Genomic DNA, 55,772 nt, shown 5'->3' with positions numbered 1-55,772 from the left:
TCGCGCTCCACCGGCCCCGCATCCGGGTCGTACCCCACCGGGAACTTGCCCTTCAGCGTCCACGCGAACGCAATGATCTCCGCCACCGTGCGGTACAACTCCTCTGGAATACTGTCGCCCAGCTCCATGCGCGCCAGCAGCTTCACCAACTCGGCATTTTCATAGATGGGCACTTCGTTTTCCCGCGCCAGCTTGAGGATCGCTTCAGCCAGGGCCTCGTCGCCCTTGGCGGTCAGGGTGGGCGCTTGTTGGCCATCGTACTTGAGGGCAATCGCCTGGCGGGGAGGGGCAGCGTTCTTCATGCGGTTTCATCCACCCAGCGTTGTTCCAGTCCGGTTTTTGGCCCGCGCGGCGGGCTGCCGAGGTGGCAATCCAGGTCGCCGACGTTGAGCCCGGATGCCACCAGGCGCTCGCGCAGGCTGCCCAAGTGATTTTCGATCAGGCTGGCGGTGAAGGCGCGGGTCGCCCACAACTGGCTGGAGAGTTTGCCCTGGGTCAATTGCGCCTGCACCTGCAACGGCCCCAGCGGTTCCATATCGAACGCCAGTTCGACGCGCCAGAGCATGTGTTTGGCGTCTTTGCGGTCTTTGTGCTCGGGTTGCTCCTTGTCGGGCGCCGGCTCCTCGCGCTGGAACTTCACCTGCAATGGGACGATGTCCTGCAGGCTGCGCATCGGGATTTCCAGTTGCCAGGTGGTTTGCAGGCGGCCGTCAGCGGTGGTGCCGGTCTGTTCCAGGCTCGACAGCTGATGGCTCTGCAATCGGGCAATCGCCCCGGCGGCCAGGCGCAGCAGGTTTTCCAGGTCGCCTTCGCCTTCAAGCTTGGCCATCAGCCGCTCGGGCAGTGGAAAGCTGACCGGGGCCTGCCGCGCGCTGACCTGGCCCAGCGTATTCAGTGGGCTGCGCACAAAGTTGGGCAATACATGGGCCAGCGTGTTGGCCGCAAGAATGGCGTTCAGGTTGGTACTGGCGGGCAGGGCGGGCAGTAAGTCCGCGACAAGGCGCAGCAGTGCGCCCTTCATGTCCAGTGGCGGTATCTGGGGATTCTGCCCTGCGAGTAATCTGGCTTCCAGAAAGGCACCGCTGTTCTGGATCACTTGAGCCAGGACTTTGGGGTTACTGACCTGTGCCAGATCGGGCAATGCAGCGAGCAGACGGTCGGCGGCGGCGCGCAGGTCGGCGGACGTGCTGTCGCCACGGGGCAGGTTTTGCAGGGCAGTGAAGACCGCATCCAGGGAGCCCTGGCGACTTTGCTGGGTCGACAGTTGCTGGGTGACCGCCAATTGATCCTTGAGCCCGCTCAGCGGCACGAAATTGAGGGTCTGCGCGTTCTGTACCACTGCGCTGAGCAAACTGCCCACGCGCAGCGGTTGTGGGCTTTCCACCGTCAGTGTCGCGCCGGCCAGGGCGTTATTCAGCACCGTCACCAACGAACGATAGATCGCCGGTTGCGCCGTGCCCTGGGGCAGCATCTGGGTGGTCAGTACCTTGGCTTGCAACAGCGTACCTTCCGGGACCTTGGCCGTATCGATGCGGGTGAGGGCGGAGATGTTGGCACTCAAGGCCTGTTGCAGGCTGAGGGTCAGGTTGCCCGCCGGCGTCTGGCTCACCGCCACATTGCTGCCCAAGGGCAAGGGCTGGGCGCTGCTGGCCTGCACCAGTGTCTGGCGGCCGCCGTCCAGGGTCAGCTTGAGCAGCAACTGAAAGGCTTCACCGCCTTGTTTAAGGGCAATGACTTCCGCATTCGCGGTTTTCCCAGGGTCAATCAGCCCGACCTGCGGCTCCAGCAGTTTGAGCAGTGCCCCGGGCGCAGGCGCAGGGCTTTGCCCGGCTGGCGGGGTGGGAGGAAGCGTAGGAAGGTTGATCTCGCCGGTCATGGTGCGCATCGTCTCTGGGGAAATTGCTCTCTTTAGCGTAAGGCATCGCATGTATAATGCCGCCCGTCTGCAAAGAGAGCGCTAAAAACCTCACAACTATTTGATCCAGCTCTCTAAAATCGGTCGCCAAAGCCGTTATTGTGCTCCTTTCTATAACGGCCGCTGCACCGCCGACTTGAACCGTAAAGGCCCGCGATCTCTTGACCAGCCCTCTTCTTGAAGCCGTAGCGCTCTCCTGTGAACGCGACCTGCGCCTGCTGTTCGAGCACCTCGACCTGCGCCTGGCGGGCGGTGACATGGTGCAGGTCAGCGGGCCCAACGGCAGCGGCAAGACCAGCCTGTTGCGCTTGCTGGCCGGGCTGATGCAGCCGACGGCCGGGGTTGTGCGCCTCAACGGCAAGCCTCTCGCCGAACAACGCACAGAACTGGCGCGCAGCCTTGTCTGGATCGGTCATGCCGCCGGTATCAAGGACGTGCTCACGGCCGAAGAAAACCTCAGTTGGCTCAGCGCCCTGCATCACCGCGCCAGCCGCGACGCCATCTGGCAGGCCCTGGCTGCCGTGGGCCTGAAGGGCTTTGAAGATGTTCCCTGCCACACCCTGTCCGCGGGCCAGCAGCGCCGGGTGGCCCTGGCCCGTTTGTACCTGCCGGGCCCGCCGCTGTGGATCCTCGACGAACCCTTCACCGCGCTCGATAAACACGGTGTCGCCCAGCTCGAGGAGCACCTGGCGAGGCACTGTGAGCAGGGCGGTACGGTGCTGCTCACCACCCACCACAGCCTGACCCGCCTGCCCGCCGGTTACCGTGAGCTGGATTTGGGGCGGTGGTCGGCATGAGCGTATTCGCCCTGTTGGTTGCCCGCGAAGCACGCCTCTTGTGTCGTCGCCCGGCCGAACTGGCCAACCCGCTGGTGTTCTTTGCCATCGTGATCGCCTTGTTCCCGTTGGCGGTCGGTCCCGAGACTAAACTGTTGCAAACCTTGTCCCCGGGACTGGTGTGGGTCGCGGCGCTTTTATCCGTGCTGCTCTCGCTGGACGGGCTGTTTCGCAGTGATTTCGAGGACGGCTCCCTGGAACAGTGGGTCCTTTCGTCGCACCCGTTGCCACTTCTGGTACTGGCCAAGGTGCTGGCACACTGGGCTTTTTCCGGCCTCGCGCTGGTCTTGCTTTCGCCGCTGCTGGCGCTGATGCTGGGCTTGCCCGTCGAATGCTTGCCGGTGCTGCTCCTGTCCTTGTTGCTCGGTACGCCGGTGCTCAGCCTGTTGGGGGCGGTGGGCGCAGCGTTGACCGTCGGTTTGAAGCGCGGCGGCCTGTTACTGGCCCTGCTGATTCTGCCTTTGTACATCCCGGTTCTGATCCTCGGCAGCGGTGCATTGCAGGCCGCGCTGATGGGGATGCCGGTGACCGGTTACCTCCTGTGGCTTGGCAGCCTGGCCGCCCTGGCGGTAACCCTGACACCCTTTGCCATAGCGGCCGGCCTGAAGATCAGCGTCGGCGAATAATGAGGTCTGGCCAGGCGTTACACGCTTGGCCAGTAAAGACCCTACGCTTCTTGCCATGACAAGAAGCAACCGTGAGAAACAGCAATGAACTGGACCTGGTTTCACAAGCTCGGCTCGCCCAAATGGTTCTATGGCATCAGCGGCAAACTGCTGCCGTGGTTGAGCGTCGCCGCGGTGCTGCTGATCGGCATCGGTCTGGTCTGGGGCCTGGCCTTCGCGCCGCCGGACTATCAGCAGGGCAACAGCTTTCGCATCATCTATATCCATGTGCCCGCCGCCATGCTGGCGCAGTCCTGCTACGTGATGCTGGCGGTATGCGGCATCGTCGGCCTGGTGTGGAAGATGAAGCTCGCCGACGTTGCCCTGCAATGCGCTGCACCCATCGGTGCGTGGATGACCGCCGTGGCGCTGGTCACCGGCGCGATCTGGGGCAAACCCACCTGGGGTTCGTGGTGGGTGTGGGATGCGCGGCTCACTTCGATGTTGATCCTGCTGTTCCTGTACTTCGGCCTGATCGCCCTGGGCAATGCGATCAGCAACCGCGACAGCGCCGCCAAGGCCTGCGCGGTGCTGGCGATTGTCGGCGTGATCAACATCCCGATCATCAAATACTCGGTCGAGTGGTGGAACACCCTGCACCAGGGCGCCACCTTCACCCTCACCGAAAAACCGGCAATGCCGGTAGAAATGTGGGCACCGCTGCTGCTGATGGTGCTGGGCTTCTACTGCTTCTTCGGTGCCGTGCTGCTGATGCGCATGCGCCTCGAAGTGCTCAAGCGTGAAGCCCGCGCCAGTTGGGTCAAGGCCCACGTGCAAGCCTGTCTGGGAGCGCGCGGATGAGTTTTGCTTCTTTCAGTGATTTTCTCGCCATGGGCCATCACGGCCTGTATGTCTGGACGGCCTATGGCATCTGCCTGGCGGTGCTGGCCCTCAACGTCGCCGCGCCGCTGCTGGCGCGCAAGCGTTACCTGCAACAAGAGGCGCGTCGTCTGCGCCGGGAGACCGAAAAGTGAATCCGCTGCGTAGAAAGCGTCTGTTGATCATTCTCGCCATCATGGCCGGCGTCGGCATTGCCGTGGGTCTGGCCTTGAGTGCCTTGCAGCAGAACATCAACCTGTTCTACACCCCGACCCAGATCGCCAATGGCGAAGCGCCGGTCGATACGCGCATCCGCGCCGGCGGCATGGTCGAAAAGGGCTCCTTGAAGCGTTCCGCAGACTCCCTGGATGTAAGCTTCGTGGTCACCGACTTCAGCAAATCCGTGACCATCACCTACCGTGGCATCCTCCCGGACCTGTTCCGCGAAGGCCAGGGCATCGTCGCCCTGGGCAAGCTCAACGCCAGTGGCGTGGTGGTGGCCGATGAAGTGCTGGCCAAGCACGATGAAAAATACATGCCGCCGGAGGTGACCAAAGCCCTCAAGGACAGCGGCCAATCCGCCCCAACCCCTGCCAAGGAGGGCTGAGTCATGAACGCCGCTTTGTTTATTCCCGAACTCGGCCAGTTGGCGATGATCCTCGCCCTGTGCTTTGCCATCGTCCAGGCCGTGGTGCCGTTGCTCGGTGCCTGGCGCGGTGACCGCCTGTGGATGAGCCTGGCGCAGCCGGCCGCTTGGGGGCAGTTCGCGTTCCTGCTGTTCGCCTTCGGTTGCCTGACCTACGCATTCATGACCGACGACTTTTCCGTCGCCTATGTCGCCAATAACTCCAACAGTGCACTGCCCTGGTACTACAAGTTCAGCGCCGTGTGGGGCGCCCACGAAGGTTCGCTGCTGCTGTGGGCGCTGATCCTCGGTGGCTGGACCTTCGCCGTGTCGGTGTTCTCCCGCCAATTGCCGCAGGTCATGCTGGCGCGGGTGCTGGCGGTGATGGGCATGATCAGCATCGGTTTTTTGCTGTTCCTGATCATGACGTCCAACCCGTTCAGCCGCATCCTGCCGCAGATCCCCGTGGACGGGCATGACCTCAACCCACTGCTGCAAGACATCGGCCTGATCGTGCACCCGCCGATGCTCTACATGGGCTATGTCGGCTTTTCCGTGGCGTTTGCCTTCGCCATCGCCGCCTTGCTCGGCGGGCGTCTCGATGCGGCCTGGGCGCGCTGGTCGCGGCCATGGACCATCGTCGCCTGGGCCTTCCTCGGCATTGGTATCACCCTCGGTTCGTGGTGGGCTTATTACGAGCTCGGCTGGGGCGGCTGGTGGTTCTGGGACCCGGTGGAAAACGCCTCCTTCATGCCCTGGCTGGTCGGCACCGCGCTGATTCATTCGCTGGCCGTCACCGAAAAACGCGGCGTGTTCAAGAGCTGGACCGTGTTGCTGGCCATCGCGGCATTTTCCCTCAGCCTGCTCGGCACGTTCCTCGTGCGTTCGGGCGTACTGACGTCGGTGCATGCGTTTGCTTCCGACCCTGCGCGCGGCGTATTCATCCTGATCTTCCTGCTGTTTGTCGTCGGCGGTTCGCTGACCCTGTTCGCCCTGCGCGCGCCAGTGGTCAAGAGCCAGGTCGGCTTTAATCTGTGGTCGCGGGAAACCTTGCTGCTGGGTAACAACCTGGTGCTGGTGGTGGCGGCGTCGATGATTCTGCTCGGCACCCTCTACCCCCTGGTGCTGGATGCCTTGAGCGGCGCCAAGCTGTCCGTCGGCCCGCCGTACTTCAACGCCTTGTTCATTCCGTTGATGGGCCTGTTGATGGTGGTGATGGCGGTCGGTGTGCTGGTGCGCTGGAAAGACACCCCGGTGAAATGGCTGGCCGGCATGCTGATGCCGGTGCTGCTGGGCAGTGTGGCCCTGGCTGTGATCGCCGGGGTTGCCTACGGCGACTTCAACTGGGCGGTGCTCGCCACCTTCCTGCTCGCCGCCTGGGTGTTGCTGGCCGGCGTGCGCGATATCGCCGACAAGACCCGCCACAAGGGCCTGATCAAAGGCCTGCCGACCCTGACCCGCAGCTACTGGGGCATGCAGATCGCCCATATCGGCATCGCCGTCTGCGCCCTGGGCGTGGTGTTGTCGAGCCAGAACAGCGCCGAGCGCGACCTGCGCCTGGCGCCCGGCGAGTCCATGGACCTGGGCGGTTACCAGTTCATCTTCGAAGGCGCCAGGCACTTTGAAGGACCGAATTTCACGTCAGACAAAGGCACCGTACGCGTGGTGCGCAACGGTAAGGAAATCGCCGTGCTACACCCGGAAAAACGCCTGTACACCGTGCAGAGTTCGATGATGACCGAGGCGGGCATCGATGCCGGTTTCACCCGTGACCTTTACGTGGCGTTGGGTGAGCCCCTGGGCGATGGCGCCTGGGCAGTGCGCGTGCATGTCAAACCGTTCGTGCGCTGGATCTGGTTCGGCGGCTTGCTGACCGGGTTGGGTGGTTTGCTCGCGGCGCTGGACCGGCGTTATCGGGTCAAGGTCAGGAGCCGGGTGCGTGAAGCGCTCGGCATGGGAGCGGCGGTATGAAGCGTGGATTGATGGTGTTGCCGCTGGCAGCGTTCCTGGTGGTGGCGGTGTTTCTCTATCGCGGCTTGTACCTGGACCCGGCCGAGTTGCCGTCGGCCATGATCGGCAAGCCGTTCCCGGAATTCTCTCTGCCCACGGTGCAGGGCGACAAGCAACTGACCCGCGCCGACCTGCTGGGCAAGCCGGCGCTGGTCAACGTGTGGGGCACCTGGTGCATCTCCTGCCGCGTCGAACACCCGGTGTTGAACAAACTCGCTGAGAAAGGCGTGGTGATCTATGGCATCAACTACAAGGACGACAATGCAGCAGCCTTGAAGTGGCTGGCCGAATTTCACAACCCGTACCAGCTGGATATTCGCGATGAAGACGGCAACCTCGGCCTGAACCTCGGCGTCTATGGCGCTCCGGAAACCTTCTTTATCGACGCTAAAGGTGTAATCCGCGACAAGTACGTCGGCGTGATCGACGAAGTGGTCTGGCGCGAGCAACTGGCTGCCAAGTACCAGGCGCTGGTCGACGAGGCCAAACCATGAAGCGCCTGTTAGTCGCTGCTGTATTGGTGCTGGGCCTGGCCGGTGTGGCCCACGCCGCCATCGACACCTACGAATTTGCCAATGACGGTGATCGCGAGCGTTTCCGCGAGCTGACCAAGGAACTGCGCTGCCCCAAATGCCAGAACCAGGACATCGCAGACTCCAACGCGCCCATCGCCGCCGACCTGCGCAAGGAAATCTTCCGCATGCTGGGGGAGGGCAAGGACAACCAGCAGATCATCGACTTCATGGTCGACCGCTACGGTGATTTTGTGCGCTATAAACCGGCGCTTACCGGCAAGACCGCGCTGCTCTGGTTCGGTCCTGCCGGGCTGCTGCTGACCGGCGTGGTGGTGATGGCCGTCATCGTGCGCCGTCGCCGCGCCGCACCTGCCGATGGCAGCGACACGCTGTCCCCCGAAGAGCGTAAACGCCTCGACCAACTGCTGGACACCAAGACCGATGATTGATTTCTGGCTCGCAGCCGGCCTGCTGCTGTTGATTGCCCTGAGTTTCCTGTTGATCCCTGTGCTGCGCGGCCGTCGTGCCCAGCGCGAAGAGGACCGCACCGCGCTGAACGTGGCGCTGTATCAAGAGCGCGTCGCCGAACTGCAAGTGCAGCGCGACGACGGCGTCCTGGATGCGGCGCAACTCGATACCGGCCGTGCCGAAGCGGCGCGTGAGTTGCTGGCCGATACCGAAGGCGTGGACAAGCCGCGCGAATCCCGCCTGGGCAAGCCTCTGCCAGTGTTGGCGGCGTTTCTCGTGCCGGTGCTGGGCGTTGCGCTGTACCTGCATTACGGGGCGAGCGACAAGGTCGAGCTGACCCGCGAGTTTTCCCAGCCGCCGGTGTCGATGGCCGACATGACGCAGCGCCTGGAACGTGCCGCAGTGGCCCAGCCGGACTCAGCTGAAGGCCTGTACTTCCTGGGCCGCGCCTACATGGCCCAGGATCGCTCCGCCGATGCCGCCAAGGTGTTTGAACGCAGCGTCGCCTTGGCCGGTCGCCAGCCCGAGTTGCTCGGGCAGTGGGCCCAGGCGCAGTATTTTGCCGACAACAAACAGTGGTCGCCCAAGGTTCAGGCGCTGACCGACGAAGCCCTGAAGCTTGATCCAAAGGAAGTCACCAGCCTCGGCCTGCTCGGTATTGCCGCCTTTGAAGGCCAGCGCTATCAGGAGGCTATCGACTACTGGAATCGTCTGTTGGCGCAACTGCCGCCCGACGACAATTCCCGGGTGGCGCTGCAGGGCGGTATCGATCGCGCTGCGCAAAAGCTCCGGGAGAGCGGCGGCACTGTTACGCAAAAGGCGGTGCTGAAAGTGCGCGTGGACCTGTCCGCCGACGTGAAAGCCAAGGCCCTGCCGGGTGACAGCGTGTTTATCTTCGCCCGCGCCGTCAGCGGCCCGCCTGCGCCGCTCGCGGCCAAACGGGTCACCGTTGCCGAACTGCCTGTCACCGTGGAACTGAGCGATGCCGACGCGATGATGCCGCAGTTGAAACTGTCCAACTTCCCTGAAGTCCAACTGGTTGCGCGCATATCCCGGGCAGGTGTTCCAACCGCTGGCGAGTGGATCGGCCGCAGCCAACCCTTGGCCAGCAGCATTACTGCGCTGCAGCAGCTGACCATCGACAGTCCGGATAAGTAATTGGAGGAAAGGCCCATGAACGCATTTGCACGTATGACCCTGCTCAGCCTCGTCGTGGGGCTGAGCGCCTGTGCGGTTCACCGGCCACCTCCGGGCCCCACCGGCCCGACCATCCCGCCATCGGGCCCGTCGACCCAGCCCGACACCAAACCCTCCGGCCCGGTAACCCCGCCGCCAAAACCGCTGCCGAGCAAATCGCCGACCTTCGCCCCACCCCCAGGCGCCGCCAGCCACTGGGACGGCAAGATGCAGGTGTACGTCCTCGACGACCAGCCCGACACGTTCTACCGCCAGCGCACCTACTACCGCTGGAGCAACGGCTGGAGCCGCTCCATCAGCCCGAACGGGCCGTGGGAAGAGACCAGCGTGCAAGGCGTGCCGCCTGGATTGAGCAAGCAATACGCGCAATGACAAAAGGCGACCTTCGGGTCGCCTTTTTCTTGCCTCTGATTGATCGTTCCCACGCTCGGCGTGGGAATGCATCCCGTGACGCTCCGCGTCACCAGTGCGCAAAAAGCAGGACGCGGAGCGTCCAGAGCGGCATTCCCACGCGGAGCGTGGGAACGATCTTGTTATCAAGCTACAGGACACTCCCGGTTCAACGCCTCATTCACCAACAACTGTGCAATTTCCATCATCTGCACGACCGCCAGCACCTGCTTGCGGCCTGAGCCATCCAGATGCTCGGCGCAGTCGTACGCACAGACTGTCGCCGACTCCAGCATTTCGCTGGCATTGCTTAACGCCGCTTCGGTGCCGAGGCCGGGTCGGACGGTGAAGATGAGGTTGGGTGAGGTTTGTGAAAGGTCATCCGAGTGGAATGATGGGGGATTTGGCGTAACTTTTTTCATGCGGTCAGTCTCCATTCAGTTGGAGCTCACCACGTCCGCGACCAAGCAGAAGGGTGGCGAGCTGTACGCAGGTTGGTCGACCAGGGAATGGAAACCCGGCAGGGCCCTGAGCCCTCCCGCGCACAGCCCGCCATAACGCGAGCACAAGAATGCCGCTTGCGCGGCACTGTGCGCCATTCTAACCCAGGCGACCAAGCCTGATCGCTGATGAGCAGCGACTGCGAGAGGCTAACGGTGCGTTATAGCAACTGCAAGCCACGCAGATCGTAGGAAAGTTCCTGGCTGGCTCAAGCGTTGCGCCGTTTTGATCGTTCCCACGCTCCGCGTGGGAATGCATCCCGTGACGCTCCGCGTCACCAGTGCGCAAAAAGCAGGACGCGGAGCGTCCAGAGCGGCATTCCCACGTGGAGCGTGGGAACGATCCTGGCTGGCTCAGCCGTTGCGCCGTCTGAGTGGTGACGAGTAAGCAGCGCAGCCATCCACCGCTGTCACCGCTCACCCTTTCCCGGTAAGGTGACCACCGCCGGCCTGGCTGCCGGGCAATCGCTGGATATACTCTGCGGTACCAGGCAAACCGGGCCAGGGCCAACCCGTGCGAAAACAAGCAAAGAGAGTGGTGTGATGGCAGGCAGGTTGATCTATCTCATCGGACCTTCAGGTTCGGGCAAGGACAGCCTGCTGGATGCCGCGCGTCCACGGTTGGCCGAGCATGGCTGCCGCGTTGTGCGCCGCGTGATTACGCGCTCGGCGGAAGCGGTGGGCGAGGCGGCGCAAGGCGTGAGCCCGGCGCAGTTTGCAGCGATGCAGGCGCAGGGCGCGTTTGCCCTCAGTTGGCAGGCCAATGGGTTGTCCTACGGCATTCCCAAGGAGATTGACGAGTGGCTGGCGGCCGGGGAGGACGTGCTGGTCAATGGCTCCCGTGCGTATCTGGTGCAAACCCGCGAGCGTTACCCGACGCTGCGGGTACTGCTGCTGACCGTTGATCAAGCCGTACTGCGCCAGCGCCTGGTCGCGCGCGGGCGTGAGGCCCTGGCGGACATCGAGGAACGTCTGGCGCGCAACGCGCAGTTCACCGAGGCGCTGATCGCCGCCAATGGCGCGGGTTTGTTCGTGCTGGATAACTCCGGCCCGCTGGAACACACGGTCGCGCGCTTGCTGTGTTGCCTGGACCACGCGCACTCGGCTTGAGCCTGAAGCGGCGCCGAACCTCTCATCAATATCCGGTAAAACAACCGTCAGTCAGCCTCGGCGATTCTGTGCTTGAATAAATATAACTCTAGGGTTACGTTTAATCAGTCCGAGCCAAGGAGGCGACGGTGCAAAGCAGGCTATTGATCAAGGAGTTGCTGGAAGCGGGCTGGGAGCTGGATAGGGTTACCGGCAGCCATCACCTTTTCACCCACCGCTATAACTCGTACACGATACCGGTGCCCCATCCGAAGAAGGATCTGCCGTTGGGCACTGTGAGAAGCATCAGGAAACGCGCCGGGCTGTTTCAGTTTTAAGGAGAGCATGCATGCAATACCCAATCTGTATCGAATGGGGCGATGACTTCACCGCCACCGGTATCCAGATCCCCGATATTCCGGGCGCCGTCACCGCCGGGGACAGTTTCGAAGAGGCCTACAACGCGGCCGTGGAAGTGGCGCACCTCATGCTGCAGGAGATTGCCGCAGAGGGCGGGGTGATTCCAATGCCAACCTCGGTTGCCACTCATCACGCCCATGAAGACTACGCCGGTATGGGCTGGGGCATGTTGGAGCTGGATATCTCGCCCTATCTGGGCAAGACCGAGAAGGTCAATGTGACCTTGCCCGGTTATGTGATCCAACGCATCGACCGTTACGTGCGTGAACACAACGTCAAAAGCCGCTCGTCATTTCTGGCGGATGCGGCTTTGGAGAAGTTGGTGCGTTCTTAAGCGTTGGCGACCGCTACCTGCCGCGACGCACTGAGGAACCGCAACAACGCCACCAGCGGGAATGCACTGCCCACCAGCATCACGCCCAGCCAACCGCCGTGTTCGTACACGCTGCTGGCAATCGCCGAGCCGAAGGCACCGCCAATGAAGATGCTGGTCATGTACAGCGCGTTCAGGCGGCTGCGACTATGGGCGTCGAGGGCGTAGACGGCACGCTGGCCGAGGACCATGTTCATCTGCACGCAGAAGTCCAGCACGACGCCCGTTACCGCCAGGCCGATCACGCTGTACAGCGGGTGCACGAAGGCCGGCAGGAAACTCAGCGCACCCAGCAGCATCGCCAGCAACGAGGCGCGGTGGGTGTGACCGGCATCGGCCAGCCGCCCGGCGATAGGCGCAGCGATGGCACCGATGGCACCGACCAGGGCGAAGATCGCGATCTGGGTCTGGCTGAGGCCGTGGTTGCGCACCAGTTCCAGTGGCGCGGCGGTCCAGAACAGGCTGAACGCGGCAAACATGCAACCTTGATAAAACGCACGCTGGCGTAACACCGGCTGCTCACGCAGCAAGGTACCCAGCGAACCCAGCAACTGGCCGTAACTGGCGCTGTGCGTCGGTTGGCGCTTGGGAATGGTCAGCATCAACACCACACTGATAAACACCATCAATGCCGCCGCCGCCATGAACATCGCCCGCCAGCCGAAGTGGTCCGCCACCACGCTGGATACCGGTCGCGCCAGCAGAATGCCCAGCAGCAGGCCGCCCATGATGCTGCCGACCACCCGGCCACGGGATTCGGCAGGCGCCAGGTGTGCGGCCAACGGGATCAGGATCTGCACCGACACCGAACTGAAGCCGATCAGCAGCGACACCAGCAAAAACAGGTTGGGCTGCTCGGTGAACGCGGCGCCCAACAGGCTGGCGATGGCCACCATGGTGGTGATGATCATCAGCTTGCGATTTTCCAGCAGGTCCCCCAGCGGCACCAGGAAGAACAGGCCCAGGGCGTAGCCGATCTGCGTGAGCGACACGATCAGGCTGGCCATTGCCGGCGTGAGGCCGATGTCCGGCGCGATCAGTTCGATAATCGGCTGCGCGTAGTAGATGTTGGCGACAATGGCGCCGCAGCAAAACGCAAACAGCATGACCATGCCTCGGGTCATGGTGCCGGCAGCGTGGGGGGTAGCATTCATGGGGTTCTCATGCAGGCGAAGGACGATGGGAGGAGAGAGTAAAGACATCGGCCGGCGCTGAGTAGGCCGCTTGTGGTGATAACGGTCATGCCGCGAAATAATGATTCAACGCCAAACCAATGTGGGAGGGGGCCCCCTCCCACAGTTCTGACTGTGTTTATTCAGCCCGAACGTTTATTGGCCGGTGTAAATCTGGTCAAACACCCCGCCATCGTTGAAGTGGGTTTTCTGCACGGTGCGCCAGTCACCAAAGGTCTTCTCCACCGACAGGAAGTCGACTTTCGGGAAACGGTCGGTGTACTTGGCCAGCACGTTCGGGTCACGCGGGCGCAGGTAGTTGTTGGCGGCGATTTCCTGGCCTTGCGGCGACCACAGGTACTTCAGGTAGTCTTCGGCGGCGGCGCGGGTGCCTTTCTTCTCGACCACTTTGTCCACCACCGACACCGGCGGCTCGGCCTCGGCGGACACGCTTGGGTAGATCACTTCGAACTGATCACGACCGAATTCACGGGCGATCATTTCCGCTTCGTTCTCAAAGGTCACCAGCACGTCGCCGATCTGGTTGGTCATGAAGGTGGTCGTCGCGGCCCGGCCACCGGTGTCGAGTACCGGCGCTTGTTTGAACAGCTTGCCGACAAAGGCCTTGGCTTTTTCTTCATCGCCGCCGTTCTTCAGCACATAGCCCCAGGCCGACAGGTAGGTGTAGCGGCCGTTACCCGAGGTCTTCGGGTTGGGTACGATCACTTGCACGCCGTCCTTGAGCAGATCCGGCCAATCTTTCAGGGCTTTCGGGTTGCCCTTGCGCACGATAAAGACAGTGGCCGAGGTGAACGGCGCACTGTTGTTCGGCAGGCGGGTGACCCAGTTGTCCGGTACGAGCTTGCCGTTGTCGGCCAGGGCGTTGATGTCGGTCGCCATGTTCATGGTAATCACGTCCGCCGGCAGGCCGTCGATCACCGAGCGCGCTTGTTTGCTGGAGCCGCCGAAGGACATCTGCAGGGTCAGCTTGTCATTCGGGTGCTCGGCGTCCCAATGCTTCTGGAAGGCGGCGTTGTAGTCTTTGTAGAAATCACGCATCACGTCGTAGGAGACGTTGAGCAGAGTGACCGGAGCCGCCTGGACGGCGCCGGCCAGGGCCAGGCCGGCGGCCAGGAGGGAGGCGCTGAGGATGTTTTTCACTGCTCATTCCTTGTTGTTCGAGAGAAGGGGGGAGGCACAATGCCAGCGACTATAGCCGGGGCTGCATAGTCGCTTAAAGATTAAAAAGAACTTTGCTTATTCCACTTTCTTAAACAGGTTGCTGCCACAGCGTGAACAAAACGCCGCATTCGGCTCATGGCTGTTCTTCTTGCACACCGGACAGTCGGTCTGCAGCTGTTCACCGCGCATGGCACTGGCCAGCTCGGCGGTGAATATCCCGGTCGGCACGGCAATAATCGAGTAGCCGGTAATCATCACCAGCGAGGAAATCACCTGGCCCAGCGGGGTCTTGGGCACGATATCGCCAAAGCCCACGGTGGTGAGCGTCACGATCGCCCAATAGATGCCCTTGGGAATGCTGGTAAACCCGTGCTCCGGGCCCTCGATCACGTACATCAGGGTGCCGAACACTGTCACCAGGGTGCACACGCTGACCAGGAACACCACGATCTTCTGTTTGCTGCCGCGCAGCGCCGCCATCAGGTAGTTGGCCTGCTTGAGGTAAGGACTGAGCTTGAGGACGCGGAAGATCCGCAGCATGCGGATGATGCGGATAATCAGCAGGTACTGCGCGTCGCTGTAGTACAACGCGAGGATGCCGGGCACGATGGCGAGCAGATCCACCAGCCCGTAAAAACTGAAGGCGTAGCGCAATGGCTTGGGCGAGCAGTACAGGCGCAGGCCGTACTCGATGGCGAAGATCAGCGTGAAGCCCCACTCGATATAGGCCAGCACGTCAGCGTAGTTCTGGTGAATTTCGTCGATGCTGTCGAGCATCACGATCACCAGGCTGGCGAGGATGATCAACAACAGGATGCCGTCAAAGCGCCGCCCGGCGACGGTGTCGCTTTGGAAAACCATCACGTAGAGCCGCTGGCGCCAGTCGTTGTTGCTGTCCATAAATCCCGCTCGAATTGAATATCGGCAAAGCCTAGGGGGATTCGTACGGACTGTCCATGCGCGGCTTGCGCAGTATTCGCAGGCTGGCGCGCACCAGCCAGCAGGTCAGAATGAAGGGCGCCGTCAGCGCCGGCAGGTGCAGGGCGGCGAAGCCGGGGGTGAGCATGATTGTCAGGACGATGCCGATCAGCGGCAACCAGGGCTCGCGGCGTGCCTGGCTCAGTGCCAAGGCGGCGAGCGCCGGGTTATAGCTGTGCAGGCCGAGCAGGGCGCCGCTGGTTTCGCCCAGCAGCAAGGCGACCGGCACGCCGGCGATGGCGCCGGTGAGTGCCCATAAGGCGGCGCGCCGATCAGCCAGCAGCAGGCCGAGCGCAATCAAGGCTCCGGCCAGGGGCTGGTCCAACAGCATCACTTGCGCCAGGCCGGTGAATGGCGCAGCGATTACCGTCAGGGGCTCGGGCTCGCTCAGGGCCAAGGTCGCGGGCGCGATGTTGCCCAGCAACAACCAGCCCAGGCCGACAAAGGGTGTGGTGTAGGCGGGCAGCGCCTGGGGCTGGGCGGCGTATTTCGACCACTGCCGCACCAGCATTGCGCTTAAGCCGCCACAGGCCAGGATCAGCGGCGGCACCAGGGCCGACCAGGCGAGGTGCTGGCTGATCAACACACCCAGCAATACGCCGTTGTAGCTGTACAGCCCGGCCTGGCGTTCAGCCTTGGGGTAGCCCCGGCGCTGCGCCGTGAGCAAGCCTGCGACGCCCCCCAGCAATGCGCCGCCGAGCAACCCCGGTGCGCCGATCAGGATCGCCAACAGGCACAGCAGGCCGCACAGCGGATGGCGCTGGAAAAAGATCTGGCTGAAGCCGTTGAGCAGGGCTTCGGCCCAGTCGGGGCAGGTTGGATTGTGCATGGCAACTCCCTGTAGGAGCGAGCTTGCTCGCGAAAAACCTAAAGGCGCCGCGTGCATTCAGGATGCCTGCGTCAGCGTTGACGTTCTTCGCGAGCAAGCTCGCTCCTACAGTAGGGTTTCGATACGCAAGGAATTGGTCGACCCCAACTGCCCAAATGGCACCCCCGCAGTAATCACCAACGTATCCCCACGCTGCGCCATGCCCTGAGCCTGGGCGATCTCAAGCGCAGTGGAACACACCTCATCCACCTGCCGAAGCCGATCATTGACCACCGAGTGCACCCCCCACGCCACGCTCAGGCGCCGCGCCGTGGACAGGTTTGGCGTGAGCGTGAGGATCGGCGCCACCGGCCGCTCCCGTGCCGCGCGCAGGCTGGAGGCGCCCGACTCGCTGTAGTTCACCAGCACCGCCACCGGCAGGATGCTGCTGATGCGGCGGATCGCGCAGCTGATGGCGTCCGACACCGTGGCATCCGCCCCGGGCCGGCTGACATCCAGCTGGGCCTGGTAATCCGGGCCGTGTTCCACCTGGCGGATGATCTTGCTCATCATCTGCACGGCTTCCAGAGGGTATTCGCCCGAGGCCGTTTCGGCCGACAGCATCAGCGCATCCGCCCCTTCGGCCACCGCATTGGCCACGTCGGTGACTTCGGCGCGGGTCGGTGCCGGAGAGAAACGCATGGACTCGAGCATCTGGGTCGCTACCACCACCGGTTTACCCAGTTGGCGGCAGGTCTTGATGATGTCCTTCTGGATGTGCGGCACGCTTTCGGCCGGCACTTCCACGCCCAGGTCGCCACGGGCCACCATGATCGCATCACTCAATTCGGCGATTTCGCGCAGTTGTTGCACCGCCGAGGGCTTCTCGATCTTGGCCATCAGGAAGGCCCGGTCGCCGATCAGTGCGCGGGCTTCGCGGATATCTTCCGGGCGCTGCACGAACGACAGCGCCACCCAGTCCACGCCCAACTCCAGGCCGAAGCTCAGGTCGCGACGGTCCTTGGCGGTCAGCGGGCTGAGTTGCAACAGTGCCTGGGGCACATTCACACCTTTGCGGTCGGACAGCTCGCCACCATTGAGCACGGTGGTGTCGATGGCGTCGGCGTGCCGGGTGATGACGCGCAGGCGCAGCTTGCCGTCGTCCAGCAACAGGTCCATGCCGGGCTCCAGTGCCGCGATGATTTCCGGGTGGGGCAGGTTGACCCGGCGTTGATCGCCCGGTGTTTCATCCAGGTCCAGGCGCAGCGCCTGGCCGCGCACCAGTTGCACCTTGCCCTCGGCAAAGCGCCCGACGCGCAGCTTGGGCCCTTGCAGGTCCATGAGGATGCCCAGCGGGTAATTCAGTTGGCGCTCTACCTGGCGAATCCACTCATAGCGCTGCGCGTGATCGGCGTGGTCGCCGTGGCTGAAATTGAGGCGAAAGATGTTCACCCCGGCCTGCACCAGCTCGCGGATGTCATCGATCCCAGCGGTGGCCGGGCCCAGGGTGGCGAGGATTTTGACCTTCTTGTCAGGCGTCATGTTTGGCGGTCTCAAGGATCAGGATGGCGCGGAAGTCGTTGACGTTGGTGCGGGTCGGCTCGGTGACGATCAAGTCGCCCAGGGCGGCGAAATAGCCGTAGCCGTTGTTGTTATCCAACTCGTCGCTGGCGCTCAGGCCCAGGGCTTCGGCACGGCGGTAGCTGCACGGGGTCATGAGCGCGCCGGCGTTGTCTTCCGAGCCGTCGATGCCGTCGGTGTCGCCGGCCAGGGCGTAGACGCCGGGCAGGCCCTTGAGGCTGTCGGTGAGGCTGAGCAAAAATTCCGCGTTGCGCCCGCCACGGCCATTGCCGCGCACGGTGACGGTGGTTTCGCCGCCGGAGAGGATCACGCACGGTGCCGCCAACGGCTGGCCGTGCTGCACGATTTGCCGGGCGATGCCGGCGTGCACCTTGGCCACCTCGCGCGCTTCACCTTCGAGGTCGCCGAGGATCAGCGGGCTGAAACCGGCCTGGCGCACTTTAACCGCCACCGCTTCCAGGGATTGCTGCGGCCGGGCGATCAATTGGAAGTGGCTGCGCGCCAGCAGCGGGTCGCCGGGTTTGACGGTTTCCGAGGCGGGGTCTTGCAGCCAACTGCGCACCGAGGCCGGGATGTCGATGCCGTAGCGCTTGAGGATCGCCAGGGCCTGTTGCGAGGTGCTGGGGTCGCCGACGGTGGGGCCGGAAGCGATTACCGTGGCCAGGTCGCCCGGCACATCGGAAATCGCGTAGGTGTAGACCGTGGCGGGCCACGCGGCCTTCGCCAACCGTCCACCCTTGATCGCTGACAGGTGCTTGCGCACGCAATTCATCTCGCCAATGGTGGCGCCGGACTTGAGCAGGGCTTTGTTGAGGCTTTGCTTGTCGGCCAGGGTGATGCCGTCGGCGGGCAGGGCGAGCAAGGCGGAGCCGCCACCGGAGAGCAGGAAGATCACGCGATCGTCTTCGTTCAGGTCACTGATCAGGTCCAGCACGCGTTTGGCCACGGCCAGGCCGGCAGCGTCGGGCACGGGATGCGCGGCCTCGACCACTTCGATTTTCTTGCACGGTGCACCGTGGCCGTAGCGGGTGACGACCAGGCCGCTGACCTCGCCCTGCCAGCAGTGCTCCACGACCAGCGCCATGGCGGCGGCGGCCTTGCCGGCGCCGATCACGATCACACGGCCGCTGCGGTCGGCGGGCAGGTAAGGTTCAAGGACTTGCCGGGGGTGGGCGGCGTCGATGGCTGTGGCAAACAGCTCGCGAAGCAGGTGTTGCGGATCGACCGACATAAGCGGGCTCCCGGGGGAATTCTTGTTATTAGAGGTGCAACAATCGAGCTATGAAATGAGGGCCCAGTGTGGGAGGGGGCAAGCCCCCTCCCACACTGATTTGCATTTCATTGCAGCTTATTTATCGCGAATCGAGAAATTCGCCATATGCTCCAAGCCCTTGATCAGCGCCGAATGGTCCCAGTTGCCGCCACCAAGCGCGGCGCAGGTGCTGAACACTTGCTGGGTGCCGGCGGTGTTTGGCAGGTTGATCCCCAACTCCTTGGCTCCGGCCAGGGCCAGGTTCAAGTCCTTCTGGTGCAGGTTGATGCGGAAACCCGGGTCGAAGGTGCCCTTGATCATGCGTTCGCCATGCACTTCGAGAATCTTCGACGACGCAAAACCGCCCATCAGCGCTTCACGCACCTTGGCCGGGTCCGCGCCATTTTTCGAGGCGAACAGCAGCGCTTCGGCCACCGCCTGGATATTCAGCGCGACAATGATCTGGTTGGCGACCTTGGCGGTCTGGCCATCGCCGTTGCCGCCGACCAGGGTGATGTTCTTGCCCATGGCCTGGAACAGCGGCAGGGCGCGCTCGAAGGTCTGCGGCTCGCCACCGATCATGATGCTCAGCGTGCCGGCCTTGGCGCCGACTTCACCACCGGACACCGGGGCATCCAGGTACTGCGCGCCGGTCTCGTTGACCTTGGCCGCGAACGCCTTGGTGGCGGTGGGGGAGATCGAACTCATGTCGATCACCACTTTATGGGGCGACAGCCCGGCGGCCACGCCGTCAGCCCGGAACAGCACGTCTTCGACCTGAGGGGTGTCGGGCACCATGACGATGATGAACTCGGCTTCCTGGGCCACTTGCTGCGGGTTGGCCAGCGCCACCGCGCCGGCAGCGATCAGCTCGGCGGGCGCGTTGCCGTGATGCTCGGAAAGAAACAATTGATGCCCTGCTTTCTGCAGGTTGGCGGCCATGGGTTGGCCCATGATGCCGGTGCCGATAAATCCGATTTTAGCCATTTATGAGGTCCTCTTTTTTATTCGGTAGGCAAACGTGTTTGAGGTCTGCCAGACACAGCGGTCCAATGTGGGAGGGGGCTTGCCCCCGATTGCGGTGTGTCAGGTGTAGATGATGTGACTGAACCACCGCTATCGGGGGCAAGCCCCCTCCCACATAAGCTGCCGGTGTCTGTTAGATGGCGTTATGGGTTTTGAGCCAACCCAAACCCGCTTCGGTAGTGGTCAGCGGCTTGTATTCACAGCCAACCCAACCCGTGTAGCCAATCCGGTCCAGATGCTCGAACAGGAACCGGTAATTGATCTCTCCCGTCCCCGGCTCATTACGCCCCGGGTTATCCGCCAGCTGGATATGGTTGATGACCCCCAGGTGCGTCGCCATGGTCCGGGCCAAATCGCCTTCCATGATCTGCATGTGATAGATGTCGTACTGCAGGAACAGATTGTCACTGCCCACCTGCTCGCGAATCGACAGGGCCTGGGCGGTGTTGTTCAGGTAGAACCCGGGGATGTCGCGGGTGTTGATCATCTCCATCACCAGCTTGATGCCCGCCGCCTGCAACGCGTTGGCGGCGTACTTGAGGTTGGCGACGAAGGTCTTTTCCACGGTTTCGTCATCCACGCCTTGCGGCGCAATACCCGCCAGGCAGTTGACCTGGGTATTGCCCAGGACCTGGGCGTAGGCGATGGCCAGCTTGACCCCGGCGCGGAATTCTTCGACCCGGTCGGGGTGGCAGGCCAGGCCGCGCTCGCCTTTGGCCCAGTCCCCGGCGGGCAGGTTGAACAGCACCTGGGTCAGGCCGTTGGCGTCGAGCTGCGCCTTGATGTCGGCTGAACTGAACTCATACGGGAACAGGTATTCCACACCTTCGAAGCCCGCATCGGCGGCCGCTTTGAAGCGGGCAAGGAATTCCTGTTCGGTAAACAGCATGGACAGGTTGGCGGCAAAGCGCGGCATAGGGTTCTCCTTAATCGAGCAGGGAAATGGCGGTCGGTGCGTCGTTGCCGACCAGGGCCAGGTCTTCGAATTCGTTGACGGCGTTGATCTCGGTGCCCATGGAAATATTGGTCACCCGTTCCAGAATAATCTCAACGATCACCGGCACCTTGAATTCTTCGATCATTTCCTGGGCGCGGCGCAGCGCCGGCTGGATCTGGCTCGGCTCGAACACACGCAGCGCCTTGCAACCCAGGCCCTCGGCGACGGCCACATGGTCGACGCCATAGCCGTTGAGTTCCGGGGCGTTGAGGTTGTCGAAAGACAACTGCACGCAGTAGTCCATTTCAAAACCGCGTTGTGCCTGGCGGATCAGCCCCAGATACGAGTTGTTCACCACCACGTGGATATACGGCAGCTTGAACTGCGCGCCGACGGCCAGCTCTTCGATCATGAACTGGAAGTCGTAGTCGCCAGAGAGCGCCACCACCTTGCGGCTCGGGTCGGCCTTGACCACCCCGAGCGCCGCCGGAATGGTCCAGCCCAGTGGGCCCGCTTGGCCGCAGTTGATCCAGTGGCGTGGTTTGTAGACGTGGAGGAACTGCGCGCCGGCAATTTGCGACAGGCCGATGGTGCTGACGTAGCAGGTGTCTTTGCCGAACACCTGGTTCATCTCTTCGTACACCCGTTGCGGCTTGACCGGTACGTTGTCGAAGTGAGTCTTGCGGTGCAGGGTGGCCTTGCGCTGCTGGCAGTCATGCAGCCAGGCGCTGCGGTCCTTGAGCTTGCCGGCGGCTTTCCACTCGCGGGCCACTTCGATGAACATCGTCAGCGCGGAACCGGCGTCGGACACGATGCCCAGGTCCGGGGTGAACACGCGGCCGATCTGCGTCGGTTCGATGTCGACGTGGATGAACTTGCGGCCTTCGGTGTACACCTCCACCGAACCGGTGTGGCGGTTGGCCCAGCGGTTACCGATACCCAGGACCACGTCGGACTTGAGCATCGTCGCGTTGCCGTAACGATGGGACGTCTGCAGGCCGACCATGCCCACCATCAACGGGTGATCGTCGGGGATGGTGCCCCAGCCCATCAGGGTCGGGATCACCGGGATGCCCGTCAGTTCGGCGAATTCCACCAGCAACTCGCTGGCGTCGGCGTTGATCACGCCGCCGCCGCTGACCAGCAAAGGGCGCTCTGCCTGGTCGAGCAGGGCCAGGGCCTTCTCCACCTGGATGCGGGTGGCCAAAGGCTTGGCCAGGGGTAGCGGTTGGTAGGCATCGATGTCGAATTCGATCTCGGCCATTTGTACGTCGAACGGCAAGTCGATCAAGACCGGGCCGGGGCGGCCGGAGCGCATCTCATAAAAAGCTTTTTGAAACGCGTAGGGCACTTGGCCGGGCTCCAGGACGGTGGTCGCCCACTTGGTCACCGGCTTCACGATGCTGGTGATGTCCACGGCCTGGAAATCTTCCTTGTGCATCCGGGCGCGCGGCGCTTGCCCGGTGATGCACAGGATCGGGATCGAATCGGCCGAGGCGCTGTACAGGCCGGTGACCATGTCGGTGCCTGCCGGGCCCGAGGTGCCGATGCATACGCCGATGTTGCCGGCCTTGGTGCGGGTGTAGCCCTCGGCCATGTGTGAGGCGCCTTCAACGTGGCGAGCAAGGACGTGATCGATGCCACCCACCTTCTGCAAGGCCGAATACAGCGGGTTGATTGCGGCGCCCGGGATACCGAAGGCGGTGTCCACCCCTTCACGGCGCATCACCAGGACGGCGGCTTCGATTGCTCTCATTTTGCTCATGGTTTTGGTGCCTCTTGCGTTTTGTAATTGTATACAAGTGGTGTCTGTACAAAGTGTATTCACGGCGAGCGGCGTAGGTCAATGCATTTCATAAACTGAGCTTTGCGTTCGTCTGAATCAATTTTTTCGACGTATGGAAGCTTTGTTTGGAAATATTGTATACAAAAACAAATATCATTGTGTTCTATTTGTTCGATCCGGCATCTGATCAAACAGACGCTCCAACGTATTCCCAATAACAAAAGAAGGACGGCACCATGAGCGCTTTAACCTTGAAGATTGCCACCCAACTGGCCAGCCAGGCCCTCGCTGCGGGCCGCACCATTGCCGCCGCGCCGCTGACCATCGCGGTGCTCGACAGTGGCGGGCACCTGGTCGCCCTGCAACGCGAAGACGGCGCGAGCCTGCTGCGCCCGCAGATCGCCATCGGCAAAGCCTGGGGCGCGATTGCCCTGGGCAAAGGCTCACGTCTGCTGGCGCTGGATGCGCAGCAGCGGCCGGCGTTTATCGCGGCGCTGAACAGCCTGGGGCAGGGCAGTGTGGTGCCGGCGCCGGGTGGGGTGTTGATTCGCAATCAGGACGGCGTGGTGCTGGGGGCGATCGGGATCAGCGGGGATACGTCGGATATTGACGAGCAGTGCGCGATCACGGCGATTGAAGGGGTGGGGTTGATGGCGGATGCGGGGGTGTCAGCCTGATTCCTGGGTGATCCTAAAGACCGCATCGGGGGCAAGCCCCCTCCCACATTTGAATGTATTCACAAATGAAAATATGTGAACCCAATCAAGTGTGGGAGGGGGCTTGCCCCCGATTGGCACAGGCACTGCGGTCTATCAGTCCGGCTCACACCCCTTGAGCACCAACCGAATAATCGTCTGCGCCGCCGCCTCATAATCGGCCTCATCCAACTTGGCCTTGCCGGTCACCGCCGAGATCTGCCAGTCGAAATCCGCGTAGGTTTGGGTCGCCGCCCAGATACTGAACATCAGGTGATTAGGCTCGATCTTCGCGATGAGGCCGCGCTCCACCCAGCTCTGAATGCAGTCGATATTGTGCCTGGCCTGGGCATTGAGCTGTTCGACCTGTTCGGCGCTGAGGTGCGGCGCGCCGTGCATGATTTCACTGGCGAACACCTTGGAAGCAAACGGCAGGTCGCGGGAGATACGGATTTTCGAGCGGATATAGTTGCTTAACACTTCCTTGGGGTCGCCCTCGGGATTGAACGGCGTGGAAGCGGCCAGGATCGGCTCGATAATGCTCTCAAGCACCTCGCGGTAGAGGTTGTCCTTGGACTTGAAGTAATAGTAGACGTTGGGCTTGGGCAGCCCGGCCTTGGCGGCGATGTCGCTGGTTTTGGTCGCGGCGAAGCCCTTGTCGGCAAACTCCTCGCTCGCCGCCCGCAGGATTTTTTCTTTGTTGCGCTCGCGAATGCTGCTCATAAACCGGACGTTTCCTTGCCATGACAGGCGGTGGCGCATGGTAGCACCGGCCATCCGCGCGCCTCAACAATGTGCCCGCTCAGCAGTGCGCCGCGCTATGCTCGCCTCATCTCTCACTTAACGGATACCCGATTCATGGCAGGAAGCAGCTTGTTGGTTTTGCTCGACGATATCGCCGCGGTACTCGATGACGTTGCACTGATGACAAAAATGGCGGCGAAGAAGACTTCGGGTGTACTCGGCGATGACCTGGCGCTCAATGCCCAGCAAGTCTCCGGCGTGCGCGCCGAGCGGGAAATTCCCGTGGTGTGGGCGGTGGCCAAGGGCTCGTTCGTCAACAAGTTGATCCTGGTGCCGACCGCACTGTTGATCAGCGCCTTCGCCCCCTGGGCGGTGACACCGCTGTTGATGCTGGGCGGCGCCTACCTGTGTTTCGAAGGGTTCGAAAAACTTGCGCACAAATTTCTGCACAGCAAAGCTGAAGACCAGGCCGGACATGCGCAGTTGACCGAAGCGGTGGCCGACCCGGCGACCGACCTGGTGGCCTTCGAAAAGGACAAGATCAAAGGGGCGATCCGTACCGACTTCATTCTGTCGGCCGAAATCATCGCCATCACCCTCGGTATCGTGGCCGATGCGGCGTTGACGCAGCAGGTGATCGTGCTGTCGGGCATCGCCATCGTCATGACCGCCGGCGTTTACGGGCTGGTGGCGGGTATCGTCAAACTCGATGACTTGGGGTTGTGGCTGACACAGAAACCGGGCCAAGTGGCACGCACTATCGGCGGCGCCATCCTCACTGCGGCGCCTTACATGATGAAGAGCCTGTCGGTGATCGGTACGGCGGCGATGTTCATGGTCGGCGGCGGCATCCTCACCCATGGCGTGCCGGTGGTGCATCACTGGATCGAAACCGTGAGCCAGAACAGCGGGGCGCTGGCGTGGTTGATGCCGACGTTGTTGAATGCGGTGGCGGGGATTATTGCAGGGGCTGTGGTGTTGGTCGTAGTTCAGGCACTTGGCAAGCTATGGCGAGTCGCCAAGCGCTGATTAGTTCGCATCGAGTACCGTTTGAAAAGCTGTTTAAGCTTAGTCCTACAGTTCGGTTTTCCAAGCATTTATAGGATGCGTCACGCTTTTTCATGTGAAGGGGCGCGATAAAATATGGATCGACAGGGGGTTAGGGATGAACTGGTGTTTTCAAGCGGTGAAAAACTATATCAAGTTCAGTGGGCGAGCCTGTAGAAGAGAGTACTGGGCGTTTGTAATGATGGACATCGTGGTGATGTGGGGCTCTATTTTGATAGCGTACCTGGCAGATGTTTCTTCGAGCCCTTGGTTTATCGTCTCATTTGGCTTTTATGTGCTCTTTATGATCCCCCCAGCGGTGTCAGTGACATTCCGGAGGCTTCATGATGTGAACATCACCGGGGCGTATGCACTTTGGCTTTTGATACCGGTCGTTGGTTTTATAATGGTGTCCATCCAGTTGTTCACTCAGGGCGATAAGGGGGATAACGATTACGGTGTGCCTCCTGGTAAAAATGTCAGCTGAGTAACTGAGTAAAGCCAGTGCAATAAAAAAGGCCATTCGATTGAATGGCCTTTTTTGTGGTCAGGAGATGATCGTTCCCTCGCTCCGCGTGGGAATGCATCCCGTGACGCTCCGCGTCACCATTGCGCAGATGCTGGGTTTTGCGCTGAAAGCGGGACGCGGAGCGTCCTGGTTGGCATTCCCACGCGGAGCGTGGGAACGATCTAAGGGGCGCTGTTTACTCGGCAATCTGCAACTTGCGCGACTCGGTGTAGATGTAGCGCACCTTCTCATACTCGAACGGCGAGTTCATCTGCCCATAGCGGAAGCTGGTCTGGTAGCGCCTGTCCACGGCGCGCAGGGCCCAGATTTCCGGGTGGTTGGAGCTGACTTCGGAGACGTTGAGGAAGTTGATCTGCGACTCGGCGGTGTAGTCCACCAGCAGGCCGCCGGTGTCGCGCAGGTTCGACGGGCCGAAGATCGGCAATACCACATAAGCGCCGCCGGGCACGCCGTAGAAGCCCAAGGTCTGACCGAAGTCTTCGCTCTGGCGCGGCAGGCCCATGGCGGTGGCCGGGTCCCACAGGCCGGCGATGCCGATGGTGGTGTTGACGAGCAGGCGTCCGGTGGTCTCCAGGGAGCGATGGCCCTTGAGTTGCAGCAGGCTGTTCAACAGGTTGGGCACGTCGCCCAGGTTGTTGAAGAAGTTGCTTACGCCGGTGCGCAGGAAGCTTGGGGTGACGTAGCGGTAACCGTCCACCACCGGCAGGAACACCCACTGGTCGAAGCGATAGTTGAAGTGGTATACGCGGCGGTTCCACGACTCCAGCGGGTCATACACGTTGAGCGCGGTCAGCGACGAACGTTCGAATTCACGCTGGTCGAGGCCTGCGTTGAACTTGAGTTTGGTCAGCGGCTCCTTGAAGCCGTCGGCATCGACCTTGACCGGTTCGTGGGCCTTGCTGTTGTCGGCATTGGCCACGCCTGCGCACATTAGTGCGGCAAGCAGCAGAAGATATTTAGCCACGGAAGAACTCCAGCATGGCGTCGGCGTTGACGCGGTAATTGAGGTTGCCGCAGTGGCCGCCCAGCGGGTAGACGGTCAAGCGATCGCCGAAGGTTTTACGCAGGAAACCCAGGTCGCCCGGGCCAAGGATCACGTCGTCGGCGTTGTGCATCACGGCGATCTTCGGGCTGGCATGCAGGTAGTCCTTGAGCGCATACAGGCTCACCTGGTCCACCAGTTGCAGCAGACTGCCGCCGTCGGAACGGGCGCGCCACATCGGGATCACCTGTTCGGTGAGGTAGCAGTCGAAGTCGCACTGCAGGGCACGCTTGAGGAACGGCGTGAGGCTGGTGCCTTCGGTGATCGGGTATTTGGGCGGGATGATCAGGCCGCGGCGGTTGATCAGGTCCGAAGTAAAGGCGATATCGGCAGCCGAGAAGCGGAACGAGGTGCCGATCAGCATGGCCATCTGTTCGTTGGTCAGGTGCTGTTTGGACTGCTGGAAGTCGTAGAGCAGGGCGTCATTGAGGTCAATGTAGCCCTTTTGCTGGAAGTAGCGGGTCAGCTTGCTCAACACCAGTTCATAGAAGGTGGTGGTGTTGTTGATGCCCTTGACCTCGGTCTGGACCAGCTTGTCGAGGTTGGTGATCGACGTGTAGAGGTTGACCGGAGGGTTGAGCAGCAGCACTTTCTTGAAGTTGAAGCTGCGACGGGTTTCGTCGAGCTTGCTGACAAACGCTGCATCCAGGGCGCCCAGGCTGTAGCCGGTGAGGTAGAAATCAGTCACCGGCAACGAAGCGTTCTGCGCGCGCACGGCCTGCATTACGCGGTACATGTCTTCGGCGTCTTCCTGGGTGATACCCGGGGTGGCGAAGCGCGATGCGGCGCTGATGAAGTCGAAGCTGGTCGGCGATGACAACTGCACCACGTGGTAGCCGGCCTGGTAATACAGCTTCTTGAGGTATTCGTTGATGCTGCTGTCAAAGCGCGCACCGGTACCGGCGATCAGAAAGATCAACGGCGCGGCGCGGTCCTGCTTGGCGATGCGGTAGGTGAGTTTCTTCACCGCCCAGAAGTTGTCCGGCAGGCTGAACTCGCGCTCGGGACGCATGTTCAAGGTGTAATCGGATTGATTGATCTCGTCGTCGGTCGGCAACGTGGGCCGAAGATCGGGTGGAGTGGTGGCAATGGTCGCTTCGAACGGGTTCGTCAAAGGGTAGCCATAGCTGGCCTGGTCGATATCGACGGCCAGTGCTGACGCACTCAAAAAAAGGCTGCCCAGCAAGGCAGCACAGCGCAAGGAACGGAGCATGACTTAATCCCTAAGAGGAAAGGTGCTGAATGAAATTCGCAGGCTATGACCACCGCGTTGCCACCGAAGTGCCAGCCTTCGGCACGAAAAGTCGGAAAAAAACGTCGGAATCGGAGTAATAGCTGGCAGACGATACACTTTGCCACGCATTGATGAACAGATATCTGCGCAGACACCTTGCTAACGGCCGCCGGGGGATTAAGCTGAGCGCCGTTTTTGCCTATCGGAGTGCCCTATGTCCCGTCGTTCGCCATCGATCCTGCTGCTTATCGCCCTGCCATTATGGTTGGCGGCCAGTTATGCCGCGCGGTATGGCTTCATGGAGGATGGGCAGTGGGTCGGCATTTGTGCTGATGAAGCCAGCCGCTGGGAATGCCAGGTGCGTTCGAACCTGGGGTTGATGATTCATTTCAAGGTGCTGGGTTGGGCGGCGTTGATCACGTCGGTGCTGGGGTTTTGCGTGCCGGACCGTGCGGGGTGGGGCCTGGCGGTGTTGGGGTTGGTGTTCGGGGTGCCGGCGTTGGCGTTGTACAACACTACGTTTGCGGTGTTTGCCGTGGTGATTGCGGGGTTGCGGTTGGTCCGTAGGAGCGAGCTTGCTCGCGAGAATCGTTAATGATAACGCGGGGAGTCTGAGGCCCCGCGTTGCACTGGCGTTCTTCGCGAGCAAGCTCGCTCCTACAGGGGGGGGGGTTAAGCCTTGCGCACCCGCAAACAACGCCACAAAGCCACAACCATAAGCACACTCACCACCGCCCACCCCCAAGCCTGCTGATTCAACAAGCCTTCACGGTACAACTGCGGCGCAATGCCGGCACCGATGATAAAGGCCAGCAGCGCGATCTCCCGACGCGGCCCGGTCACCGGGCGCACCAGGTACACAAGGGCCGGCAGTACCAGCGCCGCGCTCGGGAAGCTGCGATAACGCGGATCGAACACCAACGCGAGCATCATCACAGCGCCGGCAAACCCGGCAATCGCCACCAGCCAGCCCGCCCGTTGCTCCAGCCAGTTGAACGCACGCTCACGCCAGCCATCACGGGCGCCGAGCGCCAGTGCGGCGTGGGCCAGTACCAGCAGGTTCAATACCAGCAACAAGCCGGCCCACACCCACTCATCATTAAAACGAGCAGTCACGCGAGTCAGTTCAGCCCAGGTGCCGATGGAGCACGCCGCGATCGCACCGAGCCATGGCAGTGCAAGGGCCGCGCGGGTTGTACGGACTCGTCCGCCCAGCACCAACGTCCCCAACAGAATCATCCCGCCGACGCCCAGCCATAGCGGCCAGTACGGCACATTGGTCACCGGCCCTGCGAGGATGCCCTTGTCCTGACGGTCTGCATTGAACAGCCCCCAATAACCGCCCACGGCCCCTTCACTGGCGCGTTTCCACGGCTGGTCAAAGGCTTCAATCAGGTTGTAGCGCCAGCCATTGGCTTCGGCCATGGCGACAAAACCACGCATGAACCTGGCTTCATTGACCCGGCTCGGCACGGCGGTTTCGCGCTGGCGTCCTTCACTGGGCCAGCCGGTTTCGCCGATCAGAATGTCCTTGGGCGCAAACTTATGGCCGAAGGTCTGGCGTACATCGCCTACATGCTTGAGCGCCTGGTCGATGCCGGATGGCTCATCTTCCCAGTACGGCAGCAGGTGGATGGTCAGGAAGTCCACCGCCGGGGCGATTTCCGGGTGCTGCAGCCAGAATTCCCACACATCGGCGTAGGTGACCGGTTGCTTGATCTGGCGCTTGACGGTCTGGATCAGCGTCACCAGCTGTTTAGCGGTGACCTCTTTGCGCAACAGCGCTTCGTTGCCGACGATAACCGAGGTCACCACGCCCGGGTTGGCATTGGCGGCCGTGATCAACTCGTCGATTTCCTTTTGAGTCGCCACCGGGTCGCTGCTCACCCAGGCCCCGGCCATCACCTTCAGGCCATGCTTGCGCGCCATCTGCGGCAACGCTTCGAGGCCGGTCATGGAGTACGTGCGAATGCATTCAAAGCGTGTGGCCAGCAGGGCCAGGTCGGCGTCCATGCGCTCGGGACGCAGCTGGAAGGGCTGGTCGAACGGCGATTGGTCCTTGTCGAACGGCGTATAGGACGCACATTGCAGCTTGTGGCTGGCGCTCGCCACATCCGGCAGCACCACCGGCCGGCCAAGGCCATACCAGTAGCCGACAAGGGCGAGCACACCCAGGATCAAAGCAAGAAAATAGGGCAGGGCGGGGAAGCGGGCAGTCGCGGGCATGGTCGGCTTATCTGGGAGAGCAAAGGCGCGCATCTTACCCGGATTTGGCGCGTGCCAGTGCGGCTGCATAATTTTGACATGCAAACTTCGGGCGTGATTCTGACGATAACTCCTACAAAACGTCCTGCTGGCGATGTGATGTCGTTTCCTGCTCAACCAAGGTCGCTGACAGAGCAGGGTAAAGGCCTCGGCAGGTTGATGATAAAACCGTCAGTACTCCACTGATGCCTCAGCGACCGGATCGATGCGCGTGAAGGGGGCGCGGTGCACCGTATAAAAACAGGTTGACGTCGCTCGGCATTCGTCGGGCGCAGCACTTTCGGGGAAGTAATATGAAGATGCGACGACTCTTGGGCGCAGCTGCCACTCTGGTAGTTGCGATGGGCTCCACACTGGCCAGTGCCGACAGCAAAACCCTGAGCATCGGCTATGTGGATGGCTGGTCCGACAGCGTGGCCACCACCCATGTGGCGGCTGAAGTGATCAAGCAAAAGCTCGGCTATGACGTGAAGCTGCAAGCGGTCGCCACCGGGATCATGTGGCAGGGTGTGGCCACCGGTAAGCTCGATGCCATGCTGTCCGCCTGGCTGCCGGTGACCCACGGCGAATACTGGACCAAGAACAAGGACAAGGTGGTCGACTACGGCCCCAACTTCAAGGATGCGAAAATTGGCTTGATCGTGCCGGAGTACGTCAAGGCCAAGTCCATCGAAGACCTCAAGACCGACACCACCTTCAAAAACAAGATCGTCGGCATCGACGCCGGTTCAGGCGTGATGCTCAAGACCGACGAGGCCATCAAGCAATACGGGCTCGACTACAAACTGCAAGCCAGCTCGGGCGCCGCAATGATCGCCGAACTGACCCGCGCCGAAGACAAGCAGGATTCCATCGCGGTCACCGGTTGGGTGCCGCACTGGATGTTCGCCAAGTGGAAACTGCGTTTCCTGGATGACCCAAAAGGCGTTTATGGTGCTGCTGAAACCGTCAACAGCATCGGCAGCAAGGGCCTGGAGGCGAAAGCGCCGGAAGTGGCGGCTTTCCTGAAGAAATTCCAGTGGGCCTCCAAGGATGAAATCGGTGAAGTCATGCTGGCGATCCAGGAAGGTGCCAAGCCGGACGCAGCGGCCAAGGATTGGGTCGCCAAGCACCCTGAGCGTGTAGCCGAGTGGCTCGCTAAGTAAATTCCCCGATGTACCTTGTGGGAGGGCGCTTGCCCCCGATGGCGGCATGTCAGTCACAGCTATTTTGACTGACCCACCGCTATCGGGGGCAAGCCCCCTCCCACATTGATTTTTGTCCCCCGCAAATCTTCCTGTGTTCTCACAATCCCTCGCTACACTCGATCTAAGACTAAGGTCGTCTGGAACCTGTTCCGCAGCCGCATACAGTGGCCATGTTCCAATAATAAAAAAGCTGTGCTGCGAGGATAAAAACAATGAACGACAGCATTTACCTCTCGATTCAAAACAGCCCGCGTTTCAAGGAGCTGGTCAGGAAAAGGGAAAGGTTCGCCTGGATTCTCTCGGCGATCATGCTAGGGCTTTACTCCGGATTCATCCTGTTGATCGCCTACGGGCCCCAAGTGCTGGGGGCCAAGCTCAGCCCTGGTTCATCCATCACCTGGGGCATCCCCATCGGGGTCGGGCTGATTGTCTCGGCCTTCATCCTCACCGGCATCTATGTACGACGCGCCAACGGCGAATTCGACGACCTGAACAATGCGATTCTCAAGGAGGCTGCGCAATGATCCGTCGTCTATTGGCTGTATTCGGCGCTTCAGTCTTTGCGCCCGCCGTTTGGGCGGCCGATGCATTGACCGGTGAAGTGCACAAGCAACCGCTGAATATTGCAGCGATCCTGATGTTCGTGGCCTTTGTCGGCGCGACGTTGTGCATCACCTACTGGGCCTCCAAGCGCAACAACTCGGCGGCCGACTACTATGCGGCCGGCGGCAAGATTACCGGTTTCCAGAACGGCCTGGCGATTGCCGGCGACTATATGTCGGCCGCGTCCTTCCTGGGGATTTCCGCGCTGGTGTTCACCTCCGGCTATGACGGCCTGATCTACTCGATCGGCTTCCTGGTGGGCTGGCCGATCATTCTGTTCCTGATCGCCGAGCGCCTGCGCAACCTGGGCAAGTACACCTTTGCCGACGTGGCGTCCTATCGCCTGGGGCAAACCCAGATCCGCAGCCTGTCGGCCTGTGGCTCACTGGTGGTGGTGGCGTTCTACCTGATTGCGCAGATGGTCGGCGCGGGCAAGTTGATCCAGCTGCTGTTCGGCCTCGATTACCATGTAGCGGTGATCCTGGTGGGCATCCTGATGTGCCTCTATGTGCTGTTCGGCGGCATGCTGGCGACCACCTGGGTACAGATCATCAAGGCAGTGCTGCTGCTGTCCGGCGCCTCGTTCATGGCGCTGATGGTGATGAAGCACGTCAACTTCGACTTCAACATGCTGTTCTCCGAGGCGATCAAGGTTCACCCTAAAGGTGAAGCGATCATGAGCCCCGGCGGCCTGGTGAAAGACCCGATCTCGGCGTTCTCCCTGGGGCTTGCCCTGATGTTCGGGACTGCGGGCCTGCCGCACATCCTGATGCGCTTCTTCACCGTGAGTGACGCCAAGGAAGCGCGTAAGAGCGTGCTGTATGCCACCGGCTTTATTGGCTACTTCTATATCCTGACGTTCATCATCGGTTTTGGCGCGATCCTGCTGGTCAGCACCAACCCGGCGTTCAAGGACGCGGCCGGTGCTCTGCTCGGCGGCAACAACATGGCGGCGGTGCACCTGGCCAATGCGGTGGGTGGCAGTATCTTCCTGGGCTTCATCTCGGCCGTGGCCTTCGCCACCATCCTTGCGGTGGTTGCCGGCTTGACGCTCGCAGGTGCCTCGGCGGTGTCCCACGACCTGTACGCCAGCGTGATCAAGAAAGGCAAGGCCAACGAGAAGGACGAGATTCGCGTGTCGAAGATCACCACCATCGCCCTGGCGGTGTTGGCTATCGGCCTGGGGATTCTGTTCGAAAGCCAGAACATTGCGTTCATGGTCGGCCTGGCGTTCTCGATTGCCGCCAGCTGTAACTTCCCCGTGCTGCTGCTTTCCATGTACTGGAAAAACCTCACCACCCGTGGCGCCATGATTGGTGGCTGGCTGGGCTTGGTCAGTGCCGTGGGCCTGATGGTGCTGGGTCCGACCATCTGGGTCTCGATCCTGCACCATGAAAAAGCCATCTTCCCGTACGAGTACCCGGCGCTGTTCTCGATGATCATTGCGTTCGTCGGTATCTGGTTCTTCTCCATCACCGACAAGTCGGCGGCGGCGGAGAAAGAGCGTGCGCTGTACTTCCCGCAGTTTGTGCGTTCGCAGACGGGGCTGGGGGCGAGTGGGGCGGTTAACCACTAAGCTTTTAGAGGGATAAGAAATGCCCCGGTCGAAAGGCTGGGGTATTTTTTTGTCTGGGGATTTGTGGTGTCTGGTCTGGCCTCATCGGGGGCAAGCCCCCTCCCACACTGGATTGCGTTTACACATCTGAACGTGTGAATACAGTCAAATGTGGGAGGGGGCTTGCCCCCGATGAGGCCAGCTCAGACGACACAAATAAAAACGGCCTCCACTAAGGGAGGCCGTTCTCAGTACAGCTTGCAGCTAAATGCTTACTTGCGATCTTCCAGCTTGGTGATATCACGCGACTCGTAGCCGGTGTACAACTGGCGCGGGCGGCCAATCTTGTACGGGCTCGAGAGCATTTCCTTCCAGTGGGAGATCCAGCCCACTGTCCGCGCCAGGGCGAAGATCACGGTGAACATGCTGGTGGGAATGCCGATCGCCTTGAGGATGATCCCCGAGTAGAAGTCGACGTTCGGGTACAGCGAGCGTTCGATGAAGTACGGGTCGGTCAGGGCGATCTCTTCCAGGCGCATGGCCAGTTCGAGTTGCGGATCGTTCTTGATGCCCAGTTCCTTCAACACTTCGTCGCAGGTCTGCTTCATGACGGTGGCGCGCGGGTCGCGGTTCTTGTAGACCCGGTGACCGAAGCCCATCAACTTGAACGGGTCGTTCTTGTCCTTGGCCTTGGCGATGAATTTGTCGATGTTCGAGACATCGCCGATTTCATCGAGCATGGTCAATACGGCTTCGTTCGCACCGCCGTGGGCAGGGCCCCACAGTGCGGCGATACCGGCGGCGATACAGGCGAACGGGTTGGCACCCGAAGAGCCCGCCAGACGTACGGTAGAGGTGGAGGCGTTCTGTTCGTGGTCGGCGTGAAGGATGAAGATCCGATCCATGGCCTTGGCCAGCACCGGGCTGATCGGTTTGATCTCGCACGGCGTGTTGAACATCATGTGCAGGAAGTTTTCCGCGTACGTCAGGTCGTTGCGCGGGTACATCATGGGTTGGCCCATGGAGTACTTGTAAACCATTGCGGCCAGGGTCGGCATCTTGGCAACCAGGCGTATCGCGGAAATTTCGCGATGCTGCGGGTTATTGATGTCCAGGGAGTCGTGATAGAAGGCCGACAGGGCGCCGACCACGCCGCACATGACGGCCATCGGGTGGGCGTCGCGACGGAAGCCGTTGAAGAAGGTCTTCAGCTGCTCGTGAACCATGGTGTGGTTCTTCACGGTGCTGACGAACTGGGCTTTCTGCTCGGCTGTTGGCAATTCGCCATTTAGCAGCAGGTAGCAGGTTTCCAGATAGTCCGACTGTTCGGCGAGTTGCTCGATCGGGTAGCCGCGGTGAAGCAGAATGCCATTATCGCCATCGATATAGGTGATCTTCGACTCGCAAGAGGCGGTCGACATGAAGCCTGGGTCGAAAGTGAAACGGCCCGTGGCCGTCAGGCCCCGTACGTCGATAACATCGGGACCAACGGTGCCGGTTAAAATGGGCAGCTCGACGGGGGCTGCGCCCTCGATGATCAACTGCGCTTTTTTGTCAGCCATGTGGCCTCCTATTTATGCTTCAAATCATCAGACAGACCCCCCACGCAGGGCCCGCACCACTATAGTGAGATAAATTCAGATGTCAATTTGCCTAAAGTCTTGCTCCAGAAGGCTTTAACCGTACTTTTTCGTCGAAATTGCCTGCCATTTACGCCTTTTATCCCGTCAGCGCAATCAGCTATTAGGGTGAGGTGTGCGCGTTGTCATTAGTAACCTAACTGTCTATACTCGGCCACCGACCGCCAAGGGCTTTTGGGCTTGCTTTCATTGGGGGTCGCACTCCCTGGGTGGTGCTTACCTGACCAGTCGCACTCCCCAACAACTTTGCCCTGATTGTTAGGGGCTCTTCAGTGTGAAAAAAAGCCGTGAATAGCCAACGACCTGTAAACCTAGACCTAAGGACCATCAAACTCCCCATCACCGGCGTTACGTCGTTCCTGCACCGTGTTTCCGGCATCATCCTGTTCCTGGGCCTGGGCATCATGCTTTACGCATTGAGCAAATCCCTGGGTTCCGAGGAAGGTTTTGCCGAGGTGAAGGCAACCTTGACCAGCCCGCTGGCCAAGTTCGTAGCATGGGGCCTCCTGTCCGCTCTGCTGTATCACCTGGTAGCCGGCGTGCGCCACTTGATCATGGATGCGGGTATCGGTGAGACGCTGGAAGGCGGCCGCCTGGGCTCGAAAATCATCATCGCCATTTCCGTGGTGCTGATCGTTCTGGCAGGAGTTTGGATATGGTAACCAGCGTAACGAATCTGTCGCGTTCGGGCCTCTATGACTGGATGGCACAGCGTGTGTCTGCGGTCGTTCTCGCGGCTTATTTCATTTTCCTGATCGGATACCTCGTCGCAAACCCGGGCATCGGCTTTGAGCAGTGGCACGGCCTGTTCGCCCACAATGCGATGCGAATCTTCAGCCTGCTGGCCCTTGTCGCCCTGGGCGCTCACGCCTGGGTCGGCATGTGGACCATCGCGACCGACTACCTGACGCCAATGGCGCTGGGCAAGTCCGCGACCGCAGTCCGTTTCCTCTTCCAGGCAGTATGCGGCATTGCGATGTTCGCTTACTTCGTCTGGGGTGTGCAGATTCTTTGGGGTATCTGATTCATGGCTAACATTCCAACTATTTCATTCGACGCCATCATTATTGGTGGCGGCGGTGCCGGCATGCGCGCTGCGCTGCAGCTGGCCCAGGGTGGCCACAAAACCGCCGTGATCACCAAGGTGTTCCCGACGCGTTCGCACACTGTATCGGCCCAGGGTGGCATCACCTGCGCCATCGCTTCCGCCGATCCGAACGATGACTGGCGCTGGCACATGTACGATACCGTCAAGGGTTCCGATTACATCGGTGACCAGGACGCTATCGAATACATGTGTCAGGAAGGCCCGGCTGCGGTGTTCGAGCTGGACCACATGGGTCTGCCGTTCTCCCGTACCGAGCAAGGCCGTATCTACCAGCGTCCATTCGGCGGCCAGTCGAAGGATTACGGTAAAGGCGGGCAGGCTGCCCGTACCTGCGCCGCGTCCGACCGTACCGGTCACGCGCTGCTGCACACCCTTTATCAGGGCAACCTGAAAGCCGGTACCACGTTCCTGAACGAGTACTACGCTGTCGATCTGGTGAAGAACGGCAAGGGCGAGTTCGTCGGCGTGATCGCCATCTGCATCGAAACCGGTGAAACCACCTACATCCGCGCCAAGGCGACTGTCCTGGCGACCGGCGGTGCAGGCCGTATCTACGCGTCCACCACCAATGCCCTGATCAACACCGGTGACGGCGTCGGCATGGCCCTGCGTGCAGGCGTGCCGGTACAGGACATCGAAATGTGGCAGTTCCACCCGACCGGCATCGCCGGCGCCGGTGTACTGGTGACCGAAGGTTGCCGTGGTGAGGGTGGCTACCTGATCAACAAGCACGGCGAGCGTTTCATGGAGCGTTATGCTCCGAACGCGAAAGACCTTGCCGGTCGCGACGTTGTGGCCCGTTCGATGGTTAAAGAGATCATCGCCGGCAACGGCTGTGGCCCGAACGGCGACCACGTACTGCTCAAGCTTGATCACCTGGGCGAAGAAGTGCTGCACAGCCGTCTGCCAGGTATCTGCGAGCTGTCCAAGACCTTTGCTCACGTTGACCCGGTGGTTGCTCCGGTTCCGGTGGTTCCGACCTGCCACTATATGATGGGCGGCGTGCCGACCAACATTCATGGCCAGGCCATCACCCAGAATGCCGAAGGCGTGGACGAGATCATTCACGGCCTGTTCGCGGTAGGCGAAGTGGCTTGCGTATCGGTTCACGGTGCCAACCGCCTGGGCGGCAACTCGCTGCTCGACCTGGTGGTATTCGGCCGCGCTGCCGGCCTGCACCTGGAAAAAGCCCTGACCGACGGCATCGAATACGATGACGCCACCGACGCCAACATCGAAGCCGCCCTGGCGCGCCTGAACGCTCTGAACGAGCGCACTGATGGCGAAGACGTGGCAACCCTGCGTCGCGAGCTGCAAAGCTGCATGCAGAACTACTTCGGTGTGTTCCGTACCGGCGAATACATGCAGAAGGGTATCGCCCAGTTGGCCGACCTGCGCGCACGCATCGCCAACGTCAAGATCAACGACAAGAGCCAGGCGTTCAACACCGCTCGGATCGAAGCCCTTGAGCTGCAGAACCTGCTGGAAGTGGCTGAAGCGACGGCGATCGCCGCCGAGGTTCGCAAGGAATCCCGTGGTGCTCACGCCCGTGAAGACTTTGAAGACCGCGACGACGAGAACTGGTTGTGCCACACCCTGTACTTCCCGGGTGACAAGCGCGTGACCAAGCGTGCCGTGAACTTCTCGCCGAAGACGGTGCCGACGTTTGAACCGAAGATTCGGACTTACTAAGGGTGGCTGCCATGTTGAAAGTCAGTGTTTATCGCTACAACCCTGATCAGGACGCCGCGCCGTTCATGCAGGAATTCCAGGTCGATACCGGCGGTAAAGACCTGATGGTGCTGGATGTATTGGCACTGATCAAAGAGCAGGACGAAGGTTTCTCCTATCGTCGCTCTTGCCGTGAAGGTGTGTGCGGTTCCGACGGCATGAATATCAACGGCAAAAACGGTCTGGCGTGCATCACGCCGCTGTCGGCCGTGGTCAAGGGCAACAAGCTGATCGTTCGTCCACTGCCAGGTTTGCCGGTTATCCGTGACCTGGTTGTCGATATGAGCATCTTCTACAAGCAATACGAGAAAGTTAAGCCGTTCCTGCAGAACGACACGCCGGCTCCGGCCATCGAGCGTCTGCAGTCCCCGGAAGAGCGCGAAAAACTCGACGGCCTGTACGAGTGCATCCTGTGCGCTTGCTGCTCGACGTCGTGCCCGTCCTTCTGGTGGAACCCGGACAAGTTCCTGGGCCCGGCTGCGCTGCTGCAAGCCTACCGCTTCCTGGCAGACAGCCGTGACACCAAGACGTCCGAGCGTCTGGCTTCACTGGATGACCCGTTCAGCGTATTCCGCTGCCGCGGGATCATGAACTGCGTCAACGTATGTCCCAAAGGCCTGAACCCGACTAAGGCCATTGGTCACATCCGTAACATGCTGCTGCAGAGCGGCGTGTAACTGACGTTGCAGTAAAAGCAGGACCGTTGTGCCCGTAAATGCTGCGGCGCAGGCTTCAACCGGCGCCGTAGTTTTAACTTGAGCAGCGACTTACAAAGCCGCGGCTCTTATTTTGAAGAAATGAGACAAGCAGGGGCATTCGGGTTGGTACCCGAACTATCAGCGTGATCCTAGTGGCTTGTTCTGGTCGCTGCACTTGGCCTTTTGCAAGCAAACTCGGTGTTTTCGCCGGTGGTGTCCCCAAATCGAGGGTGACCAAGCATGCAAGAAAGCGTGATGCAGCGCATGTGGAACAGCGGCTATCTTTCAGGTGGTAACGCTGCCTATGTGGAAGAGCTTTATGAGCTCTACCTGCACGACCCTAACGCTGTGCCAGAAGAATGGCGCACCAAATTTCAGACGTTGTCTTCAGACGGCAACGCTGCCACCGATGTATCGCATGCTGCGATTCGCGATCATTTCGTGTTGCTGGCAAAGAACCAGCGCCGCGCCCAACCGGTTTCCGCCGGCAGCGTGAGCAGTGAGCACGAGAAGAAGCAAGTTGAAGTGCTGCGACTGATCCAGGCTTACCGGATGCGCGGCCACCAGGCGGCCCAGCTTGACCCGCTGGGGCTCTGGCAGCGTCCTGCACCTGCTGACCTGTCGATCAATCATTACGGCTTGACCAATGCCGATCTTGATACGACCTTCCGTGCCGGCGACCTGTTCATCGGCAAAGAGGAAGCGAGCCTACGCGAAATTCACGAAGCGTTGCAGCAGACATATTGCCGCACCATCGGCGCCGAGTTTACGCACATCACCGATTCCGAGCAGCGCCATTGGTTCCAGCATCGCCTGGAAGGCGTGCGTGGCCGTCCGGTCCTGTCCGCCGATGTGCGCAGCCATCTGCTTGAGCGCGTGACCGCCGCTGAAGGCCTCGAAAAATACCTGGGTACCAAATACCCGGGCACCAAGCGTTTCGGCCTGGAAGGCGGCGAAAGCCTGATTCCGATGCTCGACGAGCTGATCCAGCGTTCCGGTTCCTATGGCACCAAGGAAGTCGTGATCGGCATGGCCCACCGTGGTCGCCTGAACGTGTTGGTCAACACCTTCGGCAAGAACCCGCGCGAGTTGTTCGACGAGTTCGAAGGCAAGAAGAAGGTCGAGCTGGGTTCCGGTGACGTTAAATATCACCAGGGCTTCTCGTCCAACGTGATGACCACCGGCGGTGAAGTTCACCTGGCCATGGCATTCAACCCATCCCACCTGGAAATCGTTTCCCCGGTGGTCGAGGGGTCGGTGCGTGCGCGCCAGGATCGTCGTAACGACGCTACGGGCGAGAAGGTCCTGCCGATTTCCATCCACGGTGACGCGGCATTCGCCGGTCAAGGCGTGGTCCTGGAAACGTTCCAGATGTCGCAGACTCGCGGCTTCAAGACCGGCGGCACGGTTCATATCGTCATCAACAACCAGGTTGGCTTCACCATCAGCAACCCGCTGGATGCGCGCTCTACCGAGTACGCCACCGACGTTGCCAAGATGATCCAGGCGCCGATCCTGCACGTGAATGGCGATGATCCGGAAGCCGTACTGTTCGTGACCCAGCTGGCCGTCGACTACCGCATGCAATTCAAGCGTGACGTGGTCATCGACCTGGTGTGCTACCGCCGTCGCGGTCACAACGAAGCGGACGAGCCAAGCGGCACCCAGCCGTTGATGTACCAGCAGATCACCAAGCAGCGCACCACCCGTGAGCTGTACGCCGAAAGCCTGACCAAGGCCGGCGTATTGGATGATGCACGCGTCCAGGCGAAGATCGACGAATACCGCAATGCGCTGGATAACGGCCTGCATGTGGTGAAAAGCCTGGTCAAGGAACCGAACAAAGAGCTGTTCGTTGACTGGCGTCCGTACCTGGGCCACACCTGGACTGCGCGCCATGACACCAGCTTCGACTTGAAGACGTTGCAGGAGTTGTCTGCCAAGTTGCTGGAAATCCCTGAAGGGTTTGTGGTTCAGCGCCAGGTTGCGAAGATCTACGAAGACCGTCAGAAAATGCAAGCCGGCGGCCTGCCGATCAACTGGGGTTACGCCGAAACCATGGCGTACGCGACCCTGGCGTTCGAAGGTCACCCGATCCGCATGACCGGCCAGGACATCGGCCGCGGTACGTTCTCGCACCGTCATGCCGTGTTGCACAACCAGAAAGACGCGGGCACCTACATCCCGTTGCAGAACCTGTACGAAGGCCAGCCACGTTTCGACCTGTACGATTCGTTCCTGTCCGAAGAGGCCGTACTGGCGTTCGAATACGGCTATTCCACCACCACGCCTAACGCGCTGGTGATCTGGGAAGCCCAGTTCGGCGACTTCGCCAACGGTGCCCAGGTGGTTATCGACCAGTTCATCACCAGCGGCGAGCACAAGTGGGGCCGTCTGTGCGGTCTGACCATGCTGCTGCCACACGGTTATGAAGGTCAGGGCCCCGAGCACTCCTCGGCCCGTCTGGAGCGTTACCTGCAGCTGTGCGCCGAGCACAACATCCAGGTGTGCGTGCCGACGACCCCGGCGCAGATCTACCACTTGCTGCGTCGCCAGGTCATCCGCCCGCTGCGCAAGCCGCTGGTCGTGCTGACTCCGAAATCGCTGTTGCGTCACAAACTGGCCGTTTCGACCCTGGAAGATCTGGCCGAAGGTTCGTTCCAGACCGTTATTCCGGAAATCGATACGCTGGACGCCGCCAAGGTCACTCGCCTGATCCTGTGCAGCGGCAAGGTCTATTACGATCTGCTGGAAAAACGCCGTGCCGAAGGCCGCGAAGACATCGCCATCGTGCGTATCGAGCAGCTTTACCCGTTCCCGGAAGATGACCTCATGGAGATCATCGCGCCTTACACCAACCTCACGAATGTGGTGTGGTGTCAGGAAGAACCGATGAACCAGGGCGCGTGGTACAGCAGCCAGCATCACTTGCGTCGCAGCATCGGCAACCACAACAAGGCCCTGGGCCTGGAGTATGCCGGTCGTGATGCGTCTGCTGCACCTGCCTGTGGTTATGCGTCGATGCACGCCGAGCAGCAGGAAAAACTGCTGCAAGCTGCTTTCACTGTTTAACGCCTTCGCGCTGACTGAAACCGAATTTTAAGGACCTACAGATAATGGCTATCGAAATCAAAGCCCCGTCATTCCCGGAATCGGTTGCCGATGGCACCGTTGCCACCTGGCACAAGAAACCAGGCGAGGCCGTCAAGCGTGACGACCTGATCGTCGACATCGAGACTGACAAAGTCGTGCTGGAAGTGCTGGCCGAAGCCGACGGCGTGCTGGGCGCAATCGTGGCCGAAGAGGGCGCTACCGTCCTGTCGAACCAGGTATTGGGCTCGATCGAAGAGGGCAGCGCTGCTGCTCCTGCTCCTGCCGCCGCCGCTGCACCGGCTGCCGCTTCCGCACCTGCCGCCGCTCCGGCTGCGGGTGGTGAAGATCCAATCGCTGCACCGGCTGCTCGCCAGCTGGCTGAAGAAAACGGTATCAACCTGGCGTCCATCAAGGGTACCGGCAAAGACGGCCGTGTCACCAAGGAAGACGTGGTGGCTGCGGTTGAAGCGAAGAAAAACGCTCCGGCTGCCGCACCCGCCAAGGCCGCCGCTCCGGCTGCCGCCGCGCCTGTGTTCGCTGCCGGCGACCGCACCGAGAAGCGCGTACCGATGACCCGTGTGCGTGCCACCGTGGCCAAGCGCCTGGTTGAAGCACAATCGAACATGGCGATGCTGACCACGTTCAACGAAGTCGACATGACTGAAGTCATGGCGCTGCGTTCGAAGTACAAGGACCTCTTTGAGAAGTCCCACAACGGCGTGCGTTTGGGCTTCATGTCGTTCTTCGTGAAGGCGGCCACCGAAGCGCTGAAACGCTTCCCGGCAGTCAACGCTTCCATCGATGGCGCCGACATCGTCTACCATGGCTATGCAGACATCGGCGTTGCCGTGTCCAGCGACCGTGGCCTGGTGGTTCCGGTTCTGCGTAACGCCGAGCTGATGAGCCTGGCCGAAATCGAAGGCGGCATCGCCGGCTTCGGCAAGAAAGCCCGTGACGGCAAGCTGACCATCGACGAGATGACCGGCGGTACGTTCACCATCACCAACGGTGGTACCTTCGGTTCGATGATGTCGACGCCGATCGTCAACCCACCGCAAGCCGCGATCCTGGGCATGCACAACATCATCCAGCGTCCAATGGCCATCAACGGCCAGGTCGTGATCCGCCCAATGATGTACCTGGCGCTGTCTTACGATCACCGCCTGATCGATGGTAAAGAAGCCGTGACGTTCCTGGTGACCATCAAGAACCTGCTGGAAGACCCGGCTCGCCTGCTGCTGGATATCTGATTGAAGCAGCCCCAGGTTGCGAGCTACAAGCTGTAGGAAAAAGCAGCTTGGCTTGCAGCTTGGGGCTAGAAGCTTGTCGCAAATAGAGGATCTATTTTCATGACACAGAAATTTGACGTTGTAGTGATTGGTGCAGGCCCTGGCGGCTATGTTGCCGCCATCAAGGCTGCACAACTGGGCCTCTCGACTGCTTGCATCGAAAAATACACCGACAAGGAAGGCAAACTGGCGCTGGGCGGTACCTGCCTGAACGTTGGTTGCATTCCTTCCAAGGCGCTGCTGGACAGCTCCTGGAAATTCCACGAAGCCCAGGATGGTTTCGCGATCCACGGTATCAACCATGCCGGCGTGACCATGGACGTGCCCGCGATGGTCGGCCGTAAAGCCAACATCGTCAAAGGCCTGACTTCCGGCGTTGCCACCTTGTTCAAGGCCAATGGCGTGACTTCCCTGCAAGGCCACGGCAAGCTGCTGGCCGGCAAGAAAGTTGAAATCACCAAGCCGGACGGCTCGGTTGAAGTCATCGAAGCCGAAAACGTGATCCTGGCACCCGGTTCGCGTCCAATCGACATTCCACCGGCTCCAGTCGATCAGAACGTGATCGTCGATTCGACCGGCGCCCTGGAATTCCAGGCCGTGCCTAAGCGCCTGGGTGTGATCGGCGCCGGCGTCATCGGCCTGGAGCTGGGTTCGGTATGGTCCCGCCTGGGTTCGCAAGTGACCGTGCTCGAAGCCCTGGACACCTTCCTGCTGGCCGCCGACACCGCCGTGTCCAAGGAAGCCTACAAGACCCTGACCAAACAGGGTCTGGACATCAAGCTGGGCGCGCGCGTTACCGGTTCCAAAGTCAACGGCGAAGAAGTTGTCGTGACCTACACCGACAAGGAAGGCGAGCAGACCATCACCTTCGACAAGCTGATCGTAGCCGTCGGTCGTCGCCCCGTGACCACCGACCTGCTGGCTTCCGATAGCGGCGTGAGCATCGATGAGCGTGGTTTCATCCACGTTGACGATCATTGCGCAACCACCGTACCGGGCGTTTACGCGATCGGCGACGTGGTTCGTGGCATGATGCTGGCCCACAAGGCTTCCGAAGAAGGCATCATGGTGGTCGAGCGCATCAAGGGTCACAAGACCCAGATGAACTACGACCTGATTCCATCGGTTATCTACACCCACCCGGAAATCGCATGGGTCGGCAAGAACGAACAGCAGTTGAAAGCTGAAGGCGTTGAAGTTAACGTCGGCACCTTCCCGTTCGCCGCTTCTGGCCGTGCCATGGCAGCCAACGACACCGGTGGTTTTGTCAAAGTCATCGCTGATGCCAAGACTGACCGCGTATTGGGCGTCCACGTGATTGGTCCAAGCGCTGCAGAACTGGTTCAGCAAGGCGCTATCGGTATGGAATTCGGCACCAGTGCCGAGGACCTGGGCATGATGGTCTTCTCCCATCCAACCCTGTCCGAAGCGTTGCACGAAGCAGCGTTGGCAGTGAATGGCGGCGCCATCCACATTGCCAACCGCAAGAAGCGCTAAGCGAGATAATAAGAAACCACGGCGGAGTTGCCCGTCGTGAGCCTTGCGCGCAAGACTCACCGCGGAATATCCGCTGGACGCAGCCTTGTGCAGCTTTACGGGCCATAAGCCCCGCAGGTTGCGCAAGCAGCAGTCACAGGTGGTGCGGCACTCATAATGAGCGCAGCGCCGAATGCGCAGTACCTAACGAAGACGGTAAAAAGCATGAATCTTCACGAGTATCAGGGTAAGCAGCTGTTCGCTGAATACGGCCTGCCAGTTTCCAAGGGCTACGCAGTAGACACCCCGGAAGCAGCAGCAGAAGCTTGCGACAAAATCGGCGGCAGCGAGTGGGTTGTCAAAGCCCAGGTCCACGCCGGTGGTCGCGGTAAAGCGGGCGGCGTTAAGCTGGTTCGCAGCAAAGAAGACGCCAAGGCCTTCGCACAGCAGTGGCTGGGCAAGCGTCTGGTGACTTACCAGACTGATGCCAATGGCCAGCCAGTCACCAAGATCCTGGTTGAATCGTGCACTGATATCGCTAAAGAGCTGTACCTGGGCGCTGTCGTTGACCGTTCGAGCCGTCGCATCGTGTTCATGGCGTCCACCGAAGGTGGCGTGGACATCGAGAAAATCGCTCACGAAACCCCAGAAAAAATTCTGAAGGCCACTATCGATCCACTGGTTGGCGCTCAGCCATTCCAGGGTCGCGAGCTGGCTTTCCAGCTGGGTCTGGAAGGCAAGCAAGTTGCCCAGTTCGCCAAGATCTTCGTCGGTCTGGCCAAACTGTTCCAGGATCACGATCTGGCCCTGCTGGAAGTGAACCCGCTGGTGATCAAGGCTGACGGCGATCTGCACTGCCTCGACGCCAAGATCAACATCGACGCCAACGCCATGTACCGTCAGCCAAAGCTGAAGACTTTCCACGATCCGTCGCAAGACGATCCGCGCGAAGCGCACGCTGCCAAGTTCGAACTGAACTACGTAGCGCTGGAAGGTAACATCGGCTGCATGGTCAACGGTGCCGGTCTGGCCATGGGTACCATGGACATCGTCAACCTGCATGGCGGCAAGCCAGCCAACTTCCTCGACGTAGGCGGTGGCGCTACCAAGGAACGCGTAACCGAAGCGTTCAAGATCATCCTGTCCGACTCCAACGTCGCAGCAGTACTGGTCAACATCTTCGGCGGCATCGTTCGTTGCGACATGATTGCCGAAGGCATCATCGGTGCAGTGAAAGAAGTCGGCGTTAAAATCCCGGTTGTTGTTCGCCTTGAAGGTAACAACGCTGAACTGGGCGCTAAAGTACTGGCAGAAAGCGGTTTGAACATCATCGCGGCTACCAGCCTGACCGACGCTGCTCAACAAGTTGTCAAAGCTGCGGAGGGCAAGTAATGAGCGTCCTGATCAATAAAGACACCAAAGTTATCTGCCAGGGTATTACCGGTTCGCAAGGTAGTTTCCACACCCAGCAAGCCATCGAGTACGGCACCCAGATGGTTGGCGGCGTAACGCCGGGCAAAGGCGGCACCGAGCACCTGGGCCTGCCAGTGTTCAACACCGTGAAAGAAGCAGTAGAAGCCACTGGCGCCACCGCCAGCGTGATCTACGTTCCAGCTCCTTTCTGCAAGGACTCGATCCTGGAAGCGGCCTTCGGCGGCATCAAGCTGATCGTGTGCATCACCGAAGGCATTCCTACCCTGGACATGCTGGACGCCAAGGTTAAGTGCGACGAACTGGGTATTACCCTGATCGGCCCTAACTGCCCAGGCGTGATCACCCCAGGCGAATGCAAGATCGGCATCATGCCGGGTCACATTCACTTGCCAGGTAAAGTCGGTATCGTTTCCCGTTCCGGCACCCTGACCTACGAAGCTGTGAAGCAGACCACTGACGCCGGTTTCGGTCAGTCGACTTGCGTCGGCATCGGCGGTGACCCGATTCCGGGCTCCAACTTCATCGACATCCTGAAGTTGTTCCAGGAAGACCCGAAGACCGAGGCGATCGTGATGATCGGTGAGATCGGCGGTTCGGCTGAAGAAGAAGCTGCTGCCTACATCAAGGCACACGTGACCAAGCCGGTTGTTTCCTACATCGCTGGTGTGACTGCCCCTGCGGGCAAGCGCATGGGCCATGCTGGCGCAATCATCTCCGGCGGCAAAGGCACCGCAGACGAGAAATTCGCTGCGCTGCAAGACGCAGGTGTGAAAACCGTGCGTTCGCTGGCAGACATCGGCAAGGCCTTGGCCGAGCTGACCGGTTGGGCCGTCAAGTAAGCCTCGCGCTTAGCTGACGCTTCACCCCACAAAGGCCACCTTCGGGTGGCCTTTGTGCATTCTGGGCTCAGCAACGTATCTGAGGTTGGTAGAGATCCAAATGTGGGAGGGGGCTTGCCCCCGATTGCGGGGTGTCGGTCATGATGACGTGGCTGAACCACCGCTATCGGGGGCAAGCCCCCTCCCACATTTTTTTGTGTGTATGGCTAGATTAAGTATGGAAACGCGACATTTGAATGTCGCTTATCGGACAGTACGCCCCGCAACAGTGCGTTTGTCGGTCTAATTCTGTACTCTAGCCGCCTCTTTATGCGCCCGTATCCCAAAAGGAAGCTGCGCGCCAGACCGGTCGGCCCCCATAAGGGCCGGCGGTATTTCCCTCATCCACAGGGAATCCCCCTCTAAATTCCGATTCAGTAGTGTGGTATTTCCTCAAAATGAAAGTGTTGAAAAGCCAGGATATCCTGGCGTTGGGCTTTATGACCTTTGCCCTGTTCGTGGGCGCCGGCAACATCATCTTCCCGCCTATCGTTGGTTTGCAGTCCGGGCCTCACGTGTGGATGGCGGCCCTGGGGTTCCTGATTACGGCTGTCGGCCTGCCGGTCGTCACCGTGATCGCGTTGGCCAAGGTCGGCGGCGGTATGGATGCGTTGAGCAGCCCGATCGGCAAGATCGCCGGTGGCCTGCTGGCGGCTGCGGCGTACCTGGCGGTAGGGCCGCTGTTCGCCACGCCGCGCACGGCCACCGTCTCGTTCGAAGTGGGCCTGGCGCCGCTGACCGGGGAAAGCCCGCTGGCGCTGTTCCTCTACAGTTCGGTGTACTTCCTGGTGGTGTTCTTTGTCTCCCTGTATCCGGGTCGACTGTTGGATACCGTCGGCCGTTTTCTCGCGCCGCTGAAGATCATCGCGTTGGCCATCCTCGGCGTTGCCGCGTTTGCCTTGCCGGCCGGTGAGGTCGGTGTCGCCACGCCGGAATACGTCGCTGCGCCGTTCTCCCAGGGCTTTATCAATGGCTACCTGACCATGGATACCCTCGGCGCGCTGGTATTTGGCATCGTCATCGTCAACGCGATTCGCTCCCGTGGCGTTGAGTCGCCCAAGCTGATCACGCGTTACGCGATCATTGCCGGGCTGATTGCCGGCGTGGGCCTGGCGCTGGTGTATGTCAGCCTGTTCCGTCTGGGTTCGGGCAGCCATGAAGTCGCCGCCGGGGCGGCCAACGGTGCCGCTGTATTGCACGCCTATGTGCAACATACCTTCGGTTCCCTGGGTAGCGGCTTCCTCGCTGTGCTGATCTCCCTGGCGTGCCTGGTGACCGCTGTGGGCCTGACCTGTGCCTGTGCCGAGTACTTCAGCAAAGTCCTGCCGCTGTCCTACAAGACCCTGGTGGTGATCCTCGCGCTGTTCTCGTTGTTCGTGTCCAACCTGGGCCTGACCAAGCTGATCGCGTTCTCCATTCCGGTGCTCACTGCGATCTACCCGCCGTGCATCGTGTTGGTGGCTTTGAGCTTCTGTAAAGACTTCTGGCAGGAGCAGGGCCGTATCGTGGGTCCAGTGATGCTGGTGTCCTTTATCTTTGGCTGCATTGATGCACTCAAGGGCGCAGGCCTGGCTGACTGGATGCCGGCGCAGCTGGCTAATTTGCCACTTAGCGAGCAAGGCCTGGCGTGGCTGGTGCCGTCGGTGATGGTGCTGGTTGTGGCGGTGGTGGTTGATCGCATGTTGGGCAAGCGCAGCGAAGCCATCGCGTAATAGCGGTTCAACGCATTACCGAAATGCCCCGTATCAATCGATACGGGGCATTTTTTATGCTTGAGAGGCTACGACCTTCTAAAGTTGAAATACTTAAAAATGTGGGAGGGGGCTGGCCCTAATGCCAGTCAGGTAGGAGCGAGCTTGCTCGCGAAAAACTCACAGCCACCGCGTTCATTCAGAAAGCACGCTTTATCGTTGACGTTTTTCGCGAGCAAGCTCGCTCCTACAGACGGCGAGCAGCAAGCTATCGGGGGCAAGCCCCCTCCCACATTTTGAAAGCATTCAGTTATCCAACACCGTGTAAAAGGACCCACATGTCGTTTGTCCAAACCAATCAAGCCCATCTGCTCGCCGCCCTATGGTTCATTCTGTGCTGGGGCGGCTATACCCGTTACGCCACCTGGAAGGCCCGGGACACGGCCTGCCTGGCCAGCGTATTGCACCTGTATCGCGAAGACTGGATGCGCCGCATGCTGCTGCGCGATAACCGCATCGCCGATGCCAGTGTGATCGGTAACCTGGAGCGTAACGCCTCGTTCTTCGCCTCCAGCACGTTGATTATCCTCGCCGGCATCCTGACCGTGCTGGGTGCCTCGGAGCGAGCGGTGTCATTGCTGGCGGATATCCCCTTGGTACAGCAGGCCTCCCAGGGCATGTCGGAAATCAAGTTGCTGTGCCTGGCGCTGGTGTTTGTCTACGCGTTCTTCACCTTCAGCTGGTGCATGCGCCAATACAACTTCGCCGCCGTGCTGGTGGGCTCGGCACCGATGATTGGTGAGCGCCATGTGTCGGAGCAGGAGCGCAACGCCTTTGCCTTGCGCGCGGCGCGGGTGATTTCGATGGCGGCCAACCAGTTCAACTTCGGCTTGCGGGCGTATTATTTCGGCATGACCATGCTGGCCTGGTTCGTCAGCCCCTGGTTGTTCATGTTGATGAGCAGCGGGGTGGTGCTGGTGCTTTACCGCCGTGAGTTTCACTCCGACGTTTTGCAGGTGATGGTGTATACGCCGACGAATATGCACGCCCCGGACCCGGCAAAAGAGAGCGTGACTTAAAAGCCTGCATAAACAGCAGACAAAGAAAAGCCCGCTCTATAAGCGGGCTATCTTTTACAGCACTACAGCTTTACGCCATGCAATTACTGCTTGGCAGGGTCTGCAGTTGTAGTAGCAGGTGCGGCAGGTGCAGCTTCTTTAGCGGCGGCAGCATTCGATTCAGCCTGAGCTTTGGCAGCTTCAGCGTTTTCTTTTGCAGCGTCGTTCACTTTATCCTGTGCTTTCGCCATGTCTTGCTGAGCTTGCTCAGAATGTGCGGCGGCGTCTTGGGCTTTGTCTTCGGATTTCTTGTCGCAGGCAGCCAGGCCGAGGGCAGCGGCCAGCATCATGGAAATAGCTAATGTGTTGCGCATGGGTGTTTCTCCTTATTGAAGATATCTACTGGCCTTTCGAACTCAAGGGGCCAGCATTAGTTCCTTTTGTTCCACAGATATATAAAGCTTTTTCGCCAGGAACTTTCCAAATTATTACCTATCCTGCTCCCCCACACTAATAAGAATTTAAAAACCATGACCCAGACCCCCTTGTTAGACCGAGCCACCCGCTTTGTTTCGGCGCTTCGCCACTGCCATGTACTGGGGATAGCCGTCCACGCAGCCACGGGGGAGGGCATGACGCTGGTGTTGCCCTATGGCGCGCACATAGTGGGTGATCCCCGCAGCGGCATCATCCACGGTGGTGCGCTGACGTCATTGATGGACACCGCCTGCGGCCTGGCCACGCTGTGCGTACTGCCCGAGTTCGAGGTCTGCCCGACCCTGGATTTGCGCATCGACCACATGCATCCTGCCGAGCCGCATAAGCCGGTGTATGGCTTTGCCCAATGCTACCGGGTAACCACCGATGTGATCTTCACCCGCGGCTTTGCCTATCAGGACGACCCGCAGCAGCCCATTGCCCATGTGGTGGGCACATTCATGCGCATGGGCAAGCATCTCAAGGGCAGCCAGGGAATGGGCGGCGCGATCAAGGGAGAGCAGGCATGAACCATCGATTCAAGACGCATCTGGAGCAAGCACTTGAGCGCGGCGATTACGCGGCACTGCTCGATCTGGTTCCCTACGCAAAGCTGATTGGCGTCGAATGCACACGCTCGGAGGACGAACTGTTGTTTCGCCTGCCGGCCAACAAAGACAATATTGGTAACCCTATATTACCGGCGCTGCACGGCGGGGTAATCGCCGGCTTCATGGAGCTGTCGGCGGCCTTGCACTTGCTGGTATTCACCGGCGCCCCTGGCCTGCCGAAAATCATCGATTTTTCCCTGGATTACCTGCGCGCCGGCCAGTTTCGCGACACCTACGCCACCTGCCAGGTGTGCCGCCAGGGCAGGCGTGTCGCCAATGTGGCGGTCACCGCCTGGCAAACGGCCCCCACTGAACCGATTGCCACCGCTCGCGCCCATTTCAAGATCGAGGAATTGCCGCTCTTGAAATCCCGGTCTTAGCCCCCAACTTTGATGACAACCCGCCGCCAACCCTTTCGGGCGCGGCCACTGCCATCCAATTGGAGTTTGATGACCATGAGTGTGGAAACTCAAAAGGAAACCCTGGGCTTCCAGACCGAGGTGAAGCAACTGCTGCACCTCATGATCCATTCGCTGTATTCCAACAAGGAAATTTTCCTTCGCGAATTGATCTCGAACGCCTCTGACGCTGTCGACAAATTACGTTTCGAAGCCCTGTCCAAGCCTGAGTTGCTGGAAGGTGGCGCCGAACTGAAAATCCGTGTGAGCTACGACAAAGACGCCAAGACCGTCACCCTCGAAGACAACGGTATCGGCATGAGCCGTGAGGACGCGATCACCCACCTGGGCACCATCGCCAAATCCGGCACCGCAGATTTCATGAAGAACCTGTCGGGCGACCAGAAAAAAGATTCGCACCTGATCGGCCAATTCGGCGTGGGTTTCTATTCGGCTTTCATCGTCGCCGACAAGGTTGAAGTGTTCAGCCGTCGTGCCGGCCTCGACGCCAGCGAAGGCGTGCACTGGGCGTCCAAAGGTGAGGGCGAGTTTGAAATCGCCACCCTCGACAAGCCTGACCGTGGCACCCGTATCGTGCTGCACCTCAAGGATGGCGAAGACGAATTCGCCGATGGCTGGCGCCTGCGCAACATCATCAAGAAGTACTCCGACCACATCGCCTTGCCGATCGAGCTGCCCAAAGAACAGGCGGCCGGCGAAGGTGAGGAGAAGCCGGCCGAGGAATGGGAAACCGTCAACCGCGCCAGTGCCCTGTGGACCCGTCCGCGTACCGAGATCAAGGACGAGGAATACCAGGAGTTCTACAAGCACATCGGTCACGACTACGAAAACCCGCTGAGCTGGAGCCACAACAAGGTCGAAGGCAAGCTGGAATACAGCTCGCTGCTCTACGTGCCGGCGCGTGTGCCGTTTGACCTGTACCAGCGCGAAGCGCCGAAGGGCCTGAAGCTTTACGTACAGCGTGTGTTCGTGATGGACCAGGCAGAATCGTTCCTGCCGCTGTACCTGCGCTTTATCAAGGGTGTGGTCGACTCCAACGACCTGTCGCTGAATGTGTCGCGGGAGATCCTGCAGAAAGACCCGATCATCGATTCCATGAAGTCGGCGCTGACCAAGCGCGTACTCGACATGCTGGAAAAACTGGCGAAGAACGAGCCTGAGAAATACCAGGGCTTCTGGAAAAACTTCGGCCAGGTCATGAAAGAAGGCCCGGCGGAAGATTTTGCCAACAAGGAAAAAATTGCCGGCCTGCTGCGTTTTGCTTCCACTCAAGGTGAAGACGGCGAACAGGTTGTGTCGCTGGCCGACTACCTGGCACGCGCCAAGGAAGGTCAGGACAAGATCTACTACCTCACCGGCGAAACCTACGCTCAGGTCAAGAACAGCCCGCACCTGGAAGTCTTCCGCAAGAAAGGCATCGAGGTCCTGCTGCTGACCGACCGTATCGATGAGTGGCTGATGAGCTACCTCACCGAGTTCGACGGCAAATCCTTTGTGGACGTGGCGCGCGGCGACCTGGACCTGGGTAACCTGGACTCCGAGGAAGACAAGAAAGCCGCCGAGGAAGTCGCCAAGTCCAAGGAAGGCCTGGTTGAGCGGATCAAGGCATCCCTGGGTGAGGCGGTCAGCGAAGTGCGGGTTTCCCATCGCCTGACCGACTCTCCGGCGATCCTGGCCATTGGCGAACAGGACCTGGGCATGCAGATGCGTCAGATCCTTGAAGCCAGCGGCCAGAAGGTGCCGGACTCCAAGCCGATCTTCGAATTCAACCCGGCTCACCCCCTGATCGAGAAACTCGACGGTGAGCAGAGCGAGGAGCGTTTTGGCGACCTGTCGCATATCCTCTTTGACCAGGCGGCCCTGGCCGCTGGCGACAGCCTCAAGGACCCGGCCGCTTATGTGCGCCGACTGAACAAGCTGTTGGTTGAACTGTCGGTTTAACACCGTTGTAGAAAAAACCCGCTTCGGCGGGTTTTTTCGTTCAATCCCTCCCAACTGGAGAAAATGATGAGCCAAGTCACAGTACGTTCCGTGGTCTATCAGATTGATGGCCAGTCTTATGAAAGCCGCCTGGCGTTCGATGCCAGCCACCAGGGCCCACTGCCGGGGCTGCTGATGGCGCCGAACTGGATGGGCGTGAGCGCGGGCGCCGAAGAAATCGCCAAGAGCGTTGCCGGCAAAGGCTACGTGGTGCTGATTGCCGACTTGTATGGGCAAACGGTACGGCCGACCAATGGCGATGAAGCTGGCGCGGCGATGATGCCGTTGAAAAATGATCGTGCGTTGTTGAACAAGCGTATGCACGCGGCCTTTGAACAACTGCAAGGCCAGACCGAGGCAGCGGTGGATACGTCGAAACTGGCGACCTTCGGTTTCTGTTTCGGTGGCTGCTGCTCCCTGGAACTGGCCCGTACCGGCGCGCCGGTGAAAGCGGCTATCTCGTTCCACGGCACCCTCGACACGCCGAACCCCGCGGATGCGAAGAACATCAAGGGTTCAGTGCTGGTGCTGCATGGCGCGTCCGACCCACTGGTACCGAAAGAACAACTGCCGGCGTTCGAAGATGAAATGAACGCAGCGGGCGTGGATTGGCAGCTGCTCAGCTACGGTGGCGCGGTGCATTCCTTCACGGACCCCCATGCCAATGTGCCGGGCAAGATGATGTACGACGCCAGGACCGCTGCGCGGGCGTTCCAGTCGATGCACAACTTGCTGGATGAAGTGTTCAAGGGCTGATTCTTCAGCGCCTGTCCGGGCCTCATCGGGGGCAAGCCGAATCGTCGCACCGCCCCTCCCACACTTGAATTGTGAATACATCCAAAATGTGGGAGGGGGCTTGCCCCCGATGGCTATTTCACAGGCAACTCAATTCTTTCTGACTCCCGCTGCACAGTGAGCCAATCCCCAGCCGCCCATCATTGCCGCGCCTGCGCGACCGGAAGTTCGCGTTACTGGCTGAAGGCGCCTTCCGAAAGTGTTGTCTCAATGCTGACTTCGGCCGTGGTCATCAGTTTGTGCACCGGGCACTTGTCGGCGACGCGGTGCAGCTCATCACGCTGAGCGTCGGTGAGCACGCCCTTGAGGGTCAACTTGACGTTGAGCGTGAATTTACCTTTTTGCTCTTCGGCGGCGTCGTGGGTAACTTCTACCGTTACGCCGGTGAGCGGAATGTCTTTCTTCTGTGCGTAGAGCCTGACGGTCAAGGCTTTGCACGACGCCAGCGCGGCATCGAAATAGTCGTGAGGAGAGGGGGCGGAGTCGTCACCGCCCAGGCTCTTGGGCAGGTCGGTAAACAGCTCGTGGTTGTTGATGGCGACGCTGTGACGGAAATTTTCGGCGTTCAGCGTATTGACGGTAACAGGCATGGCGAACCTCACAAGGTTTGGATGACGGTCATGCAGTAATAGAGCATGCCGGCACCTGGGGGTTCCAGGTTTTTGTCCTTGCTGAACCCTGATGCGCGGGGCAGGGTCTACCCGTATCAGTTCCTATCGAGGTATCACCGTGCTCTGGACCCGTGTGAGTTTTGCCCTGATGCTCGCCGCCAGCAGTCTTGCCGTGCAGGCCCGCGACTATGCCTACAGCGACGCCCACCTGCATTACGTAGACTTTTTCCAGGAAACTGCGGGCATGGACAAGCTGCTCAAGGCCATGACGGAAAATCGCATCGAGCATGTGATGATTTCCGGCATTCCCGTGGCCAAGAAATGGCACGAGGACGAACCCAAGCGCCCGCGCTATTACGCGGGCGACGATGCCGATGCCTACTGGTACAGCGCCACCGATGTGATCGTCGCCGCTGCGGTCAATAAGCTCGCCCCGGAACAGCGCCAGCACTTTCATCCGTTCCTGGCCGGTTTCAATCCCAACGACAAAAACTCTGCCGCCCACATCCAGCGCATGCTCGACCTCAACCCAGGGCTGTGGCAGGGCATTGGCGAAGTGTTTACCCGCCACGACGATCTCACCGCGCTGACCTCGGGTGATACGCCGCGCGCCAACAACGAGGCCATGGCGCGCATCTATCACTTGGCGGCGGAGAACGACCTGCCGGTGATGCTGCACTCCAACATCACCTCCAAGCGCGAGCGCAACCCGTTGTACCTGGCCGAAGTCGAGCAGCCGTTGCGCAACCACCCGCACACACGCTTCATCTGGGCCCACGCCGGTACCAGCAAGGAGATTCACCGTCATCAGGTGCAAATGGATTTCCTGCTGCCAACCCTGAGCCGCCTGCTCGAGGCTTACCCCAACCTGTATATCGACCTGTCCTGGAGCGTGCTCACGCCCTACCTGCTGGATGACGCGGGCAAGCCCAGGCCGGAGTGGGTCAAACTGGTGGAGCGCTTCCCTGATCGCTTCATGCTGGGCTCTGACGTGGTAGGGCGTTTCAACAAGCTGGGTAAGGAAATGCGCGGTTTTGACCCTTTCCTCGACGCATTACCTGAAGACGTTGCCCACAAGGTCGCGCGGGATAACTTTCTGGCCATCCTGCCCAAGTCGACCCGCAATGAGGGCGCGCATTGAGGTCGGGTTTTAGTGTTGTGTAATTGAGGTGATCCTATCGCGCATAGGTATCTTCACAACAGTGTAGCGCCCAACGCAAACCACGATGCGAAGCGAGTCGCCGTTGATCTGCTTTTGATCTTGATCTCAGGCGCCCCGTTAAACCACGCTGGCCGAACGCAGGCTTGAATCCGTGGGTAACCCGGCAGGACGCCGGG

The 55,772-nt window shown here is 60.6% G+C and carries 55 protein-coding genes (1 of these 55 running past the window's edge); 36 read left to right on the top strand and 19 right to left on the bottom strand.

The window, feature by feature from the left end:
* A protein-coding gene (locus tag BFP96_RS20495; RefSeq protein ID WP_065885171.1) for an EscU/YscU/HrcU family type III secretion system export apparatus switch protein crosses the window boundary here: on the bottom strand, positions 1-302 show its 5' portion. The gene continues 28 nt to the left of window position 1, outside the view; the window shows 302 of its 330 coding nt (coding positions 1-302); the start codon lies at positions 300-302; the stop codon falls past the left edge of the window.
* Positions 299-1,876: a flagellar hook-length control protein FliK gene (locus BFP96_RS20490; RefSeq protein ID WP_065936924.1), complete on the bottom strand. Its 1,578-nt coding sequence runs from the start codon at positions 1,874-1,876 to the stop codon at positions 299-301. The genes BFP96_RS20495 and BFP96_RS20490 overlap by 4 nt, the downstream gene beginning before the upstream one ends.
* A 200-nt stretch (positions 1,877-2,076) precedes the next feature.
* On the opposite strand from BFP96_RS20490, the gene ccmA reads away from it, so the two are divergent.
* From ccmA to BFP96_RS20440, 10 genes are all read left to right on the top strand, one after another.
* Positions 2,077-2,712 carry a cytochrome c biogenesis heme-transporting ATPase CcmA gene (gene ccmA / locus BFP96_RS20485; RefSeq protein ID WP_065934384.1) on the top strand — a complete coding sequence of 212 codons (636 nt, stop codon included), beginning with the start codon at positions 2,077-2,079 and terminating at the stop codon, positions 2,710-2,712.
* Positions 2,709-3,377: a heme exporter protein CcmB gene (ccmB, locus tag BFP96_RS20480; protein WP_065885198.1), complete on the top strand. Its 669-nt coding sequence runs from the start codon at positions 2,709-2,711 to the stop codon at positions 3,375-3,377. The genes ccmA and ccmB overlap by 4 nt, the downstream gene beginning before the upstream one ends.
* 84 nt (positions 3,378-3,461) lie before the next feature.
* Positions 3,462-4,217, top strand: coding sequence for a heme ABC transporter permease (locus tag BFP96_RS20475; RefSeq protein WP_065898047.1), 756 nt, complete (start codon positions 3,462-3,464; stop codon positions 4,215-4,217).
* Positions 4,214-4,390, top strand: coding sequence for a heme exporter protein CcmD (gene ccmD / locus BFP96_RS20470; protein ID WP_065885174.1), 177 nt, complete (start codon positions 4,214-4,216; stop codon positions 4,388-4,390). The genes BFP96_RS20475 and ccmD overlap by 4 nt, the downstream gene beginning before the upstream one ends.
* Positions 4,387-4,842, top strand: coding sequence for a cytochrome c maturation protein CcmE (gene ccmE / locus BFP96_RS20465; RefSeq protein WP_065894757.1), 456 nt, complete (start codon positions 4,387-4,389; stop codon positions 4,840-4,842). The genes ccmD and ccmE overlap by 4 nt, the downstream gene beginning before the upstream one ends.
* 3 nt (positions 4,843-4,845) lie before the next feature.
* Complete coding sequence (locus BFP96_RS20460) at positions 4,846-6,831, top strand: heme lyase CcmF/NrfE family subunit (protein ID WP_065936906.1); 1,986 nt, start codon at positions 4,846-4,848, stop codon at positions 6,829-6,831.
* Entirely contained in the window at positions 6,828-7,364 is a 537-nt protein-coding gene (locus BFP96_RS20455) for a DsbE family thiol:disulfide interchange protein (RefSeq protein WP_065885177.1), read from the top strand. The genes BFP96_RS20460 and BFP96_RS20455 overlap by 4 nt, the downstream gene beginning before the upstream one ends.
* Positions 7,361-7,834 carry a cytochrome c-type biogenesis protein gene (locus BFP96_RS20450; RefSeq protein ID WP_065936905.1) on the top strand — a complete coding sequence of 158 codons (474 nt, stop codon included), beginning with the start codon at positions 7,361-7,363 and terminating at the stop codon, positions 7,832-7,834. Before BFP96_RS20455 ends, BFP96_RS20450 begins: the two co-directional genes overlap by 4 nt.
* Positions 7,827-9,011 (top strand): c-type cytochrome biogenesis protein CcmI, encoded by a 1,185-nt coding sequence (ccmI, locus tag BFP96_RS20445; protein ID WP_065936904.1) that lies wholly within the window; start codon positions 7,827-7,829, stop codon positions 9,009-9,011. Before BFP96_RS20450 ends, ccmI begins: the two co-directional genes overlap by 8 nt.
* Positions 9,012-9,026: 15 nt before the next feature.
* Positions 9,027-9,422, top strand: a complete 396-nt coding sequence (locus tag BFP96_RS20440; protein WP_065898045.1) for a hypothetical protein — start codon at positions 9,027-9,029, stop codon at positions 9,420-9,422.
* Positions 9,423-9,586: 164 nt separating this feature from the next.
* Here the strand turns inward: BFP96_RS20440 and BFP96_RS20435 are convergent, their stop codons facing one another.
* Positions 9,587-9,862: a DUF6124 family protein gene (locus BFP96_RS20435; protein WP_065898044.1), complete on the bottom strand. Its 276-nt coding sequence runs from the start codon at positions 9,860-9,862 to the stop codon at positions 9,587-9,589.
* 621 nt (positions 9,863-10,483) lie between these two features.
* Between BFP96_RS20435 and phnN the strand changes: the two genes are divergently transcribed.
* From phnN to BFP96_RS20420, 3 genes are all read left to right on the top strand, one after another.
* The gene (phnN, locus tag BFP96_RS20430) at positions 10,484-11,050 is read left to right on the top strand and encodes a phosphonate metabolism protein/1,5-bisphosphokinase (PRPP-forming) PhnN (RefSeq protein ID WP_065936903.1); all 567 of its coding nucleotides are present in this window, start codon (positions 10,484-10,486) and stop codon (positions 11,048-11,050) included.
* Positions 11,051-11,178: 128 nt separating this feature from the next.
* Entirely contained in the window at positions 11,179-11,367 is a 189-nt protein-coding gene (locus tag BFP96_RS20425; RefSeq protein WP_065936902.1) for a type II toxin-antitoxin system HicA family toxin, read from the top strand.
* An 11-nt stretch (positions 11,368-11,378) separates the two neighbouring features.
* A complete protein-coding gene (locus tag BFP96_RS20420) occupies positions 11,379-11,783 on the top strand; it encodes a type II toxin-antitoxin system HicB family antitoxin (protein ID WP_065894766.1) in 405 nt (134 codons plus the stop codon).
* Here the strand turns inward: BFP96_RS20420 and BFP96_RS20415 are convergent.
* The 9 genes from BFP96_RS20415 to gcl all read right to left on the bottom strand — a co-directional run bounded on the left by BFP96_RS20415 (position 11,780) and on the right by gcl (position 22,523).
* Positions 11,780-12,976, bottom strand: a complete 1,197-nt coding sequence (locus tag BFP96_RS20415; protein ID WP_065936901.1) for an MFS transporter — start codon at positions 12,974-12,976, stop codon at positions 11,780-11,782. The two genes, BFP96_RS20420 and BFP96_RS20415, sit on opposite strands and share 4 nt — an antisense overlap.
* A gap of 174 nt (positions 12,977-13,150) precedes the next feature.
* Positions 13,151-14,155: a sulfate ABC transporter substrate-binding protein gene (locus tag BFP96_RS20410; protein WP_065894770.1), complete on the bottom strand. Its 1,005-nt coding sequence runs from the start codon at positions 14,153-14,155 to the stop codon at positions 13,151-13,153.
* A gap of 96 nt (positions 14,156-14,251) precedes the next feature.
* The gene (locus BFP96_RS20405) at positions 14,252-15,076 is read right to left on the bottom strand and encodes an ion transporter (RefSeq protein ID WP_065885187.1); all 825 of its coding nucleotides are present in this window, start codon (positions 15,074-15,076) and stop codon (positions 14,252-14,254) included.
* A 31-nt stretch (positions 15,077-15,107) separates the two neighbouring features.
* A complete protein-coding gene (locus tag BFP96_RS20400; protein ID WP_065936900.1) occupies positions 15,108-15,983 on the bottom strand; it encodes an urea transporter in 876 nt (291 codons plus the stop codon).
* A 105-nt stretch (positions 15,984-16,088) separates the two neighbouring features.
* A complete protein-coding gene (gene pyk / locus BFP96_RS20395; protein WP_065894774.1) occupies positions 16,089-17,504 on the bottom strand; it encodes a pyruvate kinase in 1,416 nt (471 codons plus the stop codon).
* Positions 17,494-18,774 (bottom strand): glycerate kinase type-2 family protein, encoded by a 1,281-nt coding sequence (locus BFP96_RS20390; protein ID WP_065894776.1) that lies wholly within the window; start codon positions 18,772-18,774, stop codon positions 17,494-17,496. Before BFP96_RS20390 ends, pyk begins: the two co-directional genes overlap by 11 nt.
* Before the next feature lie 117 nt (positions 18,775-18,891).
* Complete coding sequence (locus tag BFP96_RS20385) at positions 18,892-19,782, bottom strand: 2-hydroxy-3-oxopropionate reductase (protein WP_065894777.1); 891 nt, start codon at positions 19,780-19,782, stop codon at positions 18,892-18,894.
* A 172-nt stretch (positions 19,783-19,954) separates the two neighbouring features.
* A complete protein-coding gene (gene hyi, locus BFP96_RS20380; RefSeq protein WP_065936899.1) occupies positions 19,955-20,737 on the bottom strand; it encodes a hydroxypyruvate isomerase in 783 nt (260 codons plus the stop codon).
* 10 nt (positions 20,738-20,747) lie between these two features.
* Positions 20,748-22,523, bottom strand: coding sequence for a glyoxylate carboligase (gcl, locus tag BFP96_RS20375; RefSeq protein ID WP_065894779.1), 1,776 nt, complete (start codon positions 22,521-22,523; stop codon positions 20,748-20,750).
* Between the two features lie 257 nt (positions 22,524-22,780).
* On the opposite strand from gcl, the gene BFP96_RS20370 reads away from it, so the two are divergent.
* The gene (locus BFP96_RS20370) at positions 22,781-23,221 is read left to right on the top strand and encodes a GlcG/HbpS family heme-binding protein (RefSeq protein WP_065885193.1); all 441 of its coding nucleotides are present in this window, start codon (positions 22,781-22,783) and stop codon (positions 23,219-23,221) included.
* Between the two features lie 135 nt (positions 23,222-23,356).
* Here BFP96_RS20370 and BFP96_RS20365 read toward each other — a convergent pair whose 3' ends face one another.
* Positions 23,357-23,962 carry a TetR/AcrR family transcriptional regulator gene (locus BFP96_RS20365; protein ID WP_065894780.1) on the bottom strand — a complete coding sequence of 202 codons (606 nt, stop codon included), beginning with the start codon at positions 23,960-23,962 and terminating at the stop codon, positions 23,357-23,359.
* A gap of 135 nt (positions 23,963-24,097) precedes the next feature.
* Between BFP96_RS20365 and BFP96_RS20360 the strand changes: the two genes are divergently transcribed.
* Both BFP96_RS20360 and BFP96_RS20355 read left to right on the top strand, forming a co-directional pair.
* A complete protein-coding gene (locus BFP96_RS20360) occupies positions 24,098-25,012 on the top strand; it encodes a DUF808 domain-containing protein (RefSeq protein ID WP_065898036.1) in 915 nt (304 codons plus the stop codon).
* Between the two features lie 136 nt (positions 25,013-25,148).
* Entirely contained in the window at positions 25,149-25,517 is a 369-nt protein-coding gene (locus BFP96_RS20355; RefSeq protein ID WP_083203316.1) for a DUF805 domain-containing protein, read from the top strand.
* Positions 25,518-25,734: 217 nt separating this feature from the next.
* On the opposite strand, the gene BFP96_RS20350 is transcribed toward BFP96_RS20355, so the two are convergent.
* Positions 25,735-26,523, bottom strand: a complete 789-nt coding sequence (locus BFP96_RS20350) for an MlaA family lipoprotein (RefSeq protein ID WP_065884221.1) — start codon at positions 26,521-26,523, stop codon at positions 25,735-25,737.
* Positions 26,516-27,814: a serine/threonine protein kinase gene (locus BFP96_RS20345; protein ID WP_057722697.1), complete on the bottom strand. Its 1,299-nt coding sequence runs from the start codon at positions 27,812-27,814 to the stop codon at positions 26,516-26,518. Before BFP96_RS20345 ends, BFP96_RS20350 begins: the two co-directional genes overlap by 8 nt.
* 235 nt (positions 27,815-28,049) lie before the next feature.
* Here BFP96_RS20345 and BFP96_RS20340 point away from each other — a divergent pair, with 235 nt between their 5' ends.
* A complete protein-coding gene (locus BFP96_RS20340) occupies positions 28,050-28,430 on the top strand; it encodes a hypothetical protein (protein WP_065936898.1) in 381 nt (126 codons plus the stop codon).
* A 77-nt stretch (positions 28,431-28,507) separates the two neighbouring features.
* Here the strand turns inward: BFP96_RS20340 and BFP96_RS20335 are convergent, their stop codons facing one another.
* Positions 28,508-30,061 carry a glycoside hydrolase family 17 protein gene (locus tag BFP96_RS20335; RefSeq protein WP_065936897.1) on the bottom strand — a complete coding sequence of 518 codons (1,554 nt, stop codon included), beginning with the start codon at positions 30,059-30,061 and terminating at the stop codon, positions 28,508-28,510.
* Positions 30,062-30,393: 332 nt separating this feature from the next.
* Between BFP96_RS20335 and BFP96_RS20330 the strand changes: the two genes are divergently transcribed.
* The 3 genes from BFP96_RS20330 (at position 30,394) to BFP96_RS20320 (ending at position 33,466) form a co-directional block, all read left to right on the top strand.
* Entirely contained in the window at positions 30,394-31,245 is an 852-nt protein-coding gene (locus BFP96_RS20330) for a glycine betaine ABC transporter substrate-binding protein (protein WP_065894784.1), read from the top strand.
* A gap of 254 nt (positions 31,246-31,499) precedes the next feature.
* Complete coding sequence (locus tag BFP96_RS20325; RefSeq protein ID WP_057014105.1) at positions 31,500-31,811, top strand: DUF485 domain-containing protein; 312 nt, start codon at positions 31,500-31,502, stop codon at positions 31,809-31,811.
* Positions 31,808-33,466, top strand: a complete 1,659-nt coding sequence (locus BFP96_RS20320) for a cation acetate symporter (RefSeq protein ID WP_065884227.1) — start codon at positions 31,808-31,810, stop codon at positions 33,464-33,466. The genes BFP96_RS20325 and BFP96_RS20320 overlap by 4 nt, the downstream gene beginning before the upstream one ends.
* Positions 33,467-33,717: 251 nt before the next feature.
* Here BFP96_RS20320 and gltA read toward each other — a convergent pair whose 3' ends face one another.
* Positions 33,718-35,007 carry a citrate synthase gene (gene gltA, locus BFP96_RS20315; RefSeq protein ID WP_012723087.1) on the bottom strand — a complete coding sequence of 430 codons (1,290 nt, stop codon included), beginning with the start codon at positions 35,005-35,007 and terminating at the stop codon, positions 33,718-33,720.
* A 365-nt stretch (positions 35,008-35,372) separates the two neighbouring features.
* Here gltA and sdhC point away from each other — a divergent pair, with 365 nt between their 5' ends.
* The 11 genes from sdhC to BFP96_RS20260 all read left to right on the top strand — a co-directional run bounded on the left by sdhC (position 35,373) and on the right by BFP96_RS20260 (position 49,562).
* Positions 35,373-35,747 carry a succinate dehydrogenase, cytochrome b556 subunit gene (gene sdhC, locus BFP96_RS20310; RefSeq protein WP_065884229.1) on the top strand — a complete coding sequence of 125 codons (375 nt, stop codon included), beginning with the start codon at positions 35,373-35,375 and terminating at the stop codon, positions 35,745-35,747.
* Positions 35,741-36,109 (top strand): succinate dehydrogenase, hydrophobic membrane anchor protein, encoded by a 369-nt coding sequence (sdhD, locus tag BFP96_RS20305; RefSeq protein WP_065884231.1) that lies wholly within the window; start codon positions 35,741-35,743, stop codon positions 36,107-36,109. Before sdhC ends, sdhD begins: the two co-directional genes overlap by 7 nt.
* 3 nt (positions 36,110-36,112) lie before the next feature.
* Positions 36,113-37,885: a succinate dehydrogenase flavoprotein subunit gene (gene sdhA, locus BFP96_RS20300; protein ID WP_065884233.1), complete on the top strand. Its 1,773-nt coding sequence runs from the start codon at positions 36,113-36,115 to the stop codon at positions 37,883-37,885.
* Between the two features lie 11 nt (positions 37,886-37,896).
* A complete protein-coding gene (locus tag BFP96_RS20295; RefSeq protein ID WP_003172807.1) occupies positions 37,897-38,601 on the top strand; it encodes a succinate dehydrogenase iron-sulfur subunit in 705 nt (234 codons plus the stop codon).
* 261 nt (positions 38,602-38,862) lie between these two features.
* Entirely contained in the window at positions 38,863-41,694 is a 2,832-nt protein-coding gene (locus BFP96_RS20290; RefSeq protein ID WP_065894785.1) for a 2-oxoglutarate dehydrogenase E1 component, read from the top strand.
* Between the two features lie 44 nt (positions 41,695-41,738).
* Entirely contained in the window at positions 41,739-42,965 is a 1,227-nt protein-coding gene (odhB, locus tag BFP96_RS20285) for a 2-oxoglutarate dehydrogenase complex dihydrolipoyllysine-residue succinyltransferase (protein WP_065894786.1), read from the top strand.
* Between the two features lie 99 nt (positions 42,966-43,064).
* Entirely contained in the window at positions 43,065-44,501 is a 1,437-nt protein-coding gene (gene lpdA / locus BFP96_RS20280) for a dihydrolipoyl dehydrogenase (RefSeq protein WP_057722679.1), read from the top strand.
* 204 nt (positions 44,502-44,705) lie between these two features.
* A complete protein-coding gene (gene sucC / locus BFP96_RS20275) occupies positions 44,706-45,872 on the top strand; it encodes an ADP-forming succinate--CoA ligase subunit beta (protein WP_003190011.1) in 1,167 nt (388 codons plus the stop codon).
* A complete protein-coding gene (sucD, locus tag BFP96_RS20270; RefSeq protein ID WP_065884237.1) occupies positions 45,872-46,753 on the top strand; it encodes a succinate--CoA ligase subunit alpha in 882 nt (293 codons plus the stop codon). The genes sucC and sucD overlap by 1 nt, the downstream gene beginning before the upstream one ends.
* Positions 46,754-47,190: 437 nt before the next feature.
* Complete coding sequence (brnQ, locus tag BFP96_RS20265; RefSeq protein ID WP_065884277.1) at positions 47,191-48,504, top strand: branched-chain amino acid transport system II carrier protein; 1,314 nt, start codon at positions 47,191-47,193, stop codon at positions 48,502-48,504.
* A 317-nt stretch (positions 48,505-48,821) separates the two neighbouring features.
* Positions 48,822-49,562, top strand: a complete 741-nt coding sequence (locus BFP96_RS20260; RefSeq protein WP_065896348.1) for a DUF599 domain-containing protein — start codon at positions 48,822-48,824, stop codon at positions 49,560-49,562.
* An 83-nt stretch (positions 49,563-49,645) separates the two neighbouring features.
* Here the strand turns inward: BFP96_RS20260 and BFP96_RS20255 are convergent, their stop codons facing one another.
* On the bottom strand, positions 49,646-49,915 hold the full coding sequence (locus BFP96_RS20255; RefSeq protein WP_065896347.1) for a hypothetical protein: 270 nt from the start codon (positions 49,913-49,915) through the stop codon (positions 49,646-49,648).
* A 156-nt stretch (positions 49,916-50,071) separates the two neighbouring features.
* Here BFP96_RS20255 and BFP96_RS20250 point away from each other — a divergent pair, with 156 nt between their 5' ends.
* The 4 genes from BFP96_RS20250 to BFP96_RS20235 all read left to right on the top strand — a co-directional run bounded on the left by BFP96_RS20250 (position 50,072) and on the right by BFP96_RS20235 (position 53,784).
* Positions 50,072-50,548 (top strand): PaaI family thioesterase, encoded by a 477-nt coding sequence (locus tag BFP96_RS20250; protein ID WP_065936896.1) that lies wholly within the window; start codon positions 50,072-50,074, stop codon positions 50,546-50,548.
* Positions 50,545-51,009 carry a PaaI family thioesterase gene (locus BFP96_RS20245; protein WP_065936895.1) on the top strand — a complete coding sequence of 155 codons (465 nt, stop codon included), beginning with the start codon at positions 50,545-50,547 and terminating at the stop codon, positions 51,007-51,009. Before BFP96_RS20250 ends, BFP96_RS20245 begins: the two co-directional genes overlap by 4 nt.
* A 75-nt stretch (positions 51,010-51,084) precedes the next feature.
* A complete protein-coding gene (htpG, locus tag BFP96_RS20240; protein ID WP_065936923.1) occupies positions 51,085-52,989 on the top strand; it encodes a molecular chaperone HtpG in 1,905 nt (634 codons plus the stop codon).
* 66 nt (positions 52,990-53,055) lie between these two features.
* Complete coding sequence (locus tag BFP96_RS20235; RefSeq protein WP_065936894.1) at positions 53,056-53,784, top strand: dienelactone hydrolase family protein; 729 nt, start codon at positions 53,056-53,058, stop codon at positions 53,782-53,784.
* Positions 53,785-53,996: 212 nt separating this feature from the next.
* Here BFP96_RS20235 and BFP96_RS20230 read toward each other — a convergent pair whose 3' ends face one another.
* Complete coding sequence (locus BFP96_RS20230; RefSeq protein ID WP_065936893.1) at positions 53,997-54,413, bottom strand: OsmC family protein; 417 nt, start codon at positions 54,411-54,413, stop codon at positions 53,997-53,999.
* Between the two features lie 169 nt (positions 54,414-54,582).
* Here BFP96_RS20230 and BFP96_RS20225 point away from each other — a divergent pair, with 169 nt between their 5' ends.
* Positions 54,583-55,575, top strand: a complete 993-nt coding sequence (locus tag BFP96_RS20225; RefSeq protein WP_065936922.1) for an amidohydrolase family protein — start codon at positions 54,583-54,585, stop codon at positions 55,573-55,575.
* Positions 55,576-55,772: the final 197 nt, after the last annotated feature.

The sequence above is a fragment of the Pseudomonas sp. 34 E 7 genome (assembly GCF_900005715.1).
Taxonomy (GTDB): domain Bacteria; phylum Pseudomonadota; class Gammaproteobacteria; order Pseudomonadales; family Pseudomonadaceae; genus Aquipseudomonas; species Aquipseudomonas orientalis_A.
Note: the sequence above shows the minus strand (reverse complement) of the source record. Positions and strands in the feature narration are given on the sequence as shown.

What these genes read in the sequence shown, in the direction of transcription:
- BFP96_RS20405 (WP_065885187.1), bottom strand. Translation starts at nt 15,076, where the DNA reads ATGGACAGCAACAACGACTGGCGCCAGCGGCTCTACGTGATGGTTTTC.
- sucC (WP_003190011.1), top strand. Translation starts at nt 44,706, where the DNA reads ATGAATCTTCACGAGTATCAGGGTAAGCAGCTGTTCGCTGAATACGGC.
- BFP96_RS20345 (WP_057722697.1), bottom strand. Translation starts at nt 27,814, where the DNA reads ATGCTCCGTTCCTTGCGCTGTGCTGCCTTGCTGGGCAGCCTTTTTTTG.
- htpG (WP_065936923.1), top strand. Translation starts at nt 51,085, where the DNA reads ATGAGTGTGGAAACTCAAAAGGAAACCCTGGGCTTCCAGACCGAGGTG.
- BFP96_RS20340 (WP_065936898.1), top strand. Translation starts at nt 28,050, where the DNA reads ATGTCCCGTCGTTCGCCATCGATCCTGCTGCTTATCGCCCTGCCATTA.
- BFP96_RS20355 (WP_083203316.1), top strand. Translation starts at nt 25,149, where the DNA reads ATGAACTGGTGTTTTCAAGCGGTGAAAAACTATATCAAGTTCAGTGGG.
- sdhD (WP_065884231.1), top strand. Translation starts at nt 35,741, where the DNA reads ATGGTAACCAGCGTAACGAATCTGTCGCGTTCGGGCCTCTATGACTGG.
- BFP96_RS20225 (WP_065936922.1), top strand. Translation starts at nt 54,583, where the DNA reads ATGCTCGCCGCCAGCAGTCTTGCCGTGCAGGCCCGCGACTATGCCTAC.
- BFP96_RS20440 (WP_065898045.1), top strand. Translation starts at nt 9,027, where the DNA reads ATGAACGCATTTGCACGTATGACCCTGCTCAGCCTCGTCGTGGGGCTG.
- BFP96_RS20320 (WP_065884227.1), top strand. Translation starts at nt 31,808, where the DNA reads ATGATCCGTCGTCTATTGGCTGTATTCGGCGCTTCAGTCTTTGCGCCC.
- lpdA (WP_057722679.1), top strand. Translation starts at nt 43,065, where the DNA reads ATGACACAGAAATTTGACGTTGTAGTGATTGGTGCAGGCCCTGGCGGC.
- BFP96_RS20400 (WP_065936900.1), bottom strand. Translation starts at nt 15,983, where the DNA reads ATGCACAATCCAACCTGCCCCGACTGGGCCGAAGCCCTGCTCAACGGC.
- brnQ (WP_065884277.1), top strand. Translation starts at nt 47,191, where the DNA reads ATGAAAGTGTTGAAAAGCCAGGATATCCTGGCGTTGGGCTTTATGACC.
- BFP96_RS20325 (WP_057014105.1), top strand. Translation starts at nt 31,500, where the DNA reads ATGAACGACAGCATTTACCTCTCGATTCAAAACAGCCCGCGTTTCAAG.
- ccmD (WP_065885174.1), top strand. Translation starts at nt 4,214, where the DNA reads ATGAGTTTTGCTTCTTTCAGTGATTTTCTCGCCATGGGCCATCACGGC.
- sucD (WP_065884237.1), top strand. Translation starts at nt 45,872, where the DNA reads ATGAGCGTCCTGATCAATAAAGACACCAAAGTTATCTGCCAGGGTATT.
- BFP96_RS20295 (WP_003172807.1), top strand. Translation starts at nt 37,897, where the DNA reads ATGTTGAAAGTCAGTGTTTATCGCTACAACCCTGATCAGGACGCCGCG.
- BFP96_RS20335 (WP_065936897.1), bottom strand. Translation starts at nt 30,061, where the DNA reads ATGCCCGCGACTGCCCGCTTCCCCGCCCTGCCCTATTTTCTTGCTTTG.
- ccmB (WP_065885198.1), top strand. Translation starts at nt 2,709, where the DNA reads ATGAGCGTATTCGCCCTGTTGGTTGCCCGCGAAGCACGCCTCTTGTGT.
- BFP96_RS20230 (WP_065936893.1), bottom strand. Translation starts at nt 54,413, where the DNA reads ATGCCTGTTACCGTCAATACGCTGAACGCCGAAAATTTCCGTCACAGC.
- odhB (WP_065894786.1), top strand. Translation starts at nt 41,739, where the DNA reads ATGGCTATCGAAATCAAAGCCCCGTCATTCCCGGAATCGGTTGCCGAT.
- gcl (WP_065894779.1), bottom strand. Translation starts at nt 22,523, where the DNA reads ATGAGCAAAATGAGAGCAATCGAAGCCGCCGTCCTGGTGATGCGCCGT.
- phnN (WP_065936903.1), top strand. Translation starts at nt 10,484, where the DNA reads ATGGCAGGCAGGTTGATCTATCTCATCGGACCTTCAGGTTCGGGCAAG.
- BFP96_RS20390 (WP_065894776.1), bottom strand. Translation starts at nt 18,774, where the DNA reads ATGTCGGTCGATCCGCAACACCTGCTTCGCGAGCTGTTTGCCACAGCC.
- BFP96_RS20255 (WP_065896347.1), bottom strand. Translation starts at nt 49,915, where the DNA reads ATGCGCAACACATTAGCTATTTCCATGATGCTGGCCGCTGCCCTCGGC.
- BFP96_RS20370 (WP_065885193.1), top strand. Translation starts at nt 22,781, where the DNA reads ATGAGCGCTTTAACCTTGAAGATTGCCACCCAACTGGCCAGCCAGGCC.
- BFP96_RS20385 (WP_065894777.1), bottom strand. Translation starts at nt 19,782, where the DNA reads ATGGCTAAAATCGGATTTATCGGCACCGGCATCATGGGCCAACCCATG.
- BFP96_RS20235 (WP_065936894.1), top strand. Translation starts at nt 53,056, where the DNA reads ATGAGCCAAGTCACAGTACGTTCCGTGGTCTATCAGATTGATGGCCAG.
- hyi (WP_065936899.1), bottom strand. Translation starts at nt 20,737, where the DNA reads ATGCCGCGCTTTGCCGCCAACCTGTCCATGCTGTTTACCGAACAGGAA.
- BFP96_RS20490 (WP_065936924.1), bottom strand. Translation starts at nt 1,876, where the DNA reads ATGACCGGCGAGATCAACCTTCCTACGCTTCCTCCCACCCCGCCAGCC.
- BFP96_RS20455 (WP_065885177.1), top strand. Translation starts at nt 6,828, where the DNA reads ATGAAGCGTGGATTGATGGTGTTGCCGCTGGCAGCGTTCCTGGTGGTG.
- BFP96_RS20460 (WP_065936906.1), top strand. Translation starts at nt 4,846, where the DNA reads ATGAACGCCGCTTTGTTTATTCCCGAACTCGGCCAGTTGGCGATGATC.
- BFP96_RS20245 (WP_065936895.1), top strand. Translation starts at nt 50,545, where the DNA reads ATGAACCATCGATTCAAGACGCATCTGGAGCAAGCACTTGAGCGCGGC.
- BFP96_RS20290 (WP_065894785.1), top strand. Translation starts at nt 38,863, where the DNA reads ATGCAAGAAAGCGTGATGCAGCGCATGTGGAACAGCGGCTATCTTTCA.
- BFP96_RS20360 (WP_065898036.1), top strand. Translation starts at nt 24,098, where the DNA reads ATGGCAGGAAGCAGCTTGTTGGTTTTGCTCGACGATATCGCCGCGGTA.
- ccmI (WP_065936904.1), top strand. Translation starts at nt 7,827, where the DNA reads ATGATTGATTTCTGGCTCGCAGCCGGCCTGCTGCTGTTGATTGCCCTG.
- pyk (WP_065894774.1), bottom strand. Translation starts at nt 17,504, where the DNA reads ATGACGCCTGACAAGAAGGTCAAAATCCTCGCCACCCTGGGCCCGGCC.
- BFP96_RS20330 (WP_065894784.1), top strand. Translation starts at nt 30,394, where the DNA reads ATGAAGATGCGACGACTCTTGGGCGCAGCTGCCACTCTGGTAGTTGCG.
- BFP96_RS20250 (WP_065936896.1), top strand. Translation starts at nt 50,072, where the DNA reads ATGACCCAGACCCCCTTGTTAGACCGAGCCACCCGCTTTGTTTCGGCG.
- BFP96_RS20365 (WP_065894780.1), bottom strand. Translation starts at nt 23,962, where the DNA reads ATGAGCAGCATTCGCGAGCGCAACAAAGAAAAAATCCTGCGGGCGGCG.
- BFP96_RS20450 (WP_065936905.1), top strand. Translation starts at nt 7,361, where the DNA reads ATGAAGCGCCTGTTAGTCGCTGCTGTATTGGTGCTGGGCCTGGCCGGT.
- BFP96_RS20260 (WP_065896348.1), top strand. Translation starts at nt 48,822, where the DNA reads ATGTCGTTTGTCCAAACCAATCAAGCCCATCTGCTCGCCGCCCTATGG.
- BFP96_RS20420 (WP_065894766.1), top strand. Translation starts at nt 11,379, where the DNA reads ATGCAATACCCAATCTGTATCGAATGGGGCGATGACTTCACCGCCACC.
- BFP96_RS20475 (WP_065898047.1), top strand. Translation starts at nt 3,462, where the DNA reads ATGAACTGGACCTGGTTTCACAAGCTCGGCTCGCCCAAATGGTTCTAT.
- sdhA (WP_065884233.1), top strand. Translation starts at nt 36,113, where the DNA reads ATGGCTAACATTCCAACTATTTCATTCGACGCCATCATTATTGGTGGC.
- BFP96_RS20435 (WP_065898044.1), bottom strand. Translation starts at nt 9,862, where the DNA reads ATGAAAAAAGTTACGCCAAATCCCCCATCATTCCACTCGGATGACCTT.
- gltA (WP_012723087.1), bottom strand. Translation starts at nt 35,007, where the DNA reads ATGGCTGACAAAAAAGCGCAGTTGATCATCGAGGGCGCAGCCCCCGTC.
- BFP96_RS20415 (WP_065936901.1), bottom strand. Translation starts at nt 12,976, where the DNA reads ATGAATGCTACCCCCCACGCTGCCGGCACCATGACCCGAGGCATGGTC.